Below are 43,962 nucleotides of genomic sequence, written 5' to 3' on the forward strand. Positions count from 1 at the left end.
GCAATAGCCTCCGAAAGACACCCTGTGAAAGCTTAGAGAATGATCACAGGGTGTGAGGGGGGAGCCATTTCATTAGTTACTTCAGCGCTGCCAGAATCGCATCCGGGTCATACCCGCGAATCAGCGTCCCGTTCACATCGATGATCGGAATGCCCCCACCCCCCAGCGCCTGATAGTCCTCGCGCGCGGCAGCGTCCTTCTCGATGTCGAACTCCTTGTACGCAATGCCTTTCTGATCGAGGAAGCGCCGGGTCAGCTTGCAGTAACCACACCATTCGGTGGCGTAGAGCACAACGTTGGCCTTGGCCTGCGTCTGCGCCGACACCACTTGCGATGGATTGAACACCCGCTCGATCTTGCCCCAGTTCTGATAGGCCACGACCACCAGCAGGATCAGCAGGAATTTCTTCAGCACGCCGCCGAGCATCAGTTGCGACGCTTCAGCTGATCGGTGAGCGAAGTGGGCAGGCCCTTGATGATTAACGTGCCGGCTTCCTCGTCGTACTCGATCTTCGAGCCCAGCAGGTGTGCTTCGAAACTGATCGACAGGCCTTCGGCGCGACCAGTGAATCGGCGGAACTGGTTCAGGGTGCGTTTATCGGCCGGGATTTCCGGCGAGAGGCCGTAATCCTTGTTGCGAATGTGATCGTAGAAAGCCTTCGGGCGTTCTTCGTCGATCAGCCCCGACAACTCTTCCAGGCCCATCGGCTCACCGAGCTTGGCCTGGCTACTGGCGTAATCCACCAGGGTCTTGGTCTTCTCGCGGGCGTCGTCTTCCGGCAGGTCTTCGCTTTCAACGAAATCACTGAAGGCCTTGAGCAGGGTGCGGGTTTCACCCGGACCGTCGACGCCTTCCTGGCAGCCAATGAAGTCGCGGAAGTACTCCGAAACCTTTTTGCCGTTCTTGCCTTTGATGAACGAAATGTACTGCTTGGACTGTTTGTTGTTCTGCCACTCGGAAACGTTGATCCGCGCCGCCAGGTGCAACTGGCCAAGGTCGAGGTGGCGGGATGGGGTCACGTCCAGTTCGTCGGTTACGGCCACACCTTCACTGTGGTGCAGCAGGGCAATGGCCAGGTAGTCGGTCATGCCTTGCTGATAGTGTGCGAACAGCACGTGGCCGCCGACCGACAGGTTCGATTCCTCCATCAGTTTCTGCAGATGCTCGACCGCCACGCGGCTGAACGCAGTGAAATCCTGACCGCCCTCGAGGTACTCCTTCAGCCAGCCGCTGAACGGGAACGCGCCGGATTCCGGATGGAACAGGCCCCAGGCTTTACCCTGTTTGGCGTTATAGCTTTCGTTGAGGTCGGCGAGCATGTTCTCGATGGCCGCAGACTCAGCCAGTTCAGAGTCGCGGGCGTGGAGAACTGCAGGTGTGCCGTCGGGTTTTTTGTCGATCAGGTGGACGATGCAATGACGGATCGGCATGGGCTTCTCGGCTGAATGAAGAGAGGAGGGCGCGCTCCCCCGAAAAAGCGCCCAGTGTACCGCAACCACTGGTTTTGGCGCGGTGCGAAGGGCAATTCCCGGGCGACCGGCGGCGCTTATGAGATTTTTTCCCGATTTAGAGCAATAAAGCTGACCAAATGGGTAGCTGGAGGCGGATATTTCCCCGTCTCTGTGCTAGTTTTGCCCGGTCTTGCGCGAAGTCACTGCGTTAAGCCTGCAGTCAGCTTTTGTCAGGTCGAACCAAACCCTGATTTCGGTATCTATAACCCCGATCCCGAGGTTATTTCGCCGAGGGTGCCAGATCCAGAAGATCGGGCTCGATGGCTGACATTGCACTCTGCAATCCATATGAATTTGATAGGGAAGGAACACTACATGGCTCTTACTAAAGACCAACTGATCGCCGACATCGCTGAAGCTATCGACGCGCCGAAAACCACCGCGCGTAACGCTCTGGACCAACTGGGCCAAATCGTTGCCGATCAGCTGGAAAACGGCGGCGAAATCACTCTGCCGGGTATCGGCAAGCTGAAAGTGACTGAGCGCCCTGCCCGTACTGGCCGTAACCCTTCGACTGGCGCTGCCATCGAAATCGCTGCCAAGAAAGTGATCAAGCTGGTTGTGGCCAAAGGCCTGACCGACGCTGTCAACAAGTAAGACTTGTTAAAAAAAACCGTGCACCGGAGCGATCCGGGCACGGTTTTTTTGTGGGCGCTGTAACGGTTTACGCAAAGTAAATTGTTGGAATAATCCCGTTGTTTGAAAGCAGTTGTTACCCGTGCACCTGATAGGGATAGGCGTTTTCGCTGAATAGCACATTTCTCTCTGCATAAAACGAACGTTCCTACAGAACTGATAGTTGAGTGTGCGCCTTGGGTCGGTAGTATCAATAAGGCGTAGCGCTTGGCTTTACGTAAAAAGCCAAAACCAAACTTCAGTTGTTCGTTACAGGGACGTTTTTATGAAAGTTAAACAGTTGTTGATGTGCGTATCGTTTCTGGTGTCCGGCCAGGCCTTGGCAAATGTTACCGAGTACTGCCCAAGCCCCTCTGACATCAAGGAGTTGGCAGCCGGTATCTATAAAGCCCCGACAGCAAGTGGCGACGGGGAATGGTACGGTGTTTCGCAAGCGGGACGTGGGCCAATAGGCGAGTTCGAGTTGGCGATATTCGCGCCTCGCGTAGCAGCCGAGAGAGGCATTGTTGCCGGTGAGATTCTGCGTTGTGGTTACAAACTGCAAAATGGAGGCGATCTGGATATGAGGTACAAGCGAGAGGGAACTATTGTAAGTATTGATACCAGTGGACCATGGGAGCAATGGTATGGTCAGTATTACTGCGAAAGTAAAGAGGCTCGAGCTTGTGCGTTCACAGAGAATGTTCGTACAAAACGTTAAAGCGAAGATATCTAAACTTTCCTGTTATCGAAGTTGCAGGAAAGTTGTCAGGCAGTTGGTGGTTACAGATCTGAGCGTCACTGTTAATCGCTAGGTCTGTTAAAAGCCGTGCACAGGAGTCATCCGGGCACGGCTTTTTTGTGCGTCTGGCTTTTTACTCGGCTGTAGCTTTCGACCATCGTGCCTGACGCCAGGCCTGTTGCTGCGCTTTGGTCTGGAAGGTCCAGGCGACGAAGCGGCTCTGCTTTTGGCCTTGGCCCATTTCGACCACTTGGCTGTCCAAAGCACCGACCTTTTTCAAGGCGGTCTGGATCGCCGGCAGGTTCGACGCCTTCGACACCAGTGTGCTGAACCACAGCACTTGTTGCGCCACTTGTACGCTCTCGCTGACCAGTTGCGTGACGAAGCGCACCTCCCCACCTTCACACCATAATTCCGCTGCTTGCCCGCCGAAGTTTAACACCGGCAGCTTGCGCTTCGGATCGGCTTTGCCCAGGGCGCGCCATTTGCGTGTGCTGCCCCGTGTGGCCTCGTCCAGCGAGGCATGGAACGGCGGATTGCACATCGTCAGGTCAAAGCGCTCTGCGCTTTCCAGCAGGCCAGTGAGGATCTGCTTGGGGTTGCTCTGCTGACGTACCTGAATCGCTTTGTTCAGGCCATTGGATTGAATGATGGCCTTCGCCGCGGCGATGGCGGTCGCATCGATATCGGAACCGAGGAACTGCCAGCGATAGTCGCTGTAACCGATCAATGGATACACGCAGTTGGCGCCCATGCCGATGTCCAGCACCTTCACGGCAGCGCCACGGGGGATCACACCGTCATTGCCACTGGCCAGCAGGTCGGCGAGGAAGTGCACGTAATCGGCGCGGCCGGGCACCGGTGGGCACAAGTAGTCGGCCGGAATGTCCCAGTGAGCGATGCCATAGAACGACTTGAGCAACGCCCGGTTGAACACCCGCACGGCTTCCGGGCTGGCGAAGTCGATGCTTTCTTTGCCGTACGGATTGATGATCACGAATTTCTTCAATTCCGGAGCGTTTTTGATCAGCGTTGGAAAGTCATAGCGACCCTGATGGCGATTGCGCGGGTGCAGGCTGGCTTTTTCCTTCGGGGCGACGGCCGTGGCCGGAGTCTTCGGGGCAGGCTTTTTGCGCGCAGGCTTGGGGGAGCGGGGGGCGGTCATGGTGGTGGTCGATTCGGGTATGGCTAAAAGTGGCGGGCATTGTCCCACATCCGGCCCGTGTGAACCCAATTGTGGCAAACACCGCTGTCCCTTGTGGGAGCGAGCTTGCTCGCGATGGCGGTCGGTCAGTCAATATTGATGTTGAATGTTATGGCCTCATCGCGAGCAAGCTCGCTCCCACAGGGGATTTTTGGCGTTTGGGAAAATGGGACAGGCATGAAAAAGGGAGGCCGCATGGGCCTCCCTCTTTCATTGCGATCTGCCGTTACAAACTGGCAATCCGCGCATGCTGCTCGGCCAGCTTGCCCAGGGCCTGTTCGGCCTCGGCCAGTTTGGCGCGTTCTTTCTCGATGACTTCAGCCGGTGCCTTGTCAACGAAACCGGCGTTGGACAGCTTGCCGCCGACTCGTTGCACTTCACCTTGCAGACGCTGGATTTCCTTGTCCAGACGCGCCAGTTCCGCACCTTTGTCGATCAAGCCGGCCATTGGCACCAGCACTTCCATCTCGCCGACCAGCGCGGTGGCGGACAGCGGTGCTTCTTCGCCAGCAGCCAGTACGGTGATCGATTCGAGGCGCGCCAGCTTCTTCAGCAGGGCTTCGTTCTCGGTCAGACGACGCTGGTCCTCGGCGCTGACGTTCTTCAGGAACAGCGGCAGCGGTTTGCCCGGGCCGATATTCATTTCGCCACGGATGTTACGAGTGCCAAGCATCAGGCCCTTGAGCCATTCGATGTCATCTTCGGCCGCCTGATCGATGCGTGTTTCGTTGGCCACGGGCCAAGGTTGCAGCATGATCGTCTTGCCTTCGATGCCGGCCAGCGGCGCGATGCGCTGCCAGATTTCTTCGGTGATGAACGGCATGAACGGGTGCGCCAGACGCAGGGCGACTTCCAGTACGCGCACCAGGGTGCGACGGGTGCCGCGCTGGCGTTCGACCGGTGCGTTTTCGTCCCACAGCACAGGCTTGGAGAGTTCCAGGTACCAGTCGCAATACTGGTTCCAGATGAACTCGTACAGGGCTTGTGCTGCCAGGTCGAAACGGAACTGGTCAAGCTGGCGGGTCACTTCGGCTTCGGTGCGCTGCAGCTGCGAAATGATCCAGCGGTCAGCCAGGGACAGCTCAAAGGCTTCGCCGTTCTGGCCGCAGTCTTCGCCCTTGTCCAGTACATAGCGCGCCGCGTTCCAGATCTTGTTACAGAAGTTGCGATAGCCTTCGACGCGGCCCATGTCGAACTTGATGTCACGACCGGTGGACGCCAGCGAACAGAAGGTGAAACGCAGGGCGTCGGTACCGTAGCTGGCGATGCCTTCGGCGAACTCGTCGCGGGTCTGCTTCTCGATCTTCTTCGCCAGTTTAGGCTGCATCATGCCGGAGGTGCGCTTCTGCACCAGGGCTTCGAGTTCGATGCCGTCGATGATGTCCAGCGGGTCGAGGACGTTGCCCTTGGACTTGGACATCTTCTGGCCCTGGCCATCGCGCACCAGGCCGTGGACGTAGACGGTCTTGAACGGAACCTGCGGCGTACCGTCTTCGTTTTTCACCAAATGCATGGTGAGCATGATCATCCGGGCAACCCAGAAGAAAATGATGTCGAAGCCAGTCACCAGGACGTCGGTGGAGTGGAATTTCTTCAGGAACTCGGTTTTTTCCGGCCAGCCGAGGGTGGAGAACGTCCACAGGCCCGAGCTGAACCAGGTGTCGAGAACGTCGTTGTCCTGTTGCAGCGCGACGTCCGGACCGATGCTGTGCTTGGCCCGCACTTCGGCTTCGTCGCGACCGACGTAGACCTTGCCCGACTCGTCGTACCAGGCCGGAATCCGGTGGCCCCACCACAGCTGGCGGCTGATGCACCAGTCCTGGATGTCGCGCATCCACGAGAAGTACATGTTTTCGTACTGTTTCGGCACGAACTGGATACGGCCGTCTTCAACGGCGGCAATCGCAGGCTCGGCCAACGGCTTGGTGGACACGTACCACTGGTCGGTCAGCCAAGGCTCTATGACGGTGCCGGAACGGTCGCCTTTCGGCACCTTCAGGGCGTGATCGTCAACACTGACCAACAGGCCGGCGGCGTCGAACGCGGCCACGATCTGCTTGCGCGCCTCGAAGCGGTCGAGACCGGCGTATTCGGCCGGGATCTTGCCGTCGATGGTTTCGTTCAGCGTGCCGTCGAGGTTGAACACTTGGCAAGCCGGCAGGACCGATGCGTTCTTGTCGAAGATGTTCAGCAGCGGCAGGTTGTGACGCTTGCCGACTTCATAGTCGTTGAAGTCGTGGGCCGGGGTGATTTTCACGCAGCCGGTGCCGAATTCAGGGTCGCAATAATCGTCGGCGATGATCGGGATGCGGCGGCCAACCAGTGGCAGCTCGACAAATTTGCCGATCAGGGCTTTGTAGCGTTCATCGTTCGGGTTAACGGCCACGGCGGAGTCGCCGAGCATGGTTTCCGGGCGAGTGGTCGCGACGATCAGGAAGTCGTTGCCTTCAGCGGTCTTGGCGCCGTCGGCCAGCGGGTATTTCAGGTTCCACAGGAAACCTTTCTCGTCATGGTTCTCCACTTCGAGGTCGGAAATTGCCGTGTGCAGCTTGGTGTCCCAGTTGACCAGGCGCTTGCCGCGGTAGATCAGGCCGTCTTCGTGCAGGCGGACGAAAGCCTCTTTAACGGCCTCCGAGAGGCCGTCGTCCATGGTGAAGCGCTCGCGGCTCCAATCTACGGACGAACCAAGACGACGGATCTGACGGCTGATGTTGCCACCGGACTCATCTTTCCACTCCCAGACTTTCTCGAGGAATTTCTCGCGGCCCAGGTCATGGCGGCTCTGGCCCTTGGCTTCGAGCTGACGCTCCACCAACATCTGCGTGGCGATACCGGCGTGGTCGGTGCCCGGCTGCCACAGGGTGTTGCGACCCTGCATGCGGCGGAAACGGATCAGGGCGTCCATGATCGCGTTGTTGAAGCCGTGACCCATGTGCAGGCTGCCGGTGACGTTCGGCGGCGGGATCATGATGGTGTAGGACTCGCCCGCGCCTTGCGGGGCGAAGTAATTCTCTGACTCCCAGGTGTTGTACCAGGAAGTTTCAATGGCGTGCGGCTGGTAGGTCTTATCCATGCGCGGCGGGACCCTATTGGCATTTATTCAGGAAAAGCCGGGAAGTATAGCGGGGATGAGCCCATGCGCGTAGAGCGAGGTGACAATGGGTGGGGGAAAAGTTGTGGTTTTTCGGGGAGTGTTTTGTCTGCAATGACGCCATCGCGGGCAAGCCACGCTCCCACAGGATCAGTGTCGATCACAAAATAGTGGTTCGACAAAAAACCTGTGGGAGCGGCGGTGCGGCGATCCGACTTGCCCGCGAAAGCAATCTGTCAGGCGATCTGATTCAAATCGTTATGCCGCGTTTCCTTCAGGCACAGCACCGCGATCAAACTCAGCACCGCCGCCGCGGACACATAACCGCCGACATAACTCAATCCGCCCATCGCCACCAGTTTCTGGGCGAAGAACGGCGCCGCGGAAGCGCCGACGATACCGCCCAGGTTGTAGGCCGCCGAGGCGCCGGTGTAGCGCACGTGGGTGGGGAACAGCTCCGGCAGCAACGCCCCCATAGGCGCAAATGTCACACCCATCAGAAACAGTTCGATGCACAGGAACAACGCCACGCCCCAGGTCGAGCCTTGGGTCAGCAGGGGCTCCATGAGGAAGCCGGACAGGATCGCCAGCACACCGCCGATGATCAGCACCGGTTTGCGCCCATAACGGTCGCTGGCCCAGGCCGACAGCGGGGTGGCGGCAGCCATGAACAGCACCGCGAAGCACAGCAGGCCGAGGAAGGTTTCGCGGCTGTAGCCGAGCGTTGCCACGCCGTAACTCAGGGAAAACACGGTGGAGATGTAAAACAGCGCGTAGCACACGACCATTGCGCCGGCTCCCAGCAATACGGGCGCCCAGTATTGGCCGAACAGCTCGAACAGCGGGATCTTCACTCGTTCCTGGCGCGCCATGGCGTTGGCGAATACCGGGGTCTCATGCAGCTTGAGACGAACGTACAGGCCGACCATCACCAGTGCGGCGCTGAGCAGGAACGGAATACGCCAGCCCCATGAGCGGAACTGTTCGTCATCCAGCACCACGGCCAGGGTCAGGAACAGGCCGTTGGCCGCCAGAAAGCCGATGGATGGACCCAGCTGCGGGAACATGCCGAACCACGCGCGCTTGCCTTTCGGCGCGTTCTCCGTGGCCAGCAATGCCGCGCCACCCCATTCGCCGCCCAATCCAAGGCCTTGGCCGAAGCGCAGGACGCAAAGCAGGATCGGTGCCCAGGCGCCAATGCTGTCGTATCCCGGCAGCACGCCGATCAGCGTGGTGCACACGCCCATCAGCAGCAGCGAGGCGACCAGCGTCGACTTGCGGCCGATACGGTCGCCGAAGTGACCGAAAAGGGCCGAACCCAAGGGGCGTGCAAGGAAGGCGATGCCGAACGTGAGAAAAGCCGAAAGCATCTGGGCGGTGCCGGATGTTTGCGGAAAGAACACCGGGCCGATCACTAGCGCGGCGGCGGTGGCATAGACGTAGAAGTCGTAGAACTCGATGGCAGTACCGATGAAGCTTGCGGTGGCCACGCGGGTGGCGGAGTTCGTCGGTTGCGCAGGTGTGGAGTCGCTGTAAGTCGTGCTGGTCGTCATGCGGTTATCCCTGACAGTCATGTGCTCCAGTGGAGCGAATTATTATGGTCGAGAACCCAGGGATGTGGGCGGAGGCACGGTCGCTGTTCAAGGTAGGAACAGTCGTCGGTTTGTTGCGGACTTTGCTGGTGGACAGACCGGATGCTGCGACGTGCGGGGTAAGCACGGGGCCGGCGAGGCTTGGGTAAGCGTTTCGATTATAGGAAGGTGGCTAACGATCGAACAAGAGGGCTTGTGAGGGCATTGTGGCGGGTTTTAGGTAATGACAGGCAGCGGGCTGGTCTGCCAGATCAGCACCCGCGTGACACGGTTGTCCTCGGTTTCGAGAATTTCCAGGCGATACCGGCCGATCTTCAGGCACACCGCACTTTCGGGAATGGTTTCCAGGGCCTCGGTGATCAGGCCGTTCAGGGTTTTCGGGCCATCGCTGGGCAGGTGCCAGCCGAGGCTCTTGTTCAGCTCGCGAATGGACGCGGCACCGTCGACCACCAGGCGTCCGTCGGCTTGCGGATGAATGTGTGGATTGTCCAGGCTCTGCTGGCTTTCGAACTCGCCGACGATTTCTTCGAGGATGTCTTCCAGGGTGACGATGCCCAGCACTTCGCCGTATTCGTCGACCACCATGCCCAGGCGCCGCTGCTGCTTGTGAAAGTTGAGCAGTTGCAGTTGCAACGGGGTACTTTCCGGCACGAAGTACGGCTCGTGGCTGGCCGCCAGCAACGCTTCCCTGGTCAGGCTCGCATCGGGCAGCAAATGAAGGATGTGTCGGGTGTTGAGGACGGCTTCGACCTGGTTGATATCGCTGTGGAACACCGGCAGGCGCGTGCGTTTGTTGTGGCGCAATTGTTCGATGATTTCTTCGATGGAGTCATCGAGATTGATGCCGTCCACGTCGCTGCGCGGTACCAGGATGTCATTGACGGTAATGTTGTCCAGCGCGTGGATGCCAGGCAGCGGGTGAGGGCGGCTTGCGGTTTCGGAAGGCGCATGCCGCTCCATCAGCGCTTCGTCCTCGCTTTGTTGCACCACTTTGGCTTTGCGGGCGAATGGGCGCGTCAGCAACTGACTGATGCTGTTGAGCAGCCATGCCGCGGGATAGATGATTTTCAGCGGCAACCGCAGCAGGTTGTTGCCCTGGGCCAGGATCGCATCCGGATAGCGGGTGGCGAGGGCGCGTGGCAAATAGTCGGAAAACACCAGCAACATGGCGCCCGCTCCAAGGCAGGCGACCCACGGGCCGTTCTCGGCCCAGGTGAACATGGCCAGCAAGGTGCTGATGACCACCACGAGTGCACGGCACAGGGTGTTGCAAAAAATCAGACTGGCCAGAGGGAAGCTGAGTTTCGCTACCGGTTTGTCGCTGGAGCGCGTTGCGGTGCGCTGGGCCAGCAAATGCTGGTGCGCCGCTTCGATGGCGGTAAACAGCCCTGACCATAAAACCAGCAGGGTCACTACCGCGAGCATCGGCCCTATGGGCAAGTCGTCCATTAATGCCGCCCGTCAGATATGCAGGATGTATTCACGAACCAGCTTGCTGCCGAAATACGCCAGCATCAGCAGGCAAAAACCGGCCAGGGTCCAGCGAATGGCTTTGTGCCCGCGCCAGCCAAGGCGATTGCGTCCCCACAGCAGCACGCTGAAAACGACCCAGGCCAGGCAGGCCAGTAGTGTTTTGTGCACCAGATGCTGGGCGAACAGGTTTTCGACGAACAGCCAGCCGGAAATCAGCGACAGCGACAACAGTGTCCAGCCGGCCCAGAGGAAACCGAACAGCAGGCTTTCCATGGTTTGCAGTGGCGGGAAGTTCTTGATCAGCCCGGATGGGTGCTTGTGCTTGAGCTGATGGTCTTGAATCAGCAGCAACAAAGACTGGAACACCGCGATGGTGAACATGCCGTAGGCCAGGATCGAAAGCAGAATGTGGGCGAGGATGCCCGGCTCCTCAACGATGACCTGTACCGTGCCGGCGGGGGCAAAATGCGCCAGCATCACGGTCAAGGCTCCAAGCGGGAGCAGCAGGACCAGAAGGTTCTCCACCGGAATCCGCGAGCAGGCTAGCAGGGTCAGTGCGATGACCGCCACGGCAATCAGGCTGGCGGCACTGAAGAAGTCCAGGGCCAGACCGGTCGGGGTCAGCAGGTGGGTGAGCAGGCTGACGCTGTGGGCCAATACGGCGAGCACGCCGAGCATGACCAGCAGGCGTTTGTTGACCTTGGCGCCGGACGCCAGGCGAGTGCCCTGGTAAATGGTCGCAGCGGCGTACAAGCAGGCGGCGGCGAGAGTAGTTAGCAAGCTGGGTGACAAGGGGAGCATAAATCCTGTTAGGCAAGCCCGAAAGTCGCTGAGTTTGGCATAGAACCCCCGCCACACGAAAGACCGCGCAACCCGACGGCGAGGTGTCCGCCGGCCGCAGTCTTCGCTATAATCCGCGACCTGCCCACGCCGCAGGCTCGCCGAGCACACGTTTAGTCCGGTCCGGGCCGCCATTATCCCGGTCTACACAGGGCCTGAAAGGATCGCGCAATGTTTGAAAACTTAACCGACCGTCTCTCGCAGACGCTGCGCCATGTCACCGGCAAGGCCAAGCTGACTGAAGACAACATCAAAGACACCCTGCGCGAAGTGCGCATGGCGTTGCTCGAAGCCGACGTCGCCCTGCCGGTGGTCAAGGACTTCGTCAATTCGGTCAAGGAACGCGCCGTCGGCACAGAGGTGTCACGCAGCCTGACGCCGGGCCAGGCCTTCGTGAAGATCGTCCAGGCCGAACTCGAAAGCCTGATGGGCGCGGCCAACGAAGATTTGAACCTGAGCGCAGTGCCGCCAGCGGTCATCCTCATGGCAGGTTTGCAGGGCGCTGGTAAAACCACCACCGCCGGCAAGCTCGCGCGCTTCCTTAAAGAGCGCAAGAAGAAGTCGGTCATGGTTGTGTCCGCCGACGTTTATCGTCCAGCGGCGATCAAGCAACTGGAAATGCTCGCCGGTGAAGTCGGCGTTACCTTCTTCCCGTCCGACCTGAGCCAGAAGCCGGTCGCGATCGCGCAAGCGGCTATTAAGGAAGCCAAACTCAAATTCATCGACGTGGTCATCGTCGATACCGCCGGTCGCCTGCACATCGATGAAGAAATGATGGGCGAGATCAAGGCCCTGCACGCCGCGATCAACCCGGTCGAAACCCTGTTCGTGGTCGACGCCATGACCGGCCAGGACGCCGCCAACACGGCCAAGGCCTTCGGCGATGCATTGCCGCTGACCGGTGTGATCCTGACCAAGGTCGACGGCGACGCCCGTGGCGGTGCCGCCCTGTCGGTGCGCGCCATCACCGGCAAGCCGATCAAGTTCATCGGTATGGGCGAGAAGAGCGAAGCGCTCGATCCGTTCCATCCTGAGCGTATCGCCTCGCGTATCCTCGGCATGGGCGATGTGCTCAGCCTGATCGAGCAGGCGGAAGCGACCCTCGACAAGGACAAGGCCGACAAGCTGGCCAAGAAGCTGAAGAAGGGCAAGGGCTTCGACCTCGAAGACTTTCGCGATCAGCTGCAACAGATGAAGAACATGGGCGGCCTCGGCGGGCTCATGGACAAGCTGCCGAATATGGGTGGCGTGAACCTGGCGCAAATGGGCAACGCCCAGGGTGCGGCAGAGAAGCAATTTAAGCAGATGGAAGCCATCATCAACTCCATGACCCCGGCCGAGCGCCGCGACCCTGAGATGATCAGTGGTTCGCGCAAGCGTCGGATCGCCATGGGTTCCGGCACCCAGGTGCAGGACATCGGCCGCTTGATCAAGCAGCACAAGCAGATGCAGAAGATGATGAAGAAGTTCTCTGCAAAAGGCGGAATGGCCAAGATGATGCGCGGCATGGGCGGAATGTTGCCCGGCGGCGGCATGCCAAAGATGTAAAAAATCCGCGCCGGTCATCGTACCGGCGCAGACCCGCAAGGAAGCGGGATCTCCAGCAAACCCGCACTTGGCGGGAGCTGACCGGCCGTTTTCAACGACGGCTCTATAGCAAATCTGCATGGCGGCCGATAGGCCGCCGGAAAAAGTCATTTGCAAAAGTCCGGATATTCCTTAGAATATGCGGCCTTTCGGGCACCCATGCCCGCTGTGCCTTTAGATTTGCAGCACCGACTACAGGAACGATGTTCACATGCTAACAATCCGTCTTGCCCTTGGCGGCTCCAAAAAGCGCCCGTTTTACCACTTGACCGTAACCGACAGCCGCAACCCGCGCGACGGTTCGCACAAGGAACAGGTTGGCTACTTCAACCCTGTTGCCCGTGGTCAGGAAGTTCGTCTGTCCGTGAACCAAGAGCGCGTAGCCTACTGGCTGAGCGTTGGTGCACAACCATCTGAGCGCGTTGCTCAGTTGTTGAAGGAATCTGCTAAGGCTGCGGCCTGAGCAATATGAACGCGACGCCAGCCATTGCTGATGATTTGATCGTTATCGGCAAGATTTATTCTGTTCACGGCGTTCGCGGCGAAGTGAAGGTGTACTCCTTTACTGATCCGATTAAAAACCTGCTGGACTACAAAACCTGGACGCTCAAGCGTGACGGTAATGTAAAGCAGGTAGAGCTGGTCAGCGGACGCGGGAATGACAAGTTCCTGGTCGCAAAGCTCAAGGGTCTCGATGATCGCGAAGAAGCTCGTCTTCTGGCCGGTTATGAGATCTGCGTGCCGCGCAACCTGTTCCCTGAACTGACCGACGGCGAGTACTACTGGTACCAGCTGGAAGGTCTCAAGGTCATCGATACGCACGGACAACTGTTCGGAAAAATCGATCACCTGCTGGAGACCGGCTCGAACGATGTCATGGTGGTCAAGCCTTGCGCTGGCAGCCTGGATGATCGCGAACGCTTGTTGCCCTATACGGAGCAATGCGTGTTGGCCGTCGACCTGGCCGCGGGTGAGATGAAGGTGGATTGGGACGCGGATTTCTAAGCGTGGCTAACTTGCGCGTAGAAGTGATCAGTCTATTTCCCGAGATGTTTTCCGCCATCAGCGAGTACGGCATCACCAGTCGGGCGGTGAAACAGGGGCTCTTGCAGCTCACCTGTTGGAATCCGCGAGACTACACGACGGATCGACATCACACTGTGGACGATCGCCCGTTTGGCGGTGGTCCGGGCATGGTGATGAAGATCAAGCCCCTGGAAGATGCTCTGGTTCAGGCCAAGGCAGCAGCCGGGGAGGCGGCGAAGGTGATTTACCTGTCCCCCCAAGGCCGTCAACTGACTCAGTCGGCGGTACGCGAGTTGGCGAATCTGGATGCATTGATCCTGATTGCCGGCCGCTATGAAGGCATTGACGAGCGTTTTATTGATGCTCATGTCGATGAAGAGTGGTCGATTGGCGACTATGTACTGTCTGGCGGCGAGCTGCCGGCGATGGTCCTGATCGATGCGGTTACACGACTGCTGCCTGGAGCTTTAGGGCATGCGGACTCCGCCGAGGAAGATTCCTTTACGGATGGTTTGCTGGATTGCCCGCACTACACCCGACCGGAGGTGTATGCGGATCAGCGTGTTCCCGACGTATTGCTAAGTGGCAATCACGCGCACATCCGGCGTTGGCGTTTACAGCAGTCCCTTGGTCGGACCTTTGAACGACGCGCCGATCTTCTGGAAAGCCGCTCGCTTTCTGGAGAAGAGAAGAAGCTGCTCGAGGAATACATCCGCGAGCGGGACGATAGTTAACAACGTATCGATGGTAGATCCGACGATTTACCTTAGGAGCACAGCATGACTAACAAAATCATCCTTGCACTCGAAGCAGAGCAGATGACCAAAGAGATCCCTACCTTTGCCCCGGGCGACACCATTGTCGTTCAGGTGAAAGTGAAGGAAGGCGACCGTTCGCGTCTGCAAGCGTTCGAAGGTGTTGTTATCGCCAAGCGTAACCGCGGCGTAAACAGTGCATTCACCGTTCGTAAAATCTCCAACGGTGTTGGCGTAGAGCGTACTTTCCAGACCTACTCTCCGCAAATCGACAGCATGGCTGTCAAGCGTCGCGGTGACGTACGTAAAGCCAAGCTGTACTACCTGCGCGACCTGTCGGGCAAAGCAGCTCGCATCAAGGAAAAACTGGCTTAAGTCCAGCTTCCGATGCAAAAAAAGCAGCCTGCGGGCTGCTTTTTTGTTGTCTGCGATTTACGTAGCGTCGCTGGTTTCAGGCTGAATCAACGCCAACAACGTCCACCCTGCTGAAGGCTTGACCGCACTGTCCGGCGTCACCACATGCACCCAGCCACTGTCATCACGAGCAAACAGCAGAGTGGCACGGTCGCCATGCAACGCCTGATAATCCTCCCAGCCAAAGCCCTCGGTCAGGTTCGTGCTGTACAACTCAGCCCCCTGATGCAGCTGATTGGCCAGCTTGATATAGGTTAACTCCTCATTGCCTAGCAAACGCCCGCGATGTTCATGGCTGGCGCGATGTTTGTCGGTGCGTCGGCTCTCCTGGCCGCTGGCCAGTCCGAACAGCCGCTGATGGCCGAAGTCATGGCGAAAACGCATTGCGGCGAGGGTGTTCAACTCGCCGGACGGTGACAGCGTCAGCAAATGTCCAAGCCCGACCAGATCCAGATGTGCATCGGCATGTTGCGAGGCCGGGTTGCCAAAATAGGTCGGCAAGCCTTCCATCCGGGCTGCGCGAATGTTTTCCCAGCTCGAATCCGTCAACAGTACGCGACTGCCCAGTTGCTGCAGGGCCTTGCCCAGCGTGCGCGCAGGTCCGTTGGCGCCGATGATCAGAAAGCCGCTCGGTGCCGGTTCCGCCACCTTCAGCAGGCGCGCCAGCGGTCGTGCCGTCGCGCTTTGCAACACCACCGTGCCGATGATCACCGCAAAGGTGAGCGGCACCAGCAGCAACGCTCCCTGGTGACCGGCCTCATGCAGGCGAATGGCGAAGATTGCCGACACCGCCGCTGCCACGATGCCCCTTGGGGCAATCCACGCCAGTAGCGCCCGTTCGCGCCAATCCAGGCTGGAGCCCGCCGTGCTCAGCAGCACATTCAAAGGGCGGGCGATGAACTGAATGACCAGCAGCAAAATCAGCACCAGAGGCCCGAGGCCGATCATGGCGTTCAGGTCCAGCCGTGCCGCCAGCAGAATGAACAGGCCGGAGATCAGCAACACGCTGAGGTTTTCCTTGAAATGCAGGATGTGCCGTACATCCACGCCTTTCATGTTGGCCAGCCACATGCCCATCAGTGTCACGGCCAGCAACCCGGACTCATGGGTGACCTCGTTGGAGGCAATGAAAATACCCAGGACTGCCGCGAGCGCTGCCAGGTTGTGCAGGTATTCCGGCAGCCATTGGCGGCGAATCAGGGTGCCGAGTAACCAGCCACCCAAAATACCGAACAGGCTCCCGCACAAAATCACGCCGCCGAAGGTCAGCAGGCTTTCCTTGAGGCCGTTACCTTCGGCACTGGCAATGATGAAGCTATAGACGACTACCGCCAGCAGGGCGCCGATGGGGTCGATGACAATGCCTTCCCAGCGCAGGATATTGGCAATCGACGCTTTCGGGCGCACGACGCGTAGCATCGGTACGATCACGGTTGGCCCTGTCACCAGGGTCAGGCTGCCGAACAGTATGGCCAGCAACCAGTCGAAACCCAGCAGCCAATGAGTGGCGACAGCGATGACCACCCAAGTGGAGAGGGCACCAATCGTGACCAGACGATGGACGACGCTACCGATTTCGCGCCACTCGGACAGATGCAGGGTCAGGCTGCCTTCGAACAGGATCAGCGCCACCGCCAAGGACACCAGCGGCATCAGCAATGGCCCGAACATTTCTTGCGGGTCGAGCAAGTGCAGTACGGGGCCAGCCAGGATGCCGGTCAGCAGCAGAAAAAGAATCGCAGGCAATTTCAAGCGCCAGGCCAGCCATTGGCAAAGCAGTGCCGCCGCGCCTATCCCGCCAAATGCCAATAAAATCTGCTGCTCGCTCATTGCTGCTCCCTGTTCCTTGAAATGGCGGCCTATGAAAGACTAGCGGCCATTTTCATGTCCAATCTTAATTTTGCGTGCAGCCTCAAGGCTGCATGATTCGAGTACCCATGCCTGCCATCGATCACCCGCTGATAGACCAATTCCTCGATGCCCTGTGGTTGGAGAAAGGTCTTTCCGACAACACCCGCGATGCCTATCGCAGTGACCTGGCGCTGTTCAACGGCTGGTTGCAGGAAAAAGGGCTGGAGCTGATCAACGCTGGCCGCGAACTGATCCTTGATCACCTGGCTTGGCGTCTGGAGCAAAACTACAAGCCTCGTTCCACTGCGCGATTTCTCTCTGGTGTGCGTGGGTTCTATCGCTATTTGCTGCGGGAAAAACTCATCGCTGTCGATCCGACCCTTCGCATCGACATGCCGCAGCTGGGTAGGCCGCTGCCGAAATCCTTGTCGGAAGCCGACGTGGAGGCGCTGTTGAAAGCGCCGGACCTGAGCGAAGCCATTGGCCAGCGTGACCGGGCCATGCTTGAAGTTCTGTACGCCTGTGGCCTGCGAGTGACGGAGCTGATCAGCCTGACGCTGGAGCAGGTCAATCTACGTCAGGGTGTGCTGCGCGTGATGGGCAAGGGCAGCAAGGAGCGTCTGGTGCCGATGGGTGAAGAGGCCATTGTCTGGGTCGAGCGCTACATGCGCGATGGCCGTGGTGAGCTGCTCGGCGGGCGTCCCAGCGATGTGTTATTCCCGAGTCAACGTGGCGAGCAGATGACGCGTCAGACCTTCTGGCACCGGATCAAGCACCAGGCCAAGGTGGCCGGGATCGGCAAGTCACTGTCGCCGCACACCTTGCGCCATGCCTTCGCCACGCACCTGCTCAATCACGGTGCAGACCTGCGGGTGGTGCAGATGCTGCTGGGGCACAGCGATTTGTCTACGACGCAGATCTACACCCATGTTGCCCGGGCGCGCTTGCAGGATTTGCACGCTAAGCATCATCCACGCGGGTGAAGCTCCCGACATCCGCTTTTCTGCGGGAGCGGGCTTGCCCGCGAAGAGGTCGGCACATACAACATTGATGTCGCCTGATAAGAAGCTTTCGCGAGCAAGCCCGCTCCCACAGGAGATTGTGTCGCCACAAATGTCTTGCATCAGGTGCATTCGGCCATGTGGGCCTTATGTGATAGGCTGGGCTGGTTTGCACGATGGGCGTTTATGACCCGGTGTTTCGGCACGGGCGTTCTGATCGTCCCATTTGTCCGTCTTCAGGAGTTCTCATGCGTCTGACCCAGATTTTCGCCGCCGCAGCCATTGCGTTGGTCAGCACCTTTGCCGTCGCCGATGACGCGGCCGACAAAGCCATTCGTAAAAGCCTGGAAAACCTCCAGCTCGAAGTGCCGGTAGAGACCATCACCGCCAGCCCGTTGCCAGGCCTCTACGAAGTCAAGCTCAAGGGCAGCCGTGTGCTGTATGCCAGCGCCGACGGCCAGTACGTGGTTCAGGGCTACCTGTTCGATCTCAAGGACGGCAAGCCGGTCAACCTGACCGAGAAGACCGAGCGCCAGGGCATCTCCAAACTGATCAACGCCATCCCGGTTGCCGAAACCGTTGTCTACCCGGCCATTGGCGAAACCAAGTCGCACATCACCGTATTCACCGACACCACCTGCCCGTACTGCCACAAGCTGCACGCCGAAGTGCCTGAGCTGAACAAGCGCGGCATCGAAGTGCGTTACGTTGCGTTCCCGCGTCAGGGCCTGGGCTCGCCGGGTGACGAGCAACTGCAAGCGGTGTGGTGCTCGAAAGACAAGAAAGCGGCCATGGACAAAATGGTCGACGGCAAGGAAATCAAGGCCGCCAAGTGCGATAACCCGGTTTCCAAACAGTTCGCCCTCGGCCAGTCGATCGGCGTGAATGGCACACCGGCCATCGTTTTGGCCGACGGTCAGGTCATTCCGGGCTACCAGCCTGCGCCACAAGTCGCCAAACTGGCGCTGGGCGCGAAGTAAATTCGCATCGTCACGGCAAGCCTTGACGATCATGGTCCGGTAGCGACATTCGCCGGGCCATCAATAGAGAGCCGCGAGTCTGCGGTTGTTTTCACGGCCGGCCTCGAGTCGGCCGTTTTATGGGGAGTTCACAGTGAAACCGGTCAAAGTAGGCATCTGTGGGTTAGGAACCGTCGGTGGCGGTACCTTCAACGTACTTCAGCGCAACGCCGAGGAAATTGCTCGTCGTGCCGGGCGTGGAATCGAAGTGGCACAAATTGCCATGCGCACGCCAAAGCCTCAGTTCCAAACGACCGGTATTGCGATTACCAACGATGTCTTCGAAGTGGCCACGAACCCTGAGATCGACATCGTCATAGAGCTGATGGGCGGCTACACCGTTGCCCGCGAGCTGGTACTCAAGGCCATCGAGAATGGCAAGCATGTGGTCACCGCGAACAAGGCGCTTATCGCCGTTCACGGTAATGAAATTTTCGCCAAGGCCCGCGAGAAGGGCGTGATCGTTGCGTTCGAAGCGGCGGTGGCCGGTGGCATCCCGGTGATCAAGGCGATCCGCGAAGGCCTGTCCGCCAACCGCATCAACTGGGTAGCCGGCATCATCAACGGCACCGGCAACTTCATCCTGACGGAAATGCGCGAGAAGGGTCGCACCTTCGAAGACGTATTGGCCGAAGCCCAGGCCCTGGGTTACGCCGAAGCCGATCCGACCTTCGACGTCGAGGGTATCGACGCCGCTCACAAGCTGACGATCCTGGCATCCATCGCGTTCGGTATTCCGTTGCAGTTCGACAAGGCTTACACCGAAGGCATCACCAAGCTGACCACCGCCGACGTGAACTACGCCGAAGCGCTGGGCTACCGCATCAAGCACCTGGGCGTGGCGCGCAGCACCGCGGCCGGTATCGAACTGCGCGTGCACCCGACGCTGATCCCGGCCGATCGCCTGATCGCCAACGTCAACGGCGTGATGAACGCGGTAATGGTCAACGGCGATGCTGCCGGTTCGACCCTGTTCTACGGCGCTGGCGCCGGCATGGAGCCGACCGCTTCGTCGGTGATCGCCGACCTGGTGGACGTGGTCCGCGCTATGACTTCCGATCCGGAAAACCGCGTACCACACCTGGCGTTCCAGCCGGATTCGCTGTCGGCTCACCCGATCCTGCCGATCGAAGCCTGCGAAAGCGCCTACTACCTGCGCATCCAGGCCAAGGACCATCCGGGCGTATTGGCTCAGGTCGCGAGCATCCTTTCGGAGCGCGGCATCAACATCGAGTCGATCATGCAGAAGGAAGCCGAGGAGCACGACGGCCTGGTGCCGATGATCCTGTTGACCCACCGCGTGGTGGAACAGCGCATCAACGACGCCATCGCTGCTTTGGAAGCCTTGGCGGGTGTGGTCGGTCCAGTTGTACGGATCCGTGTCGAGCACCTGAACTAAGCCGATATCGTTGACCGGGCTCGCTTGCGGGTCCGGCACTACGAACACTGTCCATTGGAGTCAGTCATGCGTTACATCAGTACCCGCGGCCAGGCACCGGCCCTGAATTTCGAAGACGTCCTGCTGGCTGGTCTTGCCACCGACGGCGGTCTGTACGTCCCGGAAAACCTGCCACGTTTCACCCAGGAAGAAATCGCCTCCTGGGCCGGCCTGCCGTATCACGAACTGGCCTTCCGCGTCATGCGCCCGTTTGTCACCGGCAGCATTCCAGACGCCGATTTCAAAAAGATTCTTGAAGAAACCTATGGCGTGTTCGCCCACAGCGCCGTTGCGCCGCTGCGTCAGCTGAACGGCAACGAATGGGTGCTGGAGTTGTTCCACGGCCCGACCCTGGCGTTCAAGGACTTCGCCCTGCAATTGCTCGGTCGCCTGCTTGACTACGTGCTGGAAAAGCGCGGCGAGCGCGTGGTGATCGTCGGTGCCACCTCCGGTGACACCGGCTCGGCCGCCATCGAAGGCTGCAAGCACTGCGAAAACGTCGACATCTTCATCCTGCACCCGCATAACCGGGTGTCCGAAGTGCAGCGTCGGCAAATGACCACCATCTTCGGTGAGAACATTCACAACATCGCTATCGAAGGTAACTTTGACGACTGCCAGGAAATGGTCAAGGCGAGCTTCGCCGACCAGGGCTTCCTCAAGGGCACTCGCCTGGTTGCGGTGAACTCGATCAACTGGGCGCGAATCATGGCCCAGATCGTTTACTACTTCCACGCAGCCCTGCAGCTGGGCGGCCCGGCGCGCTCGGTGTCGTTCTCGGTGCCGACCGGCAACTTCGGCGACATCTTCGCCGGGTACCTGGCGCGCAACATGGGCCTGCCGATCAACCAGTTGATCGTCGCCACCAACCGCAACGACATCCTGCACCGCTTCATGAGCGGCAACCAGTACGTCAAGGAAACCCTGCACGCCACGCTGTCGCCGTCCATGGACATCATGGTGTCGTCGAACTTCGAACGCCTGCTGTTCGACCTGCATGGTCGCAACGGCGCGGCAATCGCCGGGCTGATGGATTCGTTCAAGCAGGGTGGCGGTTTCAGCGTCGAGCAAGAGCGCTGGACCGAAGCCCGCAAGTTGTTCGACTCGCTGGCCGTGGATGACGCGCAAACCTGCGAAACCATTGCCGAAGTCTACGAGCAGACTGGCGAAGTGCTGGACCCACACACGGCCATCGGTGTGAAAGCTGCCCGGGAATGCCGTCGCAGCCTGGACATTCCAATGGTGATCCTGGGTACCGCCCACCCGGTCAAATTCCCGGACGCGGTGGAAAAAGCCGGTGTAGGAAAAGCGCTCGAACTGCCGGTACATCTTTCTGATTTGTTTGAGCGAGACGAACGTTGCACCGTATTGCCAAATGACCTGAAGGCCGTGCAGGCCTTTGTCAGCCAGCATGGCAACCGCGGCAAGCCGCTGTAACCGGTCAGCGCTGTTACATTTTGAAGCCCGTCTCCTGACGGGCTTTTTCATTTATGCATGCACACTTGTCGTGTTATCGCCGCGAAGGGACAGGCGAATGGATCACCAAGGACGTGGGAATGCTGTTTACAAGTGTGTTCAAGCCAGTCGCGCGCTGGCTGTTTTTATTCGGCATGCTGGGAATCGCCGAATGGGGAGGGGCAAGCCCTGCATCGATTCAGGAGCGTGGGAAGTCTGCCGCACGGTCAATGGTCGTGCTGGATGACCAGGAGTTGCAGTGGATGGCCAAGCATCCTCGGGTCGTGGTCACGGCGCTGGAATACCCGTTGTACCTGTTCAAGGATGAACATGGCCAATGGACAGGCTTGAACAGTGACCTGCTCAAACGCATCAGTGACATGACGGGGTTGCAGTTCGTTTACCAAGAGTCTTTTTCCACCGATCAGATGCTGGCCCATCTGGAAAGCGGCGCTGCGGATTTGAGTACGACCTTGGCGATGAATGATGAACGCAAGGCGTTTCTCGATTTCAGCCATGCATTCGGCGGTGCAGGATGGGTCTTTCTCGGGCAGGCCGGAGCACCACCGGTGCAGTCGCTGGAGGATCTGGCGAAGCGGGTACTGGTGCTGCCGACCCGGCATGCACTGGAGGCGATGATCCGTCGCAATTATCCGTCCATCGAGTTGCGTTCGGTTAAAACATACGCCGAAGCCCGTGCCTGGGTGGAAAGCGGCGAAGCCTACGCCACCATTGAAAGCGAAATCGGCGCCCAGCTTATTCCGTCGGGCCGGCTACAGATCGGCGCCGTGGTGCCGGGCAAATGGGATGCGGATTATCTGGCGGTGCGCAAAGGCCAGCCGCAGTTGCTGAGTATCCTCAACAAGGCGCTTGAGGCGTTTCCTGAACAGGAGTTGCGTGGCCTTCGCCTGAAGTGGTTTGGCGGCGCTACAGCGCCACAGGTGCCTGGCCTTTGGCAGCGGATTGACCAGTGGGTTTGCTGGGGCGTGTTGGTGGTCAGCCTGTTCGGCCTGTTGTCCCTACTCTGGAATCGACGGTTGGCGGTGGTGGTCAGGCAACGGGTCGAGGCCCAAAGCAGTCTGCGTGATCAGCTCGCCTTCCAGCATGCCCTGATGGATGCCATGCCTGACCCGATGTTTGTCCGTGATCTGCAAGGGCGCTTGATCATGTGCAACAAAAGTTATGAGGACGCCTTGTCGACGCGTTTTGACCGGATGCAGGGGCGGCAGTTGATCGAGGTCGATGCCATGCCCAGACAAACCGCGGAACTGCTGCATGCCGAGTTCATGGCGCAATTGAGTACGCGCAGGACGCGCTTTTTCGAGCGTCAATTGATGTTCAAGGACGGTGTCAGGGATATCTACCAGTGGACAGTGCCGTTTTACACGGCGGATGGCCAGCTACGAGGATTGTTGGGGGGATGGGCCGACATCGCCCGGCGCACCCGACAGACGTGATGGTTGGGTTTTTTCTCTGTCATGTTCGCCGTGCATGCTCTGTTGACTGGGCTGCAGGTTCGTCTGCAGTCAGTACCCAGAACTTTCTTCTCGGGCCAGCGGTCATTTGTAGTAGGCATGCCCCAGGCACGTTGTTTTCGGATTATTGAGTGGTGATCGGGATGGAAAGTATCAGTCTGTTGCTCGGTGAGGCGCTAAGCCCGTATCAGGTTACGTTGACCCCGTCAGGCATTCGTGGCGAATGCCGGGTGACCCTGAAGAATGCTATCGGCGCGATCGTGGTCGAGCGTGAATTCAATCAGGCCCAGTTGAATGACAAGCGCTTGCTGACGGATGTGGTCGACGGTTTGCATCGCGACGTGCTGATCGCTGAAGGACGCCTTGAGCCTTGCGTGATCGCGGCATTGCGTCATGCGGCGCAGGACAAGCAGCTGGCCAACCGCAATTGAACGGTTTTTTGCGGGAACCTTCCCGCGCCCAGGTCAGTCAGACTTTGTAACAGCAGGATCAAGCATTGTGCTCCGGTGCTTGCAGCTTGCTGCTACTGGTCTCCAAGCAGGCCACGTTTGACCCCGAGTCGTCTCCCCACTTCTCGGGGTTTCTTTTGCCCGGGATTTGTCAGGGGTGCGCCAGATTGTCGAAAAACGCCTTGGTGTCTTTCAGGTAATCGCTGCGGCTTTCGGGATCCAGCCAGGCTGCATAGGCCTCGTCAAGGCGTTCGCGGGGAAGGGTGCGCAACACCTGATTAATTTCGACAATGGCCTGCCGGCCCTTTGGCGTGTTGGTGCAACCGATGTAACCGGACAGGTATTTGCCCGTGCCACGGATCGGATAGAACTGCAATTCATCCTCGGCAATGCCTTGCAGCGAGGCCTGGTAGCGTATTTCCGGGCGATAACCCAACAGCAGGCGCAAGCGTCCCAGGCGCTGCATCTGCAGCAGGCTGCCCAAGGCGTCGTTACCGTAATGAGGGGCCAGCGCGTCGGCTGGCGCTTGTTTGAGCAGTCCGTCGAGGTATTCGCCGTAATTGCGTTCGGCAATAATTCCCAGTTTTTCGCTACCGCTGGCGAGCAGCGCTGCCAGGTCCACTTCGTCGTCCTTGATAAAGGGTGTCAGCACTTTCTGGTCGACGCGCCGCACGGCCAGGCCATTGCTCATGGCGCGGAAGACCGGAATGGAAAAGGCGATCCACTTTTCCCGTTCCTTGCTCCAGTTCAGCGCCGCGTCGCAGACGAGGGACGGTTCATGGAGCATTTGCAGTCCACGCGCGCGATTGACCCTCATCACGCTGTGCTGGTATTGCGGCATGCTGGCAATCAACAGTGGAAGCAATTGATCGATAACGCCCAGTCCCTTTTTCGGCCCGTCGAAAATCGTCAGCGGCGGCAGGTCGCGCTTGAGCCAGATCAGGGGTTCCCCGGTTTGCGCCAGGGCGGACGGGATCGGTCCAGGGAGCAGGAACAAGATCGCCAGCAAGCACAGCAGCCGCCCGCCGCGTGGCGGGCAGTGTCGAATGGGCCATGCGGGCTGATGCCTCAGCCTAGATGGCTCCGTCTTTGCGCAACTGTGCAATCTGCGTCGCGTCATAGCCAAGTTCCTGGAGTACCTGTGCGTTGTGCTCACCCAGTTGTGGCCCGACCCATTCACATTCCCCGGGTGTCTCTGAGAGTTTCGGCACAATGCCCGGCATCTTGAAGTCTTTGCCGTCCGGCAGCTTGGCTTGCAAGAACATTTCCCTTGCCAGGTACTGGGGGTCATTGAACATGTCTTCGGCGCTGAAGATCCGGCTGGCCGGCACCTCGGCCTGATTGAGCTGCGCCAGTACACTGTCCAGCGGCAACGAGTTGACCCAGCGATCGATGACGCCATAAATCTCGTCGCGTCGGGCATCGCGGCCATCGTTGCTGGCAAGCTGGAGATCGTTGGCCAAGTCTTCCCGGCCAATGATCAGCATGAAGCGTTTGAAAATCGCGTCGCCATTGGCTCCGATCTGCACGTGCTTGCCATCGGCACTGGTGTGGATCGAGGACGGGGTGATGCCCGGCATGATATTGCCAGTGCGTTCGCGAATGAAGCCGAACACATCGAACTCCGGGACCATGCTTTCCATCATCGCGAAGATGGCTTCGTACAGCGCCACGTCCACCACTTGCCCCTGGCCACCGTTGACCTCGCGATGACGCAGGGCCATCAGTGCGCCGATCACGCCCCAGAGCGCGGCAATCGAGTCGCCGATGGAAATGCCGGTGCGCACTGGTGGGCGGTCTTCGAAGCCGGTGATGTAGCGCAGGCCCCCCATCGACTCACCGACCGCGCCAAAGCCGGGCTGATCCTTCATCGGGCCGGTCTGGCCGAAACCCGACAGCCGCACCATGACCAGTTTCGGGTTCAAGGCGTGCAGGACATCCCACCCCAGGCCGAGTTTTTCCAGGACGCCGGGACGAAAGTTTTCGATCAGTATGTCTGCCTCACTCAGCAGCTGTTTCAGGATGGCCTGACCGTCGGGGTGCTTGAGGTTGAGGGTCAGGGACTTTTTGTTGCGGGCCTGGACGAACCACCACAACGAAGTGCCTTCATACAACTTGCGCCATTTGCGCAATGGATCACCGCCGTCCGGGGATTCGATCTTGATTACGTCGGCGCCGAATTCCGCGCAAATACGCGAGGCAAACGGGCCGGCAATCAAGGTACCCAATTCGATGACTTTCAGACCGGAAAGCGGTTTGGCGGTGAACGGCATGCTGGATCCTGTGGGGCAAAGGTTGAGCGGATAGAGCGTTTTAACATAGCCGACTGTCAGACGCTCCAGCTTGATTGTGTTCAATTCGTGGATTGCCCGTCGCATCGGTTAGACTTGCCGCCTTTCCTCGTATCAAGAAGCCCGTACATGGCCCAGCCGTCCACGACCTACAAGTTTGAACTGAACCTCACCGACCTCGACCGCAGCGTCTATGAGAGCGTGAAGCAGACCATCGCCCGTCACCCTTCGGAAACCGAAGAGCGCATGACCGTGCGCCTGCTGGCCTACGCCCTCTGGTACAACGAGCAGCTGTCTTTTGGCCGTGGTTTGTCGGAAGTGGATGAACCGGCCTTGTGGGAAAAAAGCCTGGATGACCGCGTCCTGCACTGGATCGAAGTCGGCCAGCCAGATGCCGAGCGCCTGACCTGGTGCTCGCGCCGCACTGAACGTACCAGCCTGTTGGCCTACGGCAGCCTGCGCGTGTGGGAGGGCAAAGTGGTGCCGGCGGTGAAAAACCTGAAGAACGTCAACATCGCTGCCGTGCCTCAGGAAGTCCTGGAAACCCTGGCCAAAGACATGCCGCGCGTTATCAAGTGGGACGTGATGATCAGCGAAGGGACGATCTTCGTCACCGACGACCGTGGTCAGCACGAAGTCCAGTTGCAGTGGCTGGCCGGTGAGCGCGGCTGATTTTTCGCGACTGCCCCGCGTTACCCGGTTTTATCCTACGTATTGAAGAGAAGCATCTTTCACCCCATGCGCATCGAACCTCGCCTGCTGCCCGACACCCTGCCATTCCTCGGTGATATTCCACCGCTGTTGACCCGCCTGTACGCGGCTCGGGGCGTGCTGTCCGAGGCGGAACTGGACAAGAGCCTGGCGCGGTTGATTCCGTTCCAGCAACTCAAGGGCATCGATGCCGCGGTGGATCTGCTGGTGACTGCGCTCGAACAGCGTCAGCGCATTCTGATCGTCGGCGACTTTGATGCCGACGGCGCTACGGCGAGTACAGTGGGTACCTTGGGTTTGCGTCTGTTGGGGGCGGCACATGTCGACTACCTGGTGCCCAACCGATTCGACTATGGCTATGGCCTGACACCGGAAATCGTCACGGTGGCGCTTGAGCGTCAGCCGCATTTGCTGATCACCGTCGACAACGGCATCTCCAGCGTCGAAGGCGTGGCAGCGGCGAAAAAGGCCGGGCTCAAGGTGCTCGTCACCGACCACCACTTGCCCGGTGACGAGTTACCGTTGGCCGACGCCATCGTCAATCCGAACCAGCCCGGTTGCGAGTTTCCCAGCAAGGCGCTGGCCGGCGTCGGGGTGATTTTCTATGTATTGATGGCCCTGCGTGCGCGGTTGCGCGAGCTGGGCTGGTACACAAGCAGGCCGCAGCCGAATATCGGCGAACTGCTCGATCTGGTGGCTCTTGGCAGCGTGGCCGACGTGGTACCGCTGGATGCCAACAACCGGATTCTGGTGCATCAGGGCCTGGAGCGGATTCGCGCTGGACGTGCCCGGCCGGGGATCAAGGCGATCCTCGAAGTGGCCAAGCGCGATCATGCGCGTATCACCTCCACCGATCTGGGCTTCATTGTCGGCCCGCGCCTGAACGCAGCAGGGCGCCTGGACGACATGAGCCTGGGCATCGAATGCCTGCTGACCGAAGACGCAGGTCTGGCCCGTGAGATGGCGGCGCAACTGGACGGTATGAACCAGGATCGCAAATCCATCGAGCAGGGCATGCAGCGTGAAGCGCTGGCGCAGCTCAAGGACCTGCCGGTGGAGTCGATGCCGTTCGGCTTGTGCCTGTTCGATCCCGAGTGGCACCAAGGCGTCATCGGTATCCTCGCGTCACGGATGAAAGAGCGCTATTTCCGCCCGACCATCGCCTTTGCCGATGCCGGGGATGGCCTGCTCAAGGGCTCGGGGCGTTCGGTCCAGGGCTTTCACATCCGCGACGCCTTGAGTGTGGTGGCGGCGCAGCATCCGAATCTGATCACCAAATACGGTGGCCACGCGATGGCGGCCGGCCTGACGCTGCCGGAAGCAAATTTCCCCTTGTTTGCCGAAGCCTTTGACGCCGAAGTGCGCCGGCAGCTGCGCGAAGAAGATCTGACCGGCCGCCTGTTGTCGGACGGCACCCTGGCGGTGGAAGAGTTCCACCTGGAGCTGGCTCGAGCCTTGCGGCATGCCGGTCCTTGGGGGCAACACTTCCCGGAACCGTTGTTTCATGGGGTGTTCCAGTTGGTCGAGCAGCGCGTCGTTGGCGAGCGGCATCTTAAAGTCGTGCTCAAAAGTGAATGTGGTTCGGTGAAACTCGACGGCATTGCCTTCGGGATCGATCGCGATATCTGGCCGAATCCGACCATCAAATGGGTGGAGCTGGCCTACAAGCTCGACCTCAACGAGTTTCGCGGGAACGAGACGGTTCAATTGATGATTGCCCACATCGAACCGCGTTGACCCGACCCTTGTAGGAGCGAGCTCGCTCGCGATGGACGACAGGACACCGCGGGGTATCAGGTCCCCAACGCTATCGTTCACGCCCATCGCGAGCTCGCTCCTACAAGGGGGCAACATTCCTCGATGTCGACTAGGCTCTAAGCACTGCTTGATTTTGGCCTTGTGACGTCTTGTCAATTTTTTGCCCGCGGGGGCGGGTGCTGTATCTTTTTCCTGTCACTCGTCGACTATTCAAACAGAACCTGGAGCCTGCCCACTGATACGAGAGGTGCCCCATGAGTCTGCTGCTTGAACCCTTTACCCTTCGCCAATTGACCCTGCCCAACCGCATCGCTGTTTCGCCGATGTGCCAGTATTCCAGTGCCGATGGCCTGGCCAATGACTGGCATCTGGTTCACCTCGGTAGCCGTGCTGTCGGCGGGGCCGGGCTGGTGTTTACCGAGGCCACGGCAGTCACCGCCGACGGGCGTATCACGGCCGAGGATCTCGGTCTGTGGAATGATGAACAGATCGAACCCCTGCAACGCATCACCCGCTTCATCAACGCCCAGGGCGCCGTTGCCGGCATTCAGTTGGCTCATGCCGGGCGCAAGGCCAGCACCCACCGGCCATGGCTCGGCAAGCATGGCAGCGTCAAACCCGACGAGGGCGGTTGGGTGCCGGTCGGACCTTCACCGATTGCGTTCGACCCGCAGCACACCCAACCCAAACAACTGGATGACGACGAGATCGCCAAGTTGATCCAGGCCTTTGTCGATGCAGCAAAGCGCTCACTGACGGCTGGTTTCAAAGTGGTCGAAGTGCATGCGGCCCATGGTTACCTGCTGCATCAATTCCTGTCGCCGTTGAGCAATCAGCGTCGCGATCAATATGGCGGTTCGTTCGAAAATCGTATTCGGCTGGTGCTGCAGGTCACCGAAGCGGTGCGTGCGGTGTGGCCTGAAGAGTTGCCGGTATTTGTACGGGTCTCGGCCACCGACTGGGTGGAAGACGGCTGGAACCCCGATGAGACCGTGGAGCTGGCCCGTCGCCTCAAAGCCTTGGGGGTCGACCTGATCGACGTCTCGTCGGGCGGGACGGCAGTCAATGCTGAAATTCCCACAGGGCCGGGTTACCAGACCCGCTTCGCCGAGCGGGTGCGCAAGGAGTCGGGCATGGCCACCGGCACAGTCGGCATGATCACCGAGCCGGCCCAGGCCGAGCACATCCTGCGCACCTGTCAGGCGGACATCATCTTCCTGGCCCGTGAGTTGTTGCGCGATCCGTATTGGGCGTTGCACGCGGACGACGACCTGGGCGGGCACAAGGCCGTGTGGCCGGCGCAATATCAGCGGGCGACTCACCGTGAGCAGCCCATTCATGAATCGGATTTGCGCGACTGAAATCCATCGATACGAAAAAGCCCCTGAATCGTGAGGTTCAGGGGCTTTCGTTTATCCGGATCGTGGTCAGGCCGCTTCGATCTTGTTGCGGTTTTGCTCGACCTTGTTCAAGTAATCCTTGAGTTTTTCCTGCTCCGCGGCTGTGGTGAACAAGCCGAGCTTACTGCGCCGCCAAAGAATATCGTGTGCGGTAGTGGCCCATTCTTCACTGCACAGGTAATCGACCTCGCGGGTGTAGAGACCGCCGCCGATGTGCTCGCCCATATCGCTGAGGTCCTGTACGCCTTCGAGCATGCGCCAGGTACGGCTGCCGTAGGAGGTGGCCCAGCGGCGAGCGATCTCGCTTGGTACCCAGTCGAATTTGTCGCGGATACGTGAGCTCAAGGCCTGCGGGGTGGTCATGTCTTCACCACCCGGCAGCGTGGCACTTGCGGTCCAGCTTGGCTGGATGTGCTTGAAGTAGGGTGCCAGTTGCGCCAGCGCCGACTCGGCCAGTTTGCGATAGGTCGTGAGCTTGCCGCCGAACACCGACAGCAACGGAGCCTCTTCGCCAGTGCCAGACAGCGCCAGGGTGTAATCGCGGGTCACGGCCGACGGGTTGTCCGATTCATCGTTGCACAGCGGGCGCACACCGGAATAGCTATGCAGGATGTCCTCGCGGCTGATTTGCTTTTTGAAATGGGCGTTGACCACGTTCAACAGGTAATCGGTTTCGCCGTCGGTAATTGCCACCTTCGCCGGATCGCCGGTGTACTCGCGGTCGGTGGTGCCGATCAGGGTGAAGTGATTCAGGTACGGAATGGTGAACACGATGCGCTGATCTTCGTTTTGCAGGATGTGCGCGTGTTCGCCTTCGTACAATTTCGGCACGATCAGGTGGCTGCCCTGGATCAGGCGGATGCCGTAAGGCGATTCCATCTTCAAGTCATCGCGAATGAACCTGGCGACCCAGGGCCCGGCCGCATTGACCAATGCCTTGGCGCGGATCGAAAACAGGCTGCCATCGGCGCGCTCCAGATGCAGGTGCCACAAGCCCTTGGTGCGACGCGCGCTGACGCAGCGGGTCTGGGTGTGAACGTGGGCGCCTTTTTCCCGGGCGGCCATGGCGTTCAACACCACCAAGCGGGCGTCGTCGACCCAGCAGTCGGAGTATTCGAAGCCCTTGGTGATTTCGCTTTTGAGCGCGCTGTCGGGGCCGAACTTCAGGCTTTTCGAGCCTTGCAGTTGCTCGCGCTTGCCCAGGTTGTCATAGAGGAACAGGCCGGCGCGAATCATCCATGCCGGGCGCAGGTGTGGGCGGTGCGGCAACACGAAACGCATTTGCTTGACGATGTGCGGCGCCTTGGCCAACAGCACTTCGCGTTCAGCCAGGGCCTCGCGCACCAGGCGGAATTCGTAATGTTCGAGGTAGCGCAGGCCACCGTGAATCAGCTTGCTGCTGGCCGACGATGTATGGCTGGCCAGGTCATCCTTTTCACAAAGGAACACCGAGAGACCGCGTCCGGCGGCGTCCGCTGCGATCCCCACGCCATTGATCCCGCCACCGATGACGGCGATATCGTAGACCTCGGCGAGAGGGGGCGTAGGCAAGGTGGAAGTGGGCATCGGCTCGGCCTCGGAATTCTTTGATGTTCTGTATTTGAATTCGAACATTAATGTTCATTTGCGAAAATACTAGCCCATAAAGACGCCCACAGCCAGTCAGCTTCGATTGAAAATACTCATCGAAGGGCCGTTAAAGGAAAATTTACGAACATTGAAAGGTTGCAGGCTGCTTTTGTGGCGAGGGGGCTTGCCCCCGTTCGACGGCGAAGCCGTCGCAGGTTGGGGCTATGAATGTGCCTCTCTGAACTCGGCTGAATGGTTTTAGGGCCGCTTCGCAGCCCAACGGGGGCAAGCCCCCTCGCCACAGGGGAAGGAGGGGGTTAAACGACTTCCAGCCGAACCTTGTGCTGGTTCAACAACTGCGCCAGCGCCGGGGAGGGTTGCTGATCGGTGACCAGGCAATCGACCAGGCTGATCGGCCCCAGGCGAATCATGGCGTTGCGCCCGAACTTGCTGGAGTCGGCCGCGAGGATCACTTGCCGGGCATTGGCGATGATCGCCTGGGATACCCGCACTTCCTGATAGTCGAAGTCCAGCAGGCTGCCGTCTTCATCGATGCCGCTGATGCCGACCAGGGCGAAATCGACCTTGAACTGATTGATGAAGTCGACACTGGCCTGACCCACCACGCCACCATCGCGCCGCACGTTGCCGCCGGTCAGCAGCACGTCGAAGTCGTCCTTGGCGCTGAGCATGGAGGCGACGTGCAGGTTGTTGGTGATGATCTTCAGGTGACTGTGGTTGAGCAGTGCCCGGGCAATGGATTCGGTGGTCGTGCCGATGTTGATGAACAACGAGGCATGGTCCGGAATCTGCGCGGCAATGGCTTCGCCGATACGTTGTTTCTCATCGCGCATTTGATCGGCGCGCATGGCGTAGGCGGTGTTTTCAACGCTGGAGTCGTAAGCCGCGCCGCCGTGGTAGCGACGCAACAAATTGGCTTCCGCGAGCTGATTGATGTCGCGGCGAATGGTCTGCGGGGTAACTACGAACAGCGTGGCCATTTCCTCGATGCTGACATAGCCGCGTTCGCGGACCAGTTCAAGGATTTGCTGCTGACGGGGAGGCAGATTCATGGGGCGTCCTTTGGGCTGCCGTGCAAAATTTGCCCATGATGCCGCAGGAATCTGCTCCCGACCAGTTACATACAGATACGAGCCTGCGTCTTGGCTTATTCAGCCTCGTCTTCAATCGCCCAATCGCGGGTACGGCTGACCGCTTTTTTCCATCCTGCGTAGAGTTTTTCCTTCGCCGTTTCATCCAGCGTCGGCTCGAACTTGCGTTCGATCACTGCCTTGCCGCGCAACTCTTCCAGGCTGCCCCAGAAGCCGCAGGCCAGGCCTGCCAGGTAAGCCGCACCCAGTGCTGTGGTTTCGCGCATTTGCGGACGCTCGACCTGCGTGCCGAGGATGTCGGCCTGGAACTGCATGAGAAAGTTGTTGGCCACCGCGCCGCCATCTACGCGCAGGGCCTTGAGGCGTTCACCGGAGTCCTGTTGCATGGCGTCGAGCACGTCGCGAGTCTGGTAGGCGATCGATTCCAGCGCTGCGCGAATGATGTGATCTACGCGTACGCCGCGGGTCAGGCCGAACAAGGCGCCACGGGCGTACGGGTCCCAGTAGGGAGCGCCAAGACCGGTGAAGGCCGGCACCAGGTACACACCGTTGCTGTCTTTGACCTTGTTGGCGAAGTATTCGGTGTCGTGGGCGTCGTTGATGATCTTCAGTTCGTCACGCAGCCATTGCACGGTGGAGCCGCCGTTGAACACCGCGCCTTCCAGCGCGTAGGCCACTTCGCCACGTGGGCCGCAGGCGATGGTGGTGAGCATGCCGTGTTGGGACTTGACGGCTTTGTCGCCGGTGTTCATCAGCAGGAAGCAGCCAGTGCCGTAGGTGTTTTTCGCCTGGCCTGGCTCGACGCACATCTGGCCGAACAGGGCGGCTTGCTGGTCACCAGCGATGCCGCCGATGGCGATACCGCTTTTGGTGTGACCGTAGATTTCAGAAGAAGACTTCACCTGCGGGAGCATCTCACGCGGGATGTCGAGGACCTCCAGCATCTTCGCGTCCCACTCCAGGGTGTGGATGTTGAAGAGCATGGTGCGCGACGCGTTGGTGTAGTCGGTGACATGCACCTTGCCACCGGTGAATTTCCAGATCAGCCAGCTGTCGACGGTGCCGAACAACAGCTCACCGTTGCGCGCGCGCTCGCGGCTGCCTTCGACGTTGTCGAGGATCCACTTGAGCTTGGTGCCGGAGAAGTACGGGTCGGTGACCAGGCCGGTGGTATCGCTGATGTATTGCTCGTGGCCATCGCGCTTGAGCTGCTGGCAGATCTCGGTGCTGCGTCGGCACTGCCAGACGATGGCGTTGTAGATCGGGCGGCCGGTGTTCTTGTCCCAGACCACGGTGGTTTCGCGCTGGTTGGTGATGCCGATGGCCGCCACCTGGTCGTGGTGCAGGCCGGCTTGTGCCAGGGCCTCGACCATCACGGCGCTTTGGGTGGCGAAGATTTCCATCGGATCGTGTTCGACCCAGCCGGCTTGCGGGTAATGCTGTGCGAACTCCCGTTGGGCGGTGCAGACCACGTTCGCGTCGCGGTCGAAAATGATCGCGCGGGAGCTGGTCGTACCCTGATCGAGGGCAATGATGTAGTTCTTATTCTGTGTGTCGGTCATGTCGATTGCCTTGGACGAAATAAGGGAGTGAGGTCTGGCGCGCGATCAAGGGGCAGGGGCACGCGCCAACGGTATCAAGAAGTTCTGGGTTTGCCGTCAATGGCAGCTGTTGCATCCTTTGTAGCAGGTACGGCGTTGGGCAGATGGCGGGCAATCAGCCCGCGATAGGCGGCAGCACCGAGGCAGGCACCGACAATCGGTGCAAAAACAGGAATCAGGAAATACGGGATATCGCGTCCGCCAGTGAAGGAAATTTCACCCCAGCCAGCGAAGAAAGTCATCAGTTTAGGGCCGAAGTCCCGCGCAGGGTTCATGGCAAAACCGGTCAGCGGCCCCATCGAGCTACCGATCACCGCAATCAACAGGCCGATCAGCAGCGGTGCCAGCGGGCCTTTGGGCAGGCCATTGTTGTCATCGGTCAGGGACATGATCACGCCCATCAGAATGGCCGTGATGATCACCTCGACCAGAAATGCCTGGGCGGTGGTCAGCACCGGGTTCGGGAAAGTGGAGAACACGGAGGCCAATTCGAGGCTGGCTTGAGTGCCGCGAACCATATGGTGCGTTTGTTCGAATTCGAAGAATAGATTGCTGTAGAGCGTGTAAACCAACAGCGCTCCACAGAAGGCACCCGCCACTTGGGCGAGTACGTAGAAAGGCAATTTACGTTTTTCGAAGTCCGCGAAAATGCTCAGGGCAATGCTGACGGCAGGGTTCAGATGAGCCCCGGAAACCCCAGCGGTAAGGTAGATCGCCATGCTGACGCCGACGCCCCAGATAATGCTGATTTCCCACAAGCCAAAACTGGCACCCGCGACCTTGAGCGCGGCAACGCAACCTGTACCAAAAAAGATCAGCAGCGCCGTACCCAGAAACTCGGCCATGCATTGGCTCGAGAGCGACGGTTGTTGTAAAGCAGTTGTCATTGAAACCTCATTTTTTTTGTTGTCTGGCGCTTTTTCCATCATGGTCGGAGCGCGGTTTTCGCCGAGGCAGGATCCCCATCCTGGTCGCGGTTTACTGCTGGGTGCAGCGGTAGGACGTTTCGTGCAGTTTCATAAACGAAAAAATATAGACAAGAAACGCTGCTGTCAAAGGTCGAAAGTGAACCATTGGTCACAAAGAAACTATTCGTTGTATGAATGACCGGGTTGTTGATGAATGGGGTGGCCAGACAATGGCGTCATGAATGCGCCGCTGTAGAGCCTTTTAATGATCAATGTCCTAGAATCGGGCGCAGTATTTTTCTTCTGCCGCCCAGTCTGGAGCTGTCATGACCCCCGCATTGGATTTGTTGAAAAAGGTTCGGGCCGAACATCGCGTACACAGTTACGAACATGACCCCAAGGCCGCCTCCTACGGGTTGGAAGCGGCGGAAAAACTCGGGCTCGATCCGGCGCAGGTGTTCAAGACCTTGCTGGCGGCCAGCGAAAAGGGCGAGTTGTTGGTGGCCGTGGTGCCGGTTGTCGGCAGCCTGGACTTGAAAGGGCTGGCTCACGCCGCGGGCGTGAAAAAGGTCGAAATGGCCGACCCGGCGGCAGCGCAGCGCTCTACTGGCTATCTGTTGGGCGGGATCAGTCCGCTGGGGCAGAAAAAGCGCTTGCGTACCTTCATTGATAATTCGGCCCAGCCCTTCGCCAGCATTTTTGTCAGTGCGGGGCGGCGTGGGCTGGAAGTCGAACTGGCACCGGCCGTGCTGGCCGAACACACCCAGGCCAGATTTGCCGATATCGGCCGTGCGTGAACATCATCGGAGTCCGCGCAGCGCTGTATGGTGAAAATCAGCCTGCTCTGTCACTGGTGCCGGTTTGGTCAGCACGGCATGCTCGACGGTCTGACAAAGGGAGAAGCTTATGCAACTGGAGTTTCATCAGGTCGACGCGTTCAGCAATCAGCCATTTAGCGGCAATCCGGCGATGGTCTATCGGCTCGACACATGGCTGGCCGATGAGTTGATGCAAAAGATTGCCGCCGAACACAACCTCGCCGAAACGGCGTTTGTCGTGCGTGAAGGGCAGGGCTGGCACATCCGTTGGTTTACGCCGACCACTGAGGTGCCATTGTGCGGTCACGCGACGCTGGCTAGCGCTCATGTGCTGTTCGAGATTTATAAGGAGCCCGTCGAGCGACTGGACTTCACCTGCAAATCCGGCCCGTTGAGCGTGACCCGAGAAGATGGGCGGCTGTGGCTGGATTTTCCGGCGATCACTGCATCGCCGGTGAACATGATCTCGGACATCGAGCGTGCACTGGGCGTGAAGGCTGTTGAGGTACTGGCTTCGAATGAGTTGTTCGTGGTGCTGGAGTCGGAGCAAGCCGTGCTCGACTGCAAGCCGGACATGGTGGCCCTGGCGAAACTGCCATGGCTGGGCGCCATCGTGACGGCGCGGGGCGAGCAGTACGATTTCGTTTCCCGCTACTTCGCTCCGGCAATCGGCATCAATGAAGACCCGGTGACCGGATCGACCCATTGCCTTCTGATTCCTTACTGGTCAAAGCGTTTGGCCAAGTCGAGCCTGACGGCTTTTCAGCGTTCGGCGCGGGGTGGGGAATTGTTCTGCCGGCTGGAAAGTGATCGGGTGAAGATCGGCGGGGATGCGACCCTGGTTGCCAGTGGCACGCTGATGCTGGGATAACGCAAACCCACTGTAGGAGCGAGCTTGCTCGCGAAAAACGTCTGGATAACGCGTTCATTCCGGTTGCACGCGTTATCGTTGTCGTCCATCGCGAGCAAGCTCACTCCTACAGAGGGTGTATCAGTTGGCCGTGCTGTAGCGCCGGACACCTGATTCAACAGCTGGAATCTGCGCCGCCGTGCTGCCGGACGCCTGGAACAGCACCAGGTGTTCAGCCGCGACACGAATACCCACATCCGCCCCAACCTGACGATCGACATGGCTCGGGAAAATCGACTCCAGCTGTGCGCCTGTCGGCAGTTGCAAGCGATACAGGGTCGATGCACCCAGGAACGTCTTGCCGGCAATTCGCGCCTTCAGTGCGCTGTCCGGGGCATAGACGATATCGTCCGGACGCAGCAATACGTCCACGGCGCCGCCTACCGGCCAGGTGTAGGCCCGATTGCCGCGCAACTCACCCAGTTCGGTTTGCACCGATTCTGGGCTGCTCAACTGACCGCGAATGAAATAGCCCTGGCCGATGAAACTTGCGACAAAAGGTGTCAGGGGTTCGTGATACAGGTTGTAGGGCGTATCCCACTGTTCCAGGCGACCTTCCTTGAACACACCAACGTGGTCGCTGACCGCGAAGGCTTCTTCCTGGTCGTGAGTCACCAGAATCGCGCTGGTGCCACGGGCCTTGAGGATGTCGCGTACTTCATGGCTGAGCTTGCGGCGCAATTCGCCATCAAGGTTGGAGAAGGGTTCGTCGAGCAACAGCAGTTGCGGTTCCGGCGCCAGGGCACGGGCCAGTGCGACACGTTGCTGCTGACCTCCTGAAAGCTCGTGGGGGAAACGCTTGCCGAGATTCTTCAGGTTGACCAGTTCCAGCAGCTCTTCGGTCACGCGATCCTTCTGCGGATGCTTGCGAATGCCGAAGGCGATGTTGTCGGCCACGCTCAAATGCGGAAACAGCGCGTAGTCCTGGAACACCATGCCGATGCGACGTTTCTCCGGCGCAAGGGTGAAGCCGGCGCTGGAGATGGTCTCGCCAGCCAGCTGGATTTCGCCTTCGTGCACCGGTTCGAAACCGGCAATCGCCCGCAGGGTGGTGGTCTTGCCGCAGCCCGACGAGCCCAGCAGACAACCGATGTCGCCTGCGTTCAGGTGCAGGTTGAGGTTCTGCACCACGCGCTGGTCTTGATAGCCGCAGGCGAGGTTGCGCAGGTTAAGCAGTAATGGCTGGCTCATGCGTGGTAATACGCCGGTTCGACGAGGAACTCGAGCAGGGCTTTTTGCGCGTGCAGGCGGTTTTCGGCTTGATCCCAGGCCACCGAGCGTTTGTCATCAAGCAAGTCGATGCTGATTTCCTCGCCGCGGTGCGCTGGCAAGCAGTGCATGAACAGCACGTCTTCAGCGGCCAGGTCGAGCAGGGCGCGGTTGACCTGATACGGCGCGAACAGTTGCAGACGCTTGGCGGTTTCCTCTTCCTGGCCCATAGAGGTCCAGACGTCGGTGCTCACCAGATGTGCACCACGCACGGCTTCCTTCGGATCGCGAACGATGGTGACCCGATCGCCGGCCTTGGCCAGGAACACCGGGTTGGGTTCATAGCCTTCCGGGCAGGCTACGCGCAACTGGAAGTCGAACTGGATCGCCGCTTCTATATAGCTGTTGCACATGTTGTTGCCGTCGCCAATCCAGGCCACGGTCTTGCCCTGGATGGAGCCGCGGTGTTCGAGGAAGGTCTGCATGTCGGCCAGCAACTGGCACGGGTGCAGGTCATCGGACAGGCCGTTGATCACCGGTACGCGGGAGTTGGCGGCGAATTCGGTCAGGTTGCTGTGGGCAAAGGTACGGATCATCACTGCATCGAGCATGCTCGACATGACGATGGCGCAGTCGCCGATCGGCTCGCCACGACCCAGTTGGGTGTCACGTGGCGACAGGAAGATCGCCTGCCCGCCGAGCTGGATCATGCCTGCCTCGAAGGAGATCCGGGTACGGGTCGAGGATTTCTCGAAAATCATTCCCAGGACGCGGTTTTTCAGAGGCTCGAACAGTACGCCGCGGTTACGCAGGTCCTTGAGCTCAACGCCTCGACGGATCACGCTGACCAGCTCTTCGGGCGTGCAATCCATCAGGGAGAGAAAGTGCCTTGCGCTCATCATTGACTACCTTTTGCTACAAACCGCAGATGCTCAAAGCCTTGTTTAACGGAACAACGGGCGAGACCTGCGGCGTAAGCCGCACGGGGCGACGAAATAGGGGAAGGCGCGATCTTATAATTAAATGTCGCGTCTTACCAATAGGGCTACAGTTTTTAGGGAGTTTCAGAGGTGCTACGGGTTTACCGAGGTAGCGCTTTTGAAGCCTGTTTCCTGATAGCAGCGGTTCATTTGTACACCGGCCCCTCGGGGCTTGGCAATCAGGCGCGGCGGCAATGGTGCTCTGACAGTCGGTTTTTGACTTGTCATTCATCAGCGCCGGGCTTGATGAGCACTGGCGCCTGATCGGCGAGTTGACCGGCGTGCATGGCTCCCGCGGACTGATTGGAACCCTTCAGGAAGTTCAGTTGCAGGCGCCGCCCAGGCTGCCTTCGAACTGAACTCGGGTGGCCATCGGCTGGCCTGATAACCCTCGATTCACAAGACGAACGTCGCTGGCGTGGCGGCGGCTCTGGCGCCATAGTTTTGTTTCCGCGGCCTACGTTGCCCGCCCATAACAAGACAGAGACTGGCCATGACCAAGACTCTCCATCACCGTGCTTGCCATTTGTGCGAAGCCATTTGTGGCTTGACCATCGAAACCACCAGGGGCGAAGGCGGTAACGTCCAGATCACTTCGATCAAGGGCGACCCCCAGGATACGTTCAGTCGTGGGCACATCTGCCCCAAGGCCGTGGCGTTGCAGGACATTCAGAACGATCCGGATCGCCTGCATCAGCCGATGCAGCGGGTGGGCAATGAATGGCAGCCCATCGAGTGGGAAGCGGCATTCAATCTGGTCGCCGAACGCCTCGCTGCCATTCAGGCGCATCACGGGCAAAACGCCGTGGCGGTCTATCAGGGCAACCCGAGCGTGCACAATTACGGGTTGATGACCCACAGCAATTACTTCCTCGGCCTGTTGAAAACCCGCAACCGGTTTTCCGCTACGTCGGTCGATCAATTGCCCCATCACCTGACCAGTCATTTGATGTACGGCCACGGTCTGCTGCTGCCGATCCCGGACATCGACCACACCGATTTCATGCTGATCCTGGGCGGTAATCCACTGGCTTCGAACGGCAGCATCATGACCGTGCCGGATGTGGAGAAACGCTTGAAGGCGATACAAGCCCGGGGTGGCAAGGTGGTGGTGGTCGATCCGCGCCGTAGTGAAACGGCTGCGATTGCCGACCAGCATCTGTTCGTTCGCCCGGGCGGTGATGCAGCGCTGTTGTTCGGCCTGCTCAATACCTTGTTCGCTGAAGGTCTGACCCGCGACAGCCATCTGCCGGTGGACGGCCTGGAGGACGTACGGGGGGCTGTCGCACCGTTCACTGCCGAGGCCATGAGTCCGTTGTGCGCCGTACCGGCCGAACAGATTCGCCAGTTGGCGCGGGACTTCGCCGCGGCACCGAGTGCAGTCTGCTATGGCCGCATGGGCGTCTCGACCCAGGCCTTCGGTACTCTGTGCCATTGGGTGGTGCAGTTGATCAATCTGGTCACCGGCAATCTCGATCGCGTGGGTGGTGCCTTGTGTACCGAGCCAGCAGTGGATCTGGTGGCGTCGACCTCGGGCGGGCATTTCAATCTGTGGCAGAGCCGGGTTTCCGGGCGCCCGGAGTACGCCGGAGAACTACCTGTCTCGGCGCTGGCCGAGGAGATGCTCACTGAAGGGGAAGGACAAGTCCGCGCGCTGATCACCGTGGCGGGCAATCCGGTGTTGTCCACACCCAATGGCCGACAGCTCGAACAGGCGCTGGACGGTCTGGAGTTCATGGTCAGTATCGACCTGTACATCAATGAAACCACGCGTTACGCCGACCTGATCCTGCCGTCCACATCGGCGCTGGAAAACGATCATTACGACACCACGTTCAACCTGTTCGCGGTGCGCAACGTCAGCCGTTTCAACCGCGCCATTCTCGCCAAACCCCAAGGTGCATTGCACGACTGGGAGATTTTCGTCGGCCTGGCCAAGGCATTTGCCGTCAGGACCGGCAAAGAACTGAAGCCCACCATCGCCCCTGCGCAAATGATCGATCGCGGCTTGCGCATGGGAATGTACGGCGACAATTCAGAGCACAAGCTGTCGCTGGCGACTTTGTTCGATCATCCCCATGGCGTCGATCTGGGCGCGCTCAAGCCTAACCTGACGCCACGCCTGAAGACTGCCAATCAACGCGTCCAGGCCGCGCCTGCGGCGATTCTCGCTGACCTGGCGCGCTTTGCAGCCTTGAAGGCGCCGGTCTCCGACGAGTTGTTGATGATTGGCCGCCGGCATGTACGCAGCAACAATTCATGGATGCATAACTATCATCGGTTGGTAAAGGGCAAGCCACGTCACCAGTTGCTGATGCATCCGGACGATCTGGCCAGTCGCGGGCTCAGCGACGGACAGCGCGTACGGGTCAGTTCGCGGGTGGGTGTGATCGAAGTCGAAGTGCTTGGCAGTCTGGACATGATGAAAGGCGTGGTCAGTCTGCCTCACGGCTGGGGGCACGCGCGGCCGGGCGTGCAAATGTCGATTGCCTGCAGCCAGCCAGGCTCCAGCGCCAACGACCTGACCGACGAACGCCAGATTGACGAACTGTCGGGAAATGCCGTGCTCAATGGTGTGCCGGTGATCGTGGGGGCGGCTTGAATCAGTCAGACGGAGAGACCGAGCAGGGCGCTCGGCTTTCCGTTACAATGCGCCACCGTGCCGACCCATGAGTCGGAAAGTTCAGCCGAGGTGCTCCATGGATATCATCGAAACGATTAAAGAGCAGATTGCCAACAACACCATTCTGCTTTACATGAAAGGCTCGCCGAATGCCCCGCAGTGCGGCTTCTCCGCGAAAGCCGCGCAGGCCGTGATGGCGTGTGGCGAAAAGTTTGCGTACGTGGACATCCTGCAGAACCCGGAAATCCGCGCCAACCTGCCAAAATACGCCAACTGGCCAACCTTCCCACAGCTGTGGGTTGCCGGTGAACTGGTCGGCGGTAGCGACATCATGACCGAGATGGCTGCCGACGGTTCGTTGCAGGCGCTGATCAAGGACGCCGCCGCCAAGGCTGCTGCTCCAAAGACCGAAGCCTGATTCGCTTCCTGTAGGAGCGAGTTCGCTCGCGATGGACTAAAGAACGCCGCTGGGTGTCAGGCTCCCAGCGTTATCGTTAACGACCATCGTCGGAACGCCGCCCGGAGCAAGCTCGCTCCTACAACGGCAGGCACAAAAAAGCCCCGCCACTCGAAAGAGGGCGGGGCTTTTTATTGCATCGAGATTAATGGCGTAGAACTTACTCGTCTTCGCCCATCTGTGATTGCAGATAGTTCTCAAGGCCTACTTTATCGATCAGGCCCAGTTGGGTTTCCAGCCAGTCGATATGTTCTTCTTCGGACTCGAGGATATCTTCAAGCAGCTCACGGCTACCGAAGTCGCCAACTTTTTCGCAATGAGCGATAGCCACTTTGAGATCGGCATGGCCGGTTTTCTCGATACGCAGGTCACACTCAAGCATTTCCTTGGTGTGCTCGCCGATGTGCAGCTTGCCCAGGTCCTGGACGTTCGGCAGGCCTTCAAGGAACAGGATGCGCTTGATCAGCTTGTCCGCGTGCTTCATCTCGTCGATGGATTCGTGGTACTCGTGCTTGCCGAGCTTGTTCAGGCCCCAATCTTCATACATGCGCGCATGCAGGAAGTATTGATTGATCGCGACCAGTTCATTGGCGAGGATCTTGTTGAGATGCTGGATGACTGTAATGTCGCCTTTCATGATGGGGTCCTGCCCTGTATTAGCTGTCAATAGAGCGGAGTTTGAGCCTCGTATTTAACAGTGTCAAACCTAAGTTATTGAAACTTAAATGAAAATTAATCGGAATAAGAATGTTTGTGTTCCGCGTCTAGAGCATAACTAGTTGATTTTGGAGCATAAAAAAACCGGACATATGTCCGGTTCTTTGAAATTCTATATTTACGCCGCGGTAAATTCTGCTGGATAAGGAATTGCGGCCTGGGCCGTTTGCAGTTTGGTCAGGGTCTCGCGGACCACCTCCTTGGCGAGGCAGGCACATTTGCCGCACTGGCTCGCAACGCCGGTGGCCACACGGACTTCCTTATAGCTGCAGCATCCTTCATAGATCGCATCGCGGATTTGACCGTCGGTGACGCCAGTGCAGAGGCAAACATACATAGGGAAGGACCGTCGCTGATTGTGACTCAATTGCGATGGATCTTAATGTTAACGAGAATGATTGTCAAAGTGGTTTCAGAGTACTTTTCGTCATAAACGGGTATGGCTGACGAACGGTCTGTATGGCAAGTCGGTGATCCAAAACCGGAGGGGATTTCATCGTGTGGGGAAAAAACAGCTAAGCCAGCTCAAACACGCGGTGTATGATGGCCGGTCTTTTGTGACCGGGGATCGTGTCACAGGGCTGTCGCCTCAGGGTGGCAGGCTGATGCGAACCCTGTTTCTCACGCTATTACACCAGGAGATATCCAATGAGCGTACTCGTAGGCAAACAAGCCCCTGACTTCACCGTACCGGCCGTACTCGGCAATGGCGAGATCGTTGACAGCTTCACCCTGTCCTCGGCGATCAAAGGCAAATACGGCCTGGTGTTCTTCTATCCACTGGACTTCACCTTCGTTTGCCCGTCCGAGCTGATCGCTCTGGACAACCGCATGTCTGACTTCAAGGCGCGCAACGTTGAAGTGATCGCTGTTTCGATCGATTCGCACTTCACCCACAACGCATGGCGCAACACTCCAGTGAACAATGGCGGTATCGGCCAGGTTCGCTACACCATGGCTGCCGACATCAAGCAGGACATCATGAAGGCCTACGACGTTCAGTCCGCTGATGGCGTGGCTTTCCGTGGCGCGTTCCTGATCGACGACAAAGGTGTTGTCCGCTCGCAGATCGTCAACGACCTGCCGCTGGGCCGTAACATGGAAGAGTTGATCCGTCTGGTCGACGCTCTGCAATTCCACGAAGAGCACGGCGAAGTCTGCCCTGCCAACTGGAAAAAAGGCGACAAAGGCATGAACGCTTCGCCAGAAGGCGTTGCTGCTTACCTGACCGAGCACGCTGCCGCTCTGTAAGGCGTTCCAGGAATAAAAAAACCGGCCTTCGAGGCTAATGCCAGTCAGTTAAGCTGACTGGCATTTTTCTTTCTGATCGGATATTTCGGCGATTTGAGTCGGATGGCC

At 59.2% G+C, this 43,962-nt stretch carries 39 protein-coding genes and 1 pseudogene; 22 read left to right on the forward strand and 18 right to left on the reverse strand.

The features are described from left to right. Nucleotides 1–76: 76 nt before the first annotated feature. Complete coding sequence (locus tag AC3WTM_RS27395; RefSeq protein ID WP_057713407.1) at nt 77–427, reverse strand: glutaredoxin family protein; 351 nt, start codon at nt 425–427, stop codon at nt 77–79. After that, a complete protein-coding gene (yejK, locus tag AC3WTM_RS27400; protein ID WP_008018580.1) occupies nt 427–1,431 on the reverse strand; it encodes a nucleoid-associated protein YejK in 1,005 nt (334 codons plus the stop codon). Before yejK ends, AC3WTM_RS27395 begins: the two co-directional genes overlap by 1 nt. A 396-nt stretch (nt 1,432–1,827) precedes the next feature. Between yejK and AC3WTM_RS27405 the strand changes: the two genes are divergently transcribed. Next, nucleotides 1,828–2,109: an HU family DNA-binding protein gene (locus AC3WTM_RS27405; RefSeq protein WP_007905514.1), complete on the forward strand. Its 282-nt coding sequence runs from the start codon at nt 1,828–1,830 to the stop codon at nt 2,107–2,109. 304 nt (nt 2,110–2,413) lie between these two features. Then, on the forward strand, nt 2,414–2,848 hold the full coding sequence (locus AC3WTM_RS27410; RefSeq protein WP_102672253.1) for a DUF3757 domain-containing protein: 435 nt from the start codon (nt 2,414–2,416) through the stop codon (nt 2,846–2,848). 154 nt (nt 2,849–3,002) lie between these two features. On the opposite strand, the gene rlmF is transcribed toward AC3WTM_RS27410, so the two are convergent. The 5 genes from rlmF to AC3WTM_RS27435 all read right to left on the reverse strand — a co-directional run bounded on the left by rlmF (nt 3,003) and on the right by AC3WTM_RS27435 (nt 11,030). Then, entirely contained in the window at nt 3,003–4,034 is a 1,032-nt protein-coding gene (rlmF, locus tag AC3WTM_RS27415; RefSeq protein WP_102672254.1) for a 23S rRNA (adenine(1618)-N(6))-methyltransferase RlmF, read from the reverse strand. 265 nt (nt 4,035–4,299) lie between these two features. Further along, nucleotides 4,300–7,146 carry a valine--tRNA ligase gene (locus AC3WTM_RS27420; protein WP_102672256.1) on the reverse strand — a complete coding sequence of 949 codons (2,847 nt, stop codon included), beginning with the start codon at nt 7,144–7,146 and terminating at the stop codon, nt 4,300–4,302. 254 nt (nt 7,147–7,400) lie between these two features. Then, the gene (locus AC3WTM_RS27425) at nt 7,401–8,717 is read right to left on the reverse strand and encodes an MFS transporter (protein WP_090457564.1); all 1,317 of its coding nucleotides are present in this window, start codon (nt 8,715–8,717) and stop codon (nt 7,401–7,403) included. Between the two features lie 255 nt (nt 8,718–8,972). Next, nucleotides 8,973–10,205, reverse strand: coding sequence for a transporter associated domain-containing protein (locus tag AC3WTM_RS27430; protein ID WP_102672257.1), 1,233 nt, complete (start codon nt 10,203–10,205; stop codon nt 8,973–8,975). A gap of 12 nt (nt 10,206–10,217) precedes the next feature. Next, nucleotides 10,218–11,030: a cytochrome C assembly family protein gene (locus AC3WTM_RS27435; protein ID WP_102672258.1), complete on the reverse strand. Its 813-nt coding sequence runs from the start codon at nt 11,028–11,030 to the stop codon at nt 10,218–10,220. A gap of 210 nt (nt 11,031–11,240) precedes the next feature. Here AC3WTM_RS27435 and ffh point away from each other — a divergent pair, with 210 nt between their 5' ends. The 5 genes from ffh (at nt 11,241) to rplS (ending at nt 14,812) form a co-directional block, all read left to right on the forward strand. Continuing rightward, nucleotides 11,241–12,617, forward strand: a complete 1,377-nt coding sequence (gene ffh, locus AC3WTM_RS27440) for a signal recognition particle protein (RefSeq protein WP_090457559.1) — start codon at nt 11,241–11,243, stop codon at nt 12,615–12,617. Nucleotides 12,618–12,867: 250 nt separating this feature from the next. Then, nucleotides 12,868–13,119, forward strand: a complete 252-nt coding sequence (gene rpsP, locus AC3WTM_RS27445; protein WP_007972721.1) for a 30S ribosomal protein S16 — start codon at nt 12,868–12,870, stop codon at nt 13,117–13,119. 5 nt (nt 13,120–13,124) lie between these two features. Beyond that, the gene (gene rimM, locus AC3WTM_RS27450) at nt 13,125–13,661 is read left to right on the forward strand and encodes a ribosome maturation factor RimM (protein ID WP_057713414.1); all 537 of its coding nucleotides are present in this window, start codon (nt 13,125–13,127) and stop codon (nt 13,659–13,661) included. A 2-nt stretch (nt 13,662–13,663) separates the two neighbouring features. After that, nucleotides 13,664–14,416 (forward strand): tRNA (guanosine(37)-N1)-methyltransferase TrmD, encoded by a 753-nt coding sequence (gene trmD / locus AC3WTM_RS27455; RefSeq protein ID WP_007897583.1) that lies wholly within the window; start codon nt 13,664–13,666, stop codon nt 14,414–14,416. A 45-nt stretch (nt 14,417–14,461) separates the two neighbouring features. After that, entirely contained in the window at nt 14,462–14,812 is a 351-nt protein-coding gene (gene rplS / locus AC3WTM_RS27460) for a 50S ribosomal protein L19 (RefSeq protein WP_003175895.1), read from the forward strand. 57 nt (nt 14,813–14,869) lie between these two features. On the opposite strand, the gene AC3WTM_RS27465 is transcribed toward rplS, so the two are convergent. Continuing rightward, nucleotides 14,870–16,681 carry a cation:proton antiporter gene (locus AC3WTM_RS27465; protein ID WP_102672259.1) on the reverse strand — a complete coding sequence of 604 codons (1,812 nt, stop codon included), beginning with the start codon at nt 16,679–16,681 and terminating at the stop codon, nt 14,870–14,872. Nucleotides 16,682–16,788: 107 nt separating this feature from the next. Here AC3WTM_RS27465 and xerD point away from each other — a divergent pair, with 107 nt between their 5' ends. From xerD to AC3WTM_RS27495, 6 genes are all read left to right on the forward strand, one after another. Next, nucleotides 16,789–17,685: a site-specific tyrosine recombinase XerD gene (gene xerD / locus AC3WTM_RS27470; protein WP_056853624.1), complete on the forward strand. Its 897-nt coding sequence runs from the start codon at nt 16,789–16,791 to the stop codon at nt 17,683–17,685. A gap of 266 nt (nt 17,686–17,951) precedes the next feature. Next, nucleotides 17,952–18,683, forward strand: a complete 732-nt coding sequence (dsbC, locus tag AC3WTM_RS27475) for a bifunctional protein-disulfide isomerase/oxidoreductase DsbC (RefSeq protein ID WP_057713416.1) — start codon at nt 17,952–17,954, stop codon at nt 18,681–18,683. A gap of 133 nt (nt 18,684–18,816) precedes the next feature. Continuing rightward, on the forward strand, nt 18,817–20,121 hold the full coding sequence (locus AC3WTM_RS27480) for a homoserine dehydrogenase (RefSeq protein ID WP_057713417.1): 1,305 nt from the start codon (nt 18,817–18,819) through the stop codon (nt 20,119–20,121). Nucleotides 20,122–20,187: 66 nt separating this feature from the next. Next, on the forward strand, nt 20,188–21,597 hold the full coding sequence (gene thrC / locus AC3WTM_RS27485) for a threonine synthase (RefSeq protein ID WP_075945553.1): 1,410 nt from the start codon (nt 20,188–20,190) through the stop codon (nt 21,595–21,597). A 119-nt stretch (nt 21,598–21,716) separates the two neighbouring features. Beyond that, a complete protein-coding gene (locus tag AC3WTM_RS27490) occupies nt 21,717–23,072 on the forward strand; it encodes a transporter substrate-binding domain-containing protein (RefSeq protein ID WP_102672260.1) in 1,356 nt (451 codons plus the stop codon). Nucleotides 23,073–23,233: 161 nt separating this feature from the next. Continuing rightward, the gene (locus tag AC3WTM_RS27495; protein WP_102672261.1) at nt 23,234–23,521 is read left to right on the forward strand and encodes a DUF3509 domain-containing protein; all 288 of its coding nucleotides are present in this window, start codon (nt 23,234–23,236) and stop codon (nt 23,519–23,521) included. A gap of 169 nt (nt 23,522–23,690) precedes the next feature. Here the strand turns inward: AC3WTM_RS27495 and AC3WTM_RS27500 are convergent, their stop codons facing one another. Together AC3WTM_RS27500 and AC3WTM_RS27505 are read right to left on the reverse strand one after the other, a co-directional pair. Then, a complete protein-coding gene (locus tag AC3WTM_RS27500; protein WP_102672262.1) occupies nt 23,691–24,659 on the reverse strand; it encodes a TIGR02285 family protein in 969 nt (322 codons plus the stop codon). Next, nucleotides 24,613–25,812, reverse strand: a complete 1,200-nt coding sequence (locus tag AC3WTM_RS27505; RefSeq protein WP_102672263.1) for a CaiB/BaiF CoA transferase family protein — start codon at nt 25,810–25,812, stop codon at nt 24,613–24,615. Before AC3WTM_RS27505 ends, AC3WTM_RS27500 begins: the two co-directional genes overlap by 47 nt. A 147-nt stretch (nt 25,813–25,959) precedes the next feature. Here AC3WTM_RS27505 and AC3WTM_RS27510 point away from each other — a divergent pair, with 147 nt between their 5' ends. From AC3WTM_RS27510 to AC3WTM_RS27520, 3 genes are all read left to right on the forward strand, one after another. Continuing rightward, complete coding sequence (locus AC3WTM_RS27510; protein WP_007971297.1) at nt 25,960–26,502, forward strand: YaeQ family protein; 543 nt, start codon at nt 25,960–25,962, stop codon at nt 26,500–26,502. Between the two features lie 66 nt (nt 26,503–26,568). Continuing rightward, on the forward strand, nt 26,569–28,278 hold the full coding sequence (gene recJ, locus AC3WTM_RS27515) for a single-stranded-DNA-specific exonuclease RecJ (RefSeq protein WP_102672264.1): 1,710 nt from the start codon (nt 26,569–26,571) through the stop codon (nt 28,276–28,278). 275 nt (nt 28,279–28,553) lie between these two features. Next, a complete protein-coding gene (locus tag AC3WTM_RS27520) occupies nt 28,554–29,660 on the forward strand; it encodes an NADH:flavin oxidoreductase/NADH oxidase (protein ID WP_102672265.1) in 1,107 nt (368 codons plus the stop codon). A gap of 66 nt (nt 29,661–29,726) precedes the next feature. Here AC3WTM_RS27520 and glpD read toward each other — a convergent pair whose 3' ends face one another. The 4 genes from glpD to AC3WTM_RS27540 all read right to left on the reverse strand — a co-directional run bounded on the left by glpD (nt 29,727) and on the right by AC3WTM_RS27540 (nt 34,868). Then, nucleotides 29,727–31,265, reverse strand: a complete 1,539-nt coding sequence (glpD, locus tag AC3WTM_RS27525) for a glycerol-3-phosphate dehydrogenase (protein WP_102672273.1) — start codon at nt 31,263–31,265, stop codon at nt 29,727–29,729. A 320-nt stretch (nt 31,266–31,585) separates the two neighbouring features. Continuing rightward, nucleotides 31,586–32,341 carry a DeoR/GlpR family transcriptional regulator gene (locus AC3WTM_RS27530; protein ID WP_007971301.1) on the reverse strand — a complete coding sequence of 252 codons (756 nt, stop codon included), beginning with the start codon at nt 32,339–32,341 and terminating at the stop codon, nt 31,586–31,588. Nucleotides 32,342–32,436: 95 nt separating this feature from the next. Continuing rightward, a complete protein-coding gene (gene glpK / locus AC3WTM_RS27535; protein WP_102672266.1) occupies nt 32,437–33,942 on the reverse strand; it encodes a glycerol kinase GlpK in 1,506 nt (501 codons plus the stop codon). Nucleotides 33,943–34,016: 74 nt separating this feature from the next. After that, entirely contained in the window at nt 34,017–34,868 is an 852-nt protein-coding gene (locus AC3WTM_RS27540) for an MIP/aquaporin family protein (protein WP_102672267.1), read from the reverse strand. A gap of 347 nt (nt 34,869–35,215) precedes the next feature. Between AC3WTM_RS27540 and ybaK the strand changes: the two genes are divergently transcribed. After that, entirely contained in the window at nt 35,216–35,686 is a 471-nt protein-coding gene (ybaK, locus tag AC3WTM_RS27545) for a Cys-tRNA(Pro) deacylase (RefSeq protein ID WP_057713427.1), read from the forward strand. Nucleotides 35,687–35,795: 109 nt separating this feature from the next. After that, entirely contained in the window at nt 35,796–36,578 is a 783-nt protein-coding gene (locus AC3WTM_RS27550) for a PhzF family phenazine biosynthesis protein (RefSeq protein WP_102672268.1), read from the forward strand. A 120-nt stretch (nt 36,579–36,698) separates the two neighbouring features. Here the strand turns inward: AC3WTM_RS27550 and AC3WTM_RS27555 are convergent, their stop codons facing one another. Both AC3WTM_RS27555 and argF read right to left on the reverse strand, forming a co-directional pair. Continuing rightward, nucleotides 36,699–37,808, reverse strand: coding sequence for an ABC transporter ATP-binding protein (locus tag AC3WTM_RS27555; protein ID WP_007971311.1), 1,110 nt, complete (start codon nt 37,806–37,808; stop codon nt 36,699–36,701). Further along, a complete protein-coding gene (argF, locus tag AC3WTM_RS27560) occupies nt 37,805–38,725 on the reverse strand; it encodes an ornithine carbamoyltransferase (RefSeq protein WP_102672269.1) in 921 nt (306 codons plus the stop codon). The genes AC3WTM_RS27555 and argF overlap by 4 nt, the downstream gene beginning before the upstream one ends. Before the next feature lie 302 nt (nt 38,726–39,027). Here argF and AC3WTM_RS27565 point away from each other — a divergent pair. The 3 genes and pseudogenes from AC3WTM_RS27565 to grxD all read left to right on the forward strand — a co-directional run. Then, nucleotides 39,028–39,165: pseudogene (locus AC3WTM_RS27565) on the forward strand (hypothetical protein); the annotation flags it as partial. Between the two features lie 134 nt (nt 39,166–39,299). Beyond that, entirely contained in the window at nt 39,300–41,408 is a 2,109-nt protein-coding gene (locus tag AC3WTM_RS27570; RefSeq protein WP_102672270.1) for a molybdopterin oxidoreductase family protein, read from the forward strand. A 97-nt stretch (nt 41,409–41,505) separates the two neighbouring features. After that, nucleotides 41,506–41,847: a Grx4 family monothiol glutaredoxin gene (gene grxD / locus AC3WTM_RS27575; protein WP_102672271.1), complete on the forward strand. Its 342-nt coding sequence runs from the start codon at nt 41,506–41,508 to the stop codon at nt 41,845–41,847. A gap of 199 nt (nt 41,848–42,046) precedes the next feature. Here grxD and bfr read toward each other — a convergent pair whose 3' ends face one another. Further along, nucleotides 42,047–42,523, reverse strand: a complete 477-nt coding sequence (gene bfr, locus AC3WTM_RS27580) for a bacterioferritin (protein WP_102672272.1) — start codon at nt 42,521–42,523, stop codon at nt 42,047–42,049. Between the two features lie 198 nt (nt 42,524–42,721). After that, a complete protein-coding gene (locus AC3WTM_RS27585; protein ID WP_007985869.1) occupies nt 42,722–42,940 on the reverse strand; it encodes a bacterioferritin-associated ferredoxin in 219 nt (72 codons plus the stop codon). A 311-nt stretch (nt 42,941–43,251) separates the two neighbouring features. On the opposite strand from AC3WTM_RS27585, the gene AC3WTM_RS27590 reads away from it, so the two are divergent. After that, nucleotides 43,252–43,854 carry a peroxiredoxin gene (locus tag AC3WTM_RS27590; protein WP_057713433.1) on the forward strand — a complete coding sequence of 201 codons (603 nt, stop codon included), beginning with the start codon at nt 43,252–43,254 and terminating at the stop codon, nt 43,852–43,854. Nucleotides 43,855–43,962: the final 108 nt, after the last annotated feature.

The organism is Pseudomonas sp. EU05-FHT14B02 (genome assembly GCF_058791055.1).

Bases quoted from the DNA above. Each gene is read 5' to 3' on its own strand.
- glpD (WP_102672273.1), bottom strand. From the start codon at position 31,265: ATGCCCACTTCCACCTTGCCTACGCCCCCTCTCGCCGAGGTCTACGAT.
- AC3WTM_RS27430 (WP_102672257.1), bottom strand. From the start codon at position 10,205: ATGGACGACTTGCCCATAGGGCCGATGCTCGCGGTAGTGACCCTGCTG.
- argF (WP_102672269.1), bottom strand. From the start codon at position 38,725: ATGAGCGCAAGGCACTTTCTCTCCCTGATGGATTGCACGCCCGAAGAG.
- dsbC (WP_057713416.1), top strand. From the start codon at position 17,952: ATGCGTCTGACCCAGATTTTCGCCGCCGCAGCCATTGCGTTGGTCAGC.
- yejK (WP_008018580.1), bottom strand. From the start codon at position 1,431: ATGCCGATCCGTCATTGCATCGTCCACCTGATCGACAAAAAACCCGAC.
- AC3WTM_RS27510 (WP_007971297.1), top strand. From the start codon at position 25,960: ATGGCCCAGCCGTCCACGACCTACAAGTTTGAACTGAACCTCACCGAC.
- AC3WTM_RS27505 (WP_102672263.1), bottom strand. From the start codon at position 25,812: ATGCCGTTCACCGCCAAACCGCTTTCCGGTCTGAAAGTCATCGAATTG.
- glpK (WP_102672266.1), bottom strand. From the start codon at position 33,942: ATGACCGACACACAGAATAAGAACTACATCATTGCCCTCGATCAGGGT.
- AC3WTM_RS27410 (WP_102672253.1), top strand. From the start codon at position 2,414: ATGAAAGTTAAACAGTTGTTGATGTGCGTATCGTTTCTGGTGTCCGGC.
- AC3WTM_RS27530 (WP_007971301.1), bottom strand. From the start codon at position 32,341: ATGAATCTGCCTCCCCGTCAGCAGCAAATCCTTGAACTGGTCCGCGAA.
- AC3WTM_RS27495 (WP_102672261.1), top strand. From the start codon at position 23,234: ATGGAAAGTATCAGTCTGTTGCTCGGTGAGGCGCTAAGCCCGTATCAG.
- ybaK (WP_057713427.1), top strand. From the start codon at position 35,216: ATGACCCCCGCATTGGATTTGTTGAAAAAGGTTCGGGCCGAACATCGC.
- AC3WTM_RS27465 (WP_102672259.1), bottom strand. From the start codon at position 16,681: ATGAGCGAGCAGCAGATTTTATTGGCATTTGGCGGGATAGGCGCGGCG.
- AC3WTM_RS27550 (WP_102672268.1), top strand. From the start codon at position 35,796: ATGCAACTGGAGTTTCATCAGGTCGACGCGTTCAGCAATCAGCCATTT.
- AC3WTM_RS27540 (WP_102672267.1), bottom strand. From the start codon at position 34,868: ATGACAACTGCTTTACAACAACCGTCGCTCTCGAGCCAATGCATGGCC.
- bfr (WP_102672272.1), bottom strand. From the start codon at position 42,523: ATGAAAGGCGACATTACAGTCATCCAGCATCTCAACAAGATCCTCGCC.
- AC3WTM_RS27435 (WP_102672258.1), bottom strand. From the start codon at position 11,030: ATGCTCCCCTTGTCACCCAGCTTGCTAACTACTCTCGCCGCCGCCTGC.
- recJ (WP_102672264.1), top strand. From the start codon at position 26,569: ATGCGCATCGAACCTCGCCTGCTGCCCGACACCCTGCCATTCCTCGGT.
- AC3WTM_RS27570 (WP_102672270.1), top strand. From the start codon at position 39,300: ATGACCAAGACTCTCCATCACCGTGCTTGCCATTTGTGCGAAGCCATT.
- rpsP (WP_007972721.1), top strand. From the start codon at position 12,868: ATGCTAACAATCCGTCTTGCCCTTGGCGGCTCCAAAAAGCGCCCGTTT.
- AC3WTM_RS27555 (WP_007971311.1), bottom strand. From the start codon at position 37,808: ATGAGCCAGCCATTACTGCTTAACCTGCGCAACCTCGCCTGCGGCTAT.
- rplS (WP_003175895.1), top strand. From the start codon at position 14,462: ATGACTAACAAAATCATCCTTGCACTCGAAGCAGAGCAGATGACCAAA.
- AC3WTM_RS27585 (WP_007985869.1), bottom strand. From the start codon at position 42,940: ATGTATGTTTGCCTCTGCACTGGCGTCACCGACGGTCAAATCCGCGAT.
- AC3WTM_RS27420 (WP_102672256.1), bottom strand. From the start codon at position 7,146: ATGGATAAGACCTACCAGCCGCACGCCATTGAAACTTCCTGGTACAAC.
- AC3WTM_RS27520 (WP_102672265.1), top strand. From the start codon at position 28,554: ATGAGTCTGCTGCTTGAACCCTTTACCCTTCGCCAATTGACCCTGCCC.
- rlmF (WP_102672254.1), bottom strand. From the start codon at position 4,034: ATGACCGCCCCCCGCTCCCCCAAGCCTGCGCGCAAAAAGCCTGCCCCG.
- AC3WTM_RS27405 (WP_007905514.1), top strand. From the start codon at position 1,828: ATGGCTCTTACTAAAGACCAACTGATCGCCGACATCGCTGAAGCTATC.
- rimM (WP_057713414.1), top strand. From the start codon at position 13,125: ATGAACGCGACGCCAGCCATTGCTGATGATTTGATCGTTATCGGCAAG.
- xerD (WP_056853624.1), top strand. From the start codon at position 16,789: ATGCCTGCCATCGATCACCCGCTGATAGACCAATTCCTCGATGCCCTG.
- grxD (WP_102672271.1), top strand. From the start codon at position 41,506: ATGGATATCATCGAAACGATTAAAGAGCAGATTGCCAACAACACCATT.
- AC3WTM_RS27425 (WP_090457564.1), bottom strand. From the start codon at position 8,717: ATGACGACCAGCACGACTTACAGCGACTCCACACCTGCGCAACCGACG.
- AC3WTM_RS27395 (WP_057713407.1), bottom strand. From the start codon at position 427: ATGCTCGGCGGCGTGCTGAAGAAATTCCTGCTGATCCTGCTGGTGGTC.
- AC3WTM_RS27500 (WP_102672262.1), bottom strand. From the start codon at position 24,659: ATGACGCGACGCAGATTGCACAGTTGCGCAAAGACGGAGCCATCTAGG.
- thrC (WP_075945553.1), top strand. From the start codon at position 20,188: ATGCGTTACATCAGTACCCGCGGCCAGGCACCGGCCCTGAATTTCGAA.
- AC3WTM_RS27490 (WP_102672260.1), top strand. From the start codon at position 21,717: ATGCTGTTTACAAGTGTGTTCAAGCCAGTCGCGCGCTGGCTGTTTTTA.
- AC3WTM_RS27590 (WP_057713433.1), top strand. From the start codon at position 43,252: ATGAGCGTACTCGTAGGCAAACAAGCCCCTGACTTCACCGTACCGGCC.
- ffh (WP_090457559.1), top strand. From the start codon at position 11,241: ATGTTTGAAAACTTAACCGACCGTCTCTCGCAGACGCTGCGCCATGTC.